At 39.9% G+C, this 55,403-nt stretch carries 56 protein-coding genes and 1 riboswitch (1 of these 57 only partly in view); of the genes, 17 read left to right on the plus strand and 39 right to left on the minus strand.

Annotated features, from left to right (window positions below):
• The 8 genes from xseA to R8925_RS04240 form a co-directional block, all read right to left on the minus strand.
• Positions 1-867 carry the 5' portion of an exodeoxyribonuclease VII large subunit gene (gene xseA, locus R8925_RS04205; RefSeq protein ID WP_430534667.1) on the minus strand. The gene continues 474 nt to the left of window position 1, outside the view, so 867 of the gene's 1,341 nt are visible here — the first part of the coding sequence; it begins with the start codon at positions 865-867; the stop codon falls past the left edge of the window.
• Positions 868-1,012: 145 nt separating this feature from the next.
• Entirely contained in the window at positions 1,013-1,879 is an 867-nt protein-coding gene (gene folD / locus R8925_RS04210) for a bifunctional methylenetetrahydrofolate dehydrogenase/methenyltetrahydrofolate cyclohydrolase FolD (protein WP_430534668.1), read from the minus strand.
• 124 nt (positions 1,880-2,003) lie between these two features.
• Positions 2,004-2,396 (minus strand): transcription antitermination factor NusB, encoded by a 393-nt coding sequence (gene nusB, locus R8925_RS04215; protein ID WP_036069604.1) that lies wholly within the window; start codon positions 2,394-2,396, stop codon positions 2,004-2,006.
• 39 nt (positions 2,397-2,435) lie between these two features.
• On the minus strand, positions 2,436-2,834 hold the full coding sequence (locus R8925_RS04220; RefSeq protein ID WP_430534669.1) for an Asp23/Gls24 family envelope stress response protein: 399 nt from the start codon (positions 2,832-2,834) through the stop codon (positions 2,436-2,438).
• Positions 2,835-2,846: 12 nt separating this feature from the next.
• Positions 2,847-4,202 carry an acetyl-CoA carboxylase biotin carboxylase subunit gene (gene accC / locus R8925_RS04225; protein WP_430534670.1) on the minus strand — a complete coding sequence of 452 codons (1,356 nt, stop codon included), beginning with the start codon at positions 4,200-4,202 and terminating at the stop codon, positions 2,847-2,849.
• Positions 4,203-4,214: 12 nt separating this feature from the next.
• Positions 4,215-4,676 carry an acetyl-CoA carboxylase biotin carboxyl carrier protein gene (accB, locus tag R8925_RS04230; RefSeq protein ID WP_430534671.1) on the minus strand — a complete coding sequence of 154 codons (462 nt, stop codon included), beginning with the start codon at positions 4,674-4,676 and terminating at the stop codon, positions 4,215-4,217.
• Between the two features lie 164 nt (positions 4,677-4,840).
• The gene (efp, locus tag R8925_RS04235; protein WP_430534672.1) at positions 4,841-5,404 is read right to left on the minus strand and encodes an elongation factor P; all 564 of its coding nucleotides are present in this window, start codon (positions 5,402-5,404) and stop codon (positions 4,841-4,843) included.
• 72 nt (positions 5,405-5,476) lie between these two features.
• A complete protein-coding gene (locus tag R8925_RS04240) occupies positions 5,477-6,538 on the minus strand; it encodes a M24 family metallopeptidase (RefSeq protein ID WP_430534673.1) in 1,062 nt (353 codons plus the stop codon).
• Positions 6,539-6,760: 222 nt separating this feature from the next.
• On the opposite strand from R8925_RS04240, the gene R8925_RS04245 reads away from it, so the two are divergent.
• The 3 genes from R8925_RS04245 (at position 6,761) to R8925_RS04255 (ending at position 9,089) form a co-directional block, all read left to right on the plus strand.
• A complete protein-coding gene (locus tag R8925_RS04245; protein WP_430539404.1) occupies positions 6,761-7,666 on the plus strand; it encodes a DUF1385 domain-containing protein in 906 nt (301 codons plus the stop codon).
• A 338-nt stretch (positions 7,667-8,004) separates the two neighbouring features.
• The gene (locus R8925_RS04250) at positions 8,005-8,388 is read left to right on the plus strand and encodes a rhodanese-like domain-containing protein (protein WP_311769614.1); all 384 of its coding nucleotides are present in this window, start codon (positions 8,005-8,007) and stop codon (positions 8,386-8,388) included.
• Between the two features lie 59 nt (positions 8,389-8,447).
• Positions 8,448-9,089, plus strand: a complete 642-nt coding sequence (locus R8925_RS04255; RefSeq protein ID WP_430534675.1) for a pentapeptide repeat-containing protein — start codon at positions 8,448-8,450, stop codon at positions 9,087-9,089.
• Between the two features lie 44 nt (positions 9,090-9,133).
• On the opposite strand, the gene gcvPB is transcribed toward R8925_RS04255, so the two are convergent.
• The 3 genes from gcvPB to gcvT are packed head-to-tail and all read right to left on the minus strand — an operon-like array spanning position 9,134 to position 13,068.
• Positions 9,134-10,618, minus strand: a complete 1,485-nt coding sequence (gene gcvPB / locus R8925_RS04260; RefSeq protein WP_430534676.1) for an aminomethyl-transferring glycine dehydrogenase subunit GcvPB — start codon at positions 10,616-10,618, stop codon at positions 9,134-9,136.
• A complete protein-coding gene (gene gcvPA, locus R8925_RS04265) occupies positions 10,615-11,961 on the minus strand; it encodes an aminomethyl-transferring glycine dehydrogenase subunit GcvPA (RefSeq protein WP_430534677.1) in 1,347 nt (448 codons plus the stop codon). The genes gcvPB and gcvPA overlap by 4 nt, the downstream gene beginning before the upstream one ends.
• Positions 11,962-11,979: 18 nt before the next feature.
• Positions 11,980-13,068: a glycine cleavage system aminomethyltransferase GcvT gene (gcvT, locus tag R8925_RS04270; protein ID WP_430534678.1), complete on the minus strand. Its 1,089-nt coding sequence runs from the start codon at positions 13,066-13,068 to the stop codon at positions 11,980-11,982.
• 96 nt (positions 13,069-13,164) lie between these two features.
• Positions 13,165-13,257, minus strand: a riboswitch (glycine riboswitch).
• 360 nt (positions 13,258-13,617) lie between these two features.
• On the opposite strand from gcvT, the gene comGA reads away from it, so the two are divergent.
• Genes comGA through R8925_RS04320 form a run of 10 tightly spaced genes read left to right on the plus strand, consistent with a single transcriptional unit; the run spans position 13,618 to position 19,777 of the window.
• Positions 13,618-14,634 carry a competence type IV pilus ATPase ComGA gene (gene comGA, locus R8925_RS04275; protein ID WP_430534679.1) on the plus strand — a complete coding sequence of 339 codons (1,017 nt, stop codon included), beginning with the start codon at positions 13,618-13,620 and terminating at the stop codon, positions 14,632-14,634.
• Positions 14,615-15,646: a competence type IV pilus assembly protein ComGB gene (gene comGB, locus R8925_RS04280; RefSeq protein ID WP_430534680.1), complete on the plus strand. Its 1,032-nt coding sequence runs from the start codon at positions 14,615-14,617 to the stop codon at positions 15,644-15,646. Before comGA ends, comGB begins: the two co-directional genes overlap by 20 nt.
• A gap of 25 nt (positions 15,647-15,671) precedes the next feature.
• The gene (gene comGC, locus R8925_RS04285) at positions 15,672-15,992 is read left to right on the plus strand and encodes a competence type IV pilus major pilin ComGC (RefSeq protein ID WP_430534681.1); all 321 of its coding nucleotides are present in this window, start codon (positions 15,672-15,674) and stop codon (positions 15,990-15,992) included.
• On the plus strand, positions 15,989-16,414 hold the full coding sequence (comGD, locus tag R8925_RS04290) for a competence type IV pilus minor pilin ComGD (protein WP_430534682.1): 426 nt from the start codon (positions 15,989-15,991) through the stop codon (positions 16,412-16,414). The genes comGC and comGD overlap by 4 nt, the downstream gene beginning before the upstream one ends.
• On the plus strand, positions 16,404-16,703 hold the full coding sequence (comGE, locus tag R8925_RS04295) for a competence type IV pilus minor pilin ComGE (protein WP_430534683.1): 300 nt from the start codon (positions 16,404-16,406) through the stop codon (positions 16,701-16,703). The genes comGD and comGE overlap by 11 nt, the downstream gene beginning before the upstream one ends.
• Positions 16,669-17,124 (plus strand): competence type IV pilus minor pilin ComGF, encoded by a 456-nt coding sequence (comGF, locus tag R8925_RS04300; RefSeq protein WP_430534684.1) that lies wholly within the window; start codon positions 16,669-16,671, stop codon positions 17,122-17,124. Before comGE ends, comGF begins: the two co-directional genes overlap by 35 nt.
• A 1-nt stretch (position 17,125) precedes the next feature.
• Positions 17,126-17,488: a hypothetical protein gene (locus tag R8925_RS04305; protein ID WP_430534685.1), complete on the plus strand. Its 363-nt coding sequence runs from the start codon at positions 17,126-17,128 to the stop codon at positions 17,486-17,488.
• A 20-nt stretch (positions 17,489-17,508) separates the two neighbouring features.
• Entirely contained in the window at positions 17,509-18,024 is a 516-nt protein-coding gene (locus R8925_RS04310) for a shikimate kinase (protein WP_430534686.1), read from the plus strand.
• Positions 18,021-18,959 (plus strand): ABC transporter ATP-binding protein, encoded by a 939-nt coding sequence (locus tag R8925_RS04315; RefSeq protein ID WP_430534687.1) that lies wholly within the window; start codon positions 18,021-18,023, stop codon positions 18,957-18,959. The genes R8925_RS04310 and R8925_RS04315 overlap by 4 nt, the downstream gene beginning before the upstream one ends.
• Positions 18,956-19,777 carry a DUF2705 family protein gene (locus tag R8925_RS04320; protein ID WP_430534688.1) on the plus strand — a complete coding sequence of 274 codons (822 nt, stop codon included), beginning with the start codon at positions 18,956-18,958 and terminating at the stop codon, positions 19,775-19,777. The genes R8925_RS04315 and R8925_RS04320 overlap by 4 nt, the downstream gene beginning before the upstream one ends.
• A 106-nt stretch (positions 19,778-19,883) precedes the next feature.
• Here R8925_RS04320 and R8925_RS04325 read toward each other — a convergent pair whose 3' ends face one another.
• The 6 genes from R8925_RS04325 to rpmG form a co-directional block, all read right to left on the minus strand.
• Entirely contained in the window at positions 19,884-20,984 is a 1,101-nt protein-coding gene (locus tag R8925_RS04325; protein WP_430534689.1) for a YqgU-like beta propeller domain-containing protein, read from the minus strand.
• 150 nt (positions 20,985-21,134) lie between these two features.
• Complete coding sequence (locus R8925_RS04330; RefSeq protein WP_430534690.1) at positions 21,135-22,106, minus strand: ROK family glucokinase; 972 nt, start codon at positions 22,104-22,106, stop codon at positions 21,135-21,137.
• A gap of 13 nt (positions 22,107-22,119) precedes the next feature.
• Positions 22,120-22,332, minus strand: a complete 213-nt coding sequence (locus R8925_RS04335) for a YqgQ family protein (protein WP_430534691.1) — start codon at positions 22,330-22,332, stop codon at positions 22,120-22,122.
• A gap of 11 nt (positions 22,333-22,343) precedes the next feature.
• Positions 22,344-23,891, minus strand: a complete 1,548-nt coding sequence (locus tag R8925_RS04340) for a rhomboid family intramembrane serine protease (RefSeq protein ID WP_430534692.1) — start codon at positions 23,889-23,891, stop codon at positions 22,344-22,346.
• A 94-nt stretch (positions 23,892-23,985) separates the two neighbouring features.
• Complete coding sequence (locus R8925_RS04345; protein WP_430534693.1) at positions 23,986-24,540, minus strand: 5-formyltetrahydrofolate cyclo-ligase; 555 nt, start codon at positions 24,538-24,540, stop codon at positions 23,986-23,988.
• 62 nt (positions 24,541-24,602) lie between these two features.
• Positions 24,603-24,752, minus strand: coding sequence for a 50S ribosomal protein L33 (rpmG, locus tag R8925_RS04350; protein WP_003719608.1), 150 nt, complete (start codon positions 24,750-24,752; stop codon positions 24,603-24,605).
• Positions 24,753-24,950: 198 nt separating this feature from the next.
• Here rpmG and R8925_RS04355 point away from each other — a divergent pair, with 198 nt between their 5' ends.
• The 3 genes from R8925_RS04355 (at position 24,951) to rsgA (ending at position 27,093) form a co-directional block, all read left to right on the plus strand.
• Complete coding sequence (locus R8925_RS04355; protein WP_430534694.1) at positions 24,951-25,304, plus strand: hypothetical protein; 354 nt, start codon at positions 24,951-24,953, stop codon at positions 25,302-25,304.
• Positions 25,305-25,337: 33 nt separating this feature from the next.
• The gene (locus R8925_RS04360; protein ID WP_430534695.1) at positions 25,338-25,820 is read left to right on the plus strand and encodes a hypothetical protein; all 483 of its coding nucleotides are present in this window, start codon (positions 25,338-25,340) and stop codon (positions 25,818-25,820) included.
• Positions 25,821-26,031: 211 nt separating this feature from the next.
• Complete coding sequence (rsgA, locus tag R8925_RS04365) at positions 26,032-27,093, plus strand: ribosome small subunit-dependent GTPase A (RefSeq protein WP_430534696.1); 1,062 nt, start codon at positions 26,032-26,034, stop codon at positions 27,091-27,093.
• 82 nt (positions 27,094-27,175) lie between these two features.
• On the opposite strand, the gene pnp is transcribed toward rsgA, so the two are convergent.
• From pnp to pyrH, 19 genes are all read right to left on the minus strand, one after another.
• Entirely contained in the window at positions 27,176-29,347 is a 2,172-nt protein-coding gene (gene pnp / locus R8925_RS04370; RefSeq protein WP_430534697.1) for a polyribonucleotide nucleotidyltransferase, read from the minus strand.
• 400 nt (positions 29,348-29,747) lie between these two features.
• The gene (gene rpsO / locus R8925_RS04375; RefSeq protein ID WP_036062005.1) at positions 29,748-30,017 is read right to left on the minus strand and encodes a 30S ribosomal protein S15; all 270 of its coding nucleotides are present in this window, start codon (positions 30,015-30,017) and stop codon (positions 29,748-29,750) included.
• A gap of 142 nt (positions 30,018-30,159) precedes the next feature.
• On the minus strand, positions 30,160-31,086 hold the full coding sequence (locus tag R8925_RS04380) for a bifunctional riboflavin kinase/FAD synthetase (protein WP_430534698.1): 927 nt from the start codon (positions 31,084-31,086) through the stop codon (positions 30,160-30,162).
• A gap of 122 nt (positions 31,087-31,208) precedes the next feature.
• Positions 31,209-32,135, minus strand: coding sequence for a tRNA pseudouridine(55) synthase TruB (gene truB, locus R8925_RS04385; RefSeq protein ID WP_430534699.1), 927 nt, complete (start codon positions 32,133-32,135; stop codon positions 31,209-31,211).
• Positions 32,136-32,212: 77 nt separating this feature from the next.
• Positions 32,213-32,557, minus strand: coding sequence for a 30S ribosome-binding factor RbfA (rbfA, locus tag R8925_RS04390; RefSeq protein ID WP_036069580.1), 345 nt, complete (start codon positions 32,555-32,557; stop codon positions 32,213-32,215).
• 14 nt (positions 32,558-32,571) lie between these two features.
• Complete coding sequence (locus tag R8925_RS04395) at positions 32,572-32,850, minus strand: DUF503 domain-containing protein (RefSeq protein WP_430534700.1); 279 nt, start codon at positions 32,848-32,850, stop codon at positions 32,572-32,574.
• Complete coding sequence (infB, locus tag R8925_RS04400) at positions 32,847-35,132, minus strand: translation initiation factor IF-2 (RefSeq protein WP_430534701.1); 2,286 nt, start codon at positions 35,130-35,132, stop codon at positions 32,847-32,849. The genes R8925_RS04395 and infB overlap by 4 nt, the downstream gene beginning before the upstream one ends.
• A gap of 22 nt (positions 35,133-35,154) precedes the next feature.
• A complete protein-coding gene (locus tag R8925_RS04405) occupies positions 35,155-35,457 on the minus strand; it encodes a YlxQ family RNA-binding protein (RefSeq protein ID WP_036069577.1) in 303 nt (100 codons plus the stop codon).
• Entirely contained in the window at positions 35,447-35,734 is a 288-nt protein-coding gene (rnpM, locus tag R8925_RS04410; protein WP_430534702.1) for an RNase P modulator RnpM, read from the minus strand. The genes R8925_RS04405 and rnpM overlap by 11 nt, the downstream gene beginning before the upstream one ends.
• Before the next feature lie 15 nt (positions 35,735-35,749).
• On the minus strand, positions 35,750-36,871 hold the full coding sequence (gene nusA / locus R8925_RS04415; protein ID WP_430534703.1) for a transcription termination factor NusA: 1,122 nt from the start codon (positions 36,869-36,871) through the stop codon (positions 35,750-35,752).
• A 30-nt stretch (positions 36,872-36,901) separates the two neighbouring features.
• A complete protein-coding gene (gene rimP, locus R8925_RS04420; protein ID WP_430534704.1) occupies positions 36,902-37,369 on the minus strand; it encodes a ribosome maturation factor RimP in 468 nt (155 codons plus the stop codon).
• 200 nt (positions 37,370-37,569) lie between these two features.
• Positions 37,570-41,907 carry a PolC-type DNA polymerase III gene (locus R8925_RS04425; protein WP_430534705.1) on the minus strand — a complete coding sequence of 1,446 codons (4,338 nt, stop codon included), beginning with the start codon at positions 41,905-41,907 and terminating at the stop codon, positions 37,570-37,572.
• 185 nt (positions 41,908-42,092) lie between these two features.
• Positions 42,093-43,805, minus strand: a complete 1,713-nt coding sequence (locus R8925_RS04430) for a proline--tRNA ligase (protein WP_430534706.1) — start codon at positions 43,803-43,805, stop codon at positions 42,093-42,095.
• A gap of 68 nt (positions 43,806-43,873) precedes the next feature.
• Entirely contained in the window at positions 43,874-45,139 is a 1,266-nt protein-coding gene (gene rseP, locus R8925_RS04435) for an RIP metalloprotease RseP (RefSeq protein WP_430534707.1), read from the minus strand.
• A gap of 10 nt (positions 45,140-45,149) precedes the next feature.
• A complete protein-coding gene (locus R8925_RS04440; RefSeq protein WP_430534708.1) occupies positions 45,150-46,292 on the minus strand; it encodes a 1-deoxy-D-xylulose-5-phosphate reductoisomerase in 1,143 nt (380 codons plus the stop codon).
• A 15-nt stretch (positions 46,293-46,307) separates the two neighbouring features.
• A complete protein-coding gene (locus R8925_RS04445) occupies positions 46,308-47,108 on the minus strand; it encodes a phosphatidate cytidylyltransferase (RefSeq protein WP_430534709.1) in 801 nt (266 codons plus the stop codon).
• A 12-nt stretch (positions 47,109-47,120) separates the two neighbouring features.
• Positions 47,121-47,879: an undecaprenyl pyrophosphate synthase gene (gene uppS / locus R8925_RS04450; protein WP_430534710.1), complete on the minus strand. Its 759-nt coding sequence runs from the start codon at positions 47,877-47,879 to the stop codon at positions 47,121-47,123.
• Positions 47,880-48,590: 711 nt separating this feature from the next.
• The gene (gene frr / locus R8925_RS04455; protein WP_430534711.1) at positions 48,591-49,148 is read right to left on the minus strand and encodes a ribosome recycling factor; all 558 of its coding nucleotides are present in this window, start codon (positions 49,146-49,148) and stop codon (positions 48,591-48,593) included.
• Between the two features lie 2 nt (positions 49,149-49,150).
• The gene (pyrH, locus tag R8925_RS04460; protein ID WP_036069567.1) at positions 49,151-49,879 is read right to left on the minus strand and encodes a UMP kinase; all 729 of its coding nucleotides are present in this window, start codon (positions 49,877-49,879) and stop codon (positions 49,151-49,153) included.
• 189 nt (positions 49,880-50,068) lie between these two features.
• Here pyrH and R8925_RS04465 point away from each other — a divergent pair, with 189 nt between their 5' ends.
• Entirely contained in the window at positions 50,069-51,856 is a 1,788-nt protein-coding gene (locus tag R8925_RS04465; protein WP_430534712.1) for a glycerophosphoryl diester phosphodiesterase membrane domain-containing protein, read from the plus strand.
• A 133-nt stretch (positions 51,857-51,989) separates the two neighbouring features.
• Here R8925_RS04465 and tsf read toward each other — a convergent pair whose 3' ends face one another.
• The 3 genes from tsf to R8925_RS04480 form a co-directional block, all read right to left on the minus strand.
• Positions 51,990-52,874 carry a translation elongation factor Ts gene (gene tsf, locus R8925_RS04470; protein ID WP_133620200.1) on the minus strand — a complete coding sequence of 295 codons (885 nt, stop codon included), beginning with the start codon at positions 52,872-52,874 and terminating at the stop codon, positions 51,990-51,992.
• Between the two features lie 84 nt (positions 52,875-52,958).
• A complete protein-coding gene (gene rpsB, locus R8925_RS04475; protein ID WP_430534713.1) occupies positions 52,959-53,744 on the minus strand; it encodes a 30S ribosomal protein S2 in 786 nt (261 codons plus the stop codon).
• A gap of 189 nt (positions 53,745-53,933) precedes the next feature.
• Positions 53,934-55,403: multicopper oxidase family protein (locus tag R8925_RS04480; protein ID WP_430534714.1), on the minus strand; the 1,470-nt coding region annotated here is incomplete at its 5' end.

Below are 55,403 nucleotides of genomic sequence, written 5' to 3' on the forward strand. Positions count from 1 at the left end.
ATCGACTCGCTGTTTCATTGCCTGAATCAAACGGAAGCGACGCTCTGCAAGGCGGTCTAGCAAATCACGGTAATCTGGAACTGCTAATTCTGCCGCCGCTGTTGGGGTTGCAGCTCTAACATCTGCCACGTAATCCGTCAACGTTGTATCTGTCTCATGGCCAACAGCAGAAATAATAGGGATATCCGAATCGGCCACCGCACGAACTACCATTTCCTCATTAAATGCCCATAAATCCTCGATAGAACCACCACCACGCCCAATAATCAATACATCAATATCATTGCGAAAATTGGCACGTTCAATATTGCGAACGATATTTGGTGCAGCCGTATCTCCTTGGACAATTGTAGGGAATAGTAAAATCTCCGTTGATGGCATGCGACGCTTTATCGTTGTAATCATATCTCGAATTGCCGCGCCCGTTTTCGAAGTTACAATCCCGACTTTGGCAGGAAAAGAAGGAAGCGCCCGTTTGCGATTTTGCGCAAAAAGCCCCTCCAATTCTAGCTGTTTCTTTAACTGCTCCAATTTGATATAAAGACTACCAACCCCATCCGGTTCCATCCACTCTGCGTAAAGTTGATAGCGCCCGCCTTTACTGAACACACTGACACGTCCCGTAAGTAGAATCTGCATCCCATCTTCTGGTTTGAAACCTAGTTTTGCTGCTGATTTTTGGAACATAACGCAACGTAGCTCCGCGCCTTCATCTTTCAGCGTAAAATACATATGGCCGCTGACAGGTTGCTTAAAATTCGAAACTTCTCCTTTTACATAGATGTTCTTTAAATAAGGATCTACTTCAAATTTCTTCTCAATATATTTTGTTAACGCCTCAACACTGAGGTATTTATCTTGTTCCATTGTACACACACCTTATCTTAAAAGAAAAAATTATGCAGCTAAGCGACAAATACTCCTTGTTGGGATTGATTGAAGTTTGTGAGTTACAATCTCCCTCTTTTTATCTAGGTTTAAGCTCTTTGTCGTCTAGCTGCTTCATGTCGTCCTATTTTGTTTGAAGCTGTGTGTCCCAAATACGCTTGGCTGCTTTTAGTGTATTAGCTAGAAGCATGGTGATTGTCATCGGACCAACGCCTCCTGGGACAGGTGTTATGAAGCCTGCTGTGTCTTTTACATCGTCAAAATCGACATCGCCACACAGTTTATTGTTTTCATCGCGATCCATACCAACGTCAATAACTACCGCACCTGGTTTGATAGCATCTTTCTTAATGAATTTGGCTAGACCTGTTGCTACCACTAAAATGTCCGCAGTACGCGCAACTGCTGGCAGGTCTTTTGTGCGACTATGTGCGATAGTTACTGTAGCATTTTCTTGTAGTAAGAGTTGTCCCACTGGTTTTCCTACAATGTTGCTTCGACCGATAACCACAGCTTGTTTCCCTTCGATAGAAACACCAGTCGATTTAATTAGCTCAATAATACCTGCTGGTGTGCATGGAACGAAAGCCTCTTTACCAACATAGAGGTTTCCGACGTTTATTGGATGGAAGCCATCAACATCTTTTTCTGGAATAATCGTATCTATCACTTTATCCTCTGAAATATGCTTTGGCAACGGTAATTGCACTAAAATACCATGGATTGTTGCATCATTATTCAAATCTTCAACAGTTTCTAGTAATTTTGCCTCTGAAATATCTTCTGGTAATTCAATTAAAACAGATTTCATGCCGGCTTCTTCTGTGCGCTTTTGTTTATTCCTTACATATGTATGGCTAGCCTGATTATCACCTACAAGCACAACCGCAAGTCCTGGTTGTAAATTTTGCTTTGAAAGTTCAGCTACCTCACTTGTTACGTTTTCTTGAATCTTTTTCGCCAGTTGTTTACCATCAATAATTTGTCCCATCAAAAAAGCCCCCTTAAAATTTATCTGAAACCTGTTTCGGGAGACATGAAACCTTCCGAAACAGGAAACATCACTCATTCGGTCGAAATTTTTGTGAATTAAAAATGACACTGTACAAGATTAATTATTCTATCACATCGTCTTTTGCGATATTCGCTAATACACCGTTTATAAATTTACTTGATTTCTCATCGCTGAAAATTTTGGCGATTTCAAGTGACTCGTTCAAGCTTACTCGGTCTGGAATATCTTCACAATATACCATCTCGAATACACTTACTCGCAGAATAGCAAGGTCCACTTTGTTTAAACGATCCATGCTCCAATTATCCAAGTTTTCGGCAATTAATTCGTCAATTGCTGTCTTATTGGCAACAACGCCCTCCACTAATTTATCAACATAGGCATCGCTTTGGTTTTCCATCACGTTGGCTATCGCTTGATCCAAATGCATCTCATTGAGTTCCATTTGAAACAATATTTGAAGAGCCTTCTCTCGTGCTTCTCGTCTTTTCATTAAAAGCTCTACTCCTTAGTTTCCGTGTTATTACACGTTTTAAATTTCTAATTCATCAAATGACAGCGTTTCTTGTCGCTCAAATTGAACGCCGACAATGTGGATATTCACTTCGGTGACTTCAAGGCCTGCCATGTTCAGAATGGTTTCGCGGATGCTATCTTGAATGTTTTGTGCTAAAAGAGGAATTGTTGCTCCAAATTGTATATAGCAGTAAACATCAATGACAATACCCTCTTCGGTAAGATCAATCTTAACACCTTTGCTATGATTGACTGCCCCACCAAGTCGTTCGCGCATCTCATTTGTGAAGGAACCTTGCATACCTGCTACATTTTCAACCTCAGCTGCTGCAAGTCCTGCAATGACACCAATAACTTCTGGTGCGATTTCGATTTTACCGAGTGTTTCCTCGTTTTTATTTTTCGTTAGTGCCATGATTATCTCTCCTCACGATAGATTCATTACATCATACTTTTCAAGGAATTTTGTATTGAAGTCTCCTGATTGGAAAACTTCGTGATCTAAAACGCGTAAATGGAATGGAATCGTTGTTGGGATTCCTTCTACAGCAAATTCGCCTAGTGCGCGTTTCATTGTAGCAATTGCTTCATCACGCGTTTCACCGTAACAAATTACTTTTGCCACCATAGAATCATAATATGGGGGGATTTTGTAGTTTGGATAGGCTGCTGAATCAATACGGACACCATTTCCGCCTGGTGGGAGGTAAAACTTGATTTCTCCTGGCGCTGGCATGAAATTCTTTTCTGGATTTTCGGCATTGATACGACATTCAATAGCCCAACCTGTTAATTTAACGTCCTCTTGCTTGATTGTTAAATGTTCTCCTGATGCCACTAATATTTGTTGTTTAACAATATCAATTCCTGTAATCCATTCAGTTACAGGATGCTCCACTTGAACGCGCGTATTCATTTCCATGAAATAAAACGTTTTTTCGTGTGGAACATAAATAAATTCGATGGTTCCAGCACCAGAATATTTAACGGCTTTCGCTGCTTTCACGGCCGCTTTTCCCATTTTTTGACGCATTTTCTCGTCTAGAGCTGGGGAAGGTGCTTCCTCAATCAGCTTTTGTAGGCGTCTTTGAATGGAGCAATCGCGTTCTCCTAGGTGGATTGCGTTGCCGTAATTATCCGCCATTATTTGAATCTCAACATGGCGGAAATCTTGAATAAATTTCTCGATGTACACGCCCGAATCACCGAATGCTGCTTCTGCTTCTTGTTGCGTGATTTGCAGACCAGAAACAAGCTTTTCTTCATCTTCTGCTACGCGAATTCCTTTACCACCACCACCAGCTGTTGCTTTAATGATGACCGGGTAACCGATTTTTTTAGCTAACTTTTTGGCCTCTTCAACATCTTTAATAATTCCTGTAGAACCTGGGACAACTGGCACTCCGGCTTTTTTCATCGTTTCGCGGGCAACATCCTTCGTTCCCATTTGAGAGATGGCATCTGCGCTTGGTCCGATGAAAATGATATTGCAATCTTGACAAAGCTCAGCAAAATCTGCATTCTCTGCTAGGAAACCGTATCCTGGATGAATCGCATCACAATTTGTTAGAACAGCAACGCTAATAATATTGGACATGTTGAGATAACTTTCTTTTGAAGGTGCAGGTCCGACGCAATACGCTTCGTCTGCCAGTTGAATATGTAAACTCTCAGCGTCTGCTTCTGAATAAATAGCAACCGTTTCAATGTTCATCTCTTTTGCGGCGCGGATGATACGAACAGCGATTTCTCCGCGATTCGCTATCAATATTTTTTTTATCATGATTATTACCCCTTATTTCTTTCTAACTTTAAATAGTGGCTGACCGAATTCAACTAGTTCTCCGTTAGAAGCAAGAATTTCAACAATTTCGCCAGTCACGTCTGCATCAACATCGTTTAGTAATTTCATCGCTTCAATAATCGCGACAACTGTTTTTTCATGAACCATTGCTCCAACCTCTACAAATGCAGGACTTTCTGGGTTTGGAGAACTATAAAATGTTCCAACCATTGGTGAGGTAATAACATGAAAGTCTTCTGTTGATGTCGCTGGTGTTACTGTAACTTCTGTTGTTTCTATTTGAGGCGCGGGGAGAACGGCTTGTACTGTTGGTGCTGAAACGGCTGGAGATACTGCATGCTCGCCTCCCTTTTTCATCTTGATTTTTCCTTTTTCTGTTTCGTATTCGAATTCAGTCAGTGAAGACTCATCTACTAATTTCACAAGTTGTTTAATCTCGCTAATTGATAACATTATTTATAACACTCCTCAATATTAATCTATACATGATATATAAGTTCAAATGCATTCGTCACGCATCCTAATTATTGTACCATACTTTTCATAGAAACTCGTAGTTTAACGCCGTTTTTTTGCAAAAAAATAGCCCAGAGCTGACTGGACTATTTTGTTCCATATTATTGGGCACGCGAAACGTATGACCCGCCTTCCGTTGTATTGACAACGAGTGTATCGTCTACATTGACGAAGAGTGGCACGTTGACAACAAGGCCAGTTTCTAGTGTTGCAGGCTTAGAACCACCCGAAGATGTGTCACCTCTGATTCCTGGATCTGTAGCAACGACTTTTAACTCAACTGTGTTTGGTAAATCAACACCTAAAGTTTCTCCTTGATACATAACGATTTGAACTTCCATATTTTCACGCAAAAACTTCAATTCGTATTCGATTTGTTTTTCTGGAAGCTCAATTTGATCGTATGTTTCTGTGTTCATGAAAACGTGTTGGTCACCACTCGCATATAAATATTGCATTTTGTTGTTGTCAATTTGCGCCTTGGCTACTTTTTCACCGCCGCGGAAAGTTTTTTCTTGGATAGCGCCAGTACGTAAGTTACGCAATTTTGAACGAACGAACGCAGCACCCTTCCCTGGCTTTACATGTTGGAAATCTAGCACGCGCCAGATACCATTATCTACTTCGATTGTTAAACCTGTTTTAAAATCATTTACTGAAATCATCTTTGTATCCTCCTACTTCAAAGTTGGGTTCATCCTTACTTATTTAACCACAAAACGAGTCATTATACAATTCTATAAAATAATTAGTTCCTTTGAAGAATGTGTTAAAACTTCATTTCCCGTTTCGGTAATTAAAATATCATCTTCAATCCTTACGCCGCCAATGCCTGCAAGATAAATACCAGGTTCATCAGTTACAACATTCCCTGGTACGAGAATATTAGGGCTTTTCATCGAAAGGTTAGGGCCTTCATGGATTTCCAAACCAATACCGTGCCCTAGCGAATGCCCGAATGCGTCACCATAACCTTTAGACGCAATGTAATCACGAGCAATTGCATCTGCTTCAATGCCTGTCATTCCTGGTTTTAGCGAGTCAATGACTTTAAGTTGCGCTTCTAATGTCACAGCGTAAATTTCTTTTAACTGAGCACTCGGTTCTCCAATCGCAATCGTACGCGTCATATCAGAGCAGTAACCGTTATAGTAACAACCATAATCCATCGTTACAAAGTCGCCTACCTCAATAATTTTGTCCGACGCAACACCATGCGGTAAGGCAGAGCGGAGCCCAGATGCTACAATCGTATCAAAAGAAGAACCAGATGCCCCATTTCTACGCATGAAAAACTCTAGTTCATTGGACACTTCTAATTCTGTTAAACCTGGCTTTATAAAAGTCAAAATGTGCGTAAATGCAGCGTCTGCAATCTCACAAGCCGTTCTGATTGCAGAAAGCTCAGATGCTGTCTTCACTTTTCGCATATCTTCAAAAAGATCACTAAATGGTTCTAATTTTGCTGAGAAAAAGCTTTGCATCAACTTGTGCTCGGCTACTGTCACATATGCTTCCTCAAAATAAAGCGTTTGAAGGCCTAATTCAGCAATGATGCCTTGAACTTCTTCAAAAATTGGCCCTTTATTTTGACGTATTTCAAAACCAATCGCTTGTTTTGCTGCTTGCTCTGTGTAACGGAAATCCGTGATGAAAAAAGCATTGTTTGGCGTGATAAGCGCGATGCCAGTCGTTCCAGTGAAGTCCGCCACATAGCGACGGTTGTAGTCGCTTGTCACTAACACAGCTTCCATCTTCCTATCTGTTAATGTTGCTTGAATTTTTGCTAATTTATTCATTCCACAATTCCTCCTAAATCTTTCGTTATGTAATGTTTATTTTCGCTCGAATACAGCTATTCTAACACAAATGATGCGAAATAACTTTTTTTATGCGTTATAACTATACGAAATCATCAAATTAGCGTAGAATAACAGTTGTATACTAAATAAGGCTGGTGAACGATTTTGAGTGAACAGACAAAAGGAATATATGGCGGTCAAGCCGTGGTCGAGGGCGTAATGTTTGGAGGCCGAAATGAGACTGTTACTGCTATCCGACGAAAAGACGGCACGATTGAATACTTCTATTTAGCGAAAAACCCTCCCGGTTGGGTGCAAACACTAAAACGAATTCCTTTTATTCGAGGCATTGTTGCTTTAATTGAATCAAGTGCAATCGGTTCTAGGCATTTAACTTTTGCGACGGATCGCTATGATGAGGATCCGCTTGACGAACAGGAGAATCAAAAAATAGAGAAAAAGGAATCAAAACTTGCAATGTGGCTTGGCGTGGCAGTTGTTGGGGTTCTTTCCTTCATCTTCGCAAAATTTGTTATGACACTTATTCCTGTTTTTATTGCAAACCTATTTCGCCCTGTCGTGTCCGGGGATATGGGGCAAATTATGCTAGAAACATTATTTAAATTGATGCTTTTGCTTGGATATATCTTTGCTGTTTCGCAAACCCCGATTATTAAGCGCGTATTCCAATATCACGGGGCAGAGCACAAAGTCATCAATTGCTACGAAGCAGATTTAGAGCTCACTGTTGCTAATGTCCAAAGCAGGTCACGGCTCCACTATCGTTGTGGCTCTAGTTTTATACTGTTCACCGTGATTGTCGGTATGTTTATTTATATGCTCGTACCTACAGATCCGCTTTGGGTTCGCGTTGTTAACCGGATTTTACTCATTCCAGTTGTACTAGGCGTAGCATTTGAAGTTCTACAATTAACGAATAAATGCCGTAATATCCCAATTTTGAAATATCTTGGCGTTCCTGGTCTTTGGCTACAACTTTTAACGACAAAAGAACCACAAGATGATCAAGTAGAAGTGGCTATCGCATCATTTAATGAATTGCATCGCGTAGAACAGGATAAAAACGAAGAAGCACTACCCAAAAATCTAGAATTGCTAGAATGAGGTGAAAATTATGCGTAAACTCCCTATCTGGTTTTATATTTTAGCTATTTTTGCCGTGATTGGTATTTTTTTCGTAGGTTTCAAAAATATCATTAGTAGTCTCATTGTCTCTATCATTCTGGTTCTTCTCATTTGGCTACTCTTTCGCTTTTTGGGAAACCGCCCAAAAAAAGACGACAAATACCAAAGCGCGGTTAAACAATCGCAGAAATTACGTGCTCAAAAGCGGCCACAAACAAAAAAACGAAAAACTTCCTTGAAAGTCATTGATGGAAAGAAAAAATAAGTTATAATGGTAAGTGGAGATAAAGAAAAGAAAGGGGTATATCAGCTTGAATATTGACTGGAGTTGGGTTTTAGCAATTGCTATTTTGCTCGTATTGCTAGGCTATGAAGTGTATCAATATATAATGCGTAAGAAAGCGTTAACCATTTTAACAGAGGAAGAATTCAAAAAAGACTTCCGGAAAGCGCAATTAATCGACGTTCGCGAGCCGAAAGAATTCGATGCTGGACACATTTTAGGAGCAAGAAACATTCCGATGTCCCAAATGAAAGCTCGCAAAGCAGAGATTCGTCAAGATTTGCCAGTTTACTTGTATTGCCAAGGCGCACAGCGAAGCAACCGTGCCGCAATAATGCTTTACAAAGCAGGATACACCAATGTATTCCAGCTAAAAGGCGGTTACAAAAGATGGACAGGGAAAACAAAATCAAAATAAGAATAAGCCACTGAGCTCAAATATCGCTTAGTGGTTTTTTCTAAGGAGGCGCTTTTACTATGTCAAAAAAAATGCAAACACCTAAGATACCAGTACATTTGGATGCATTGGATTCAAATTGGTTATCTGAGGAAGTGTATCTTCGTGAAGTTTTAATAGAGGATCGTGAATTCAATTTTGATCCAATGGAGCGAATTGTGCTCGATCAAGTGATTTTGCGAAACGTGAGCTTTGTGACACTAGAATTCCCAAATATCGAGTTAACAGATGTTATTTTTGAAAAGTGTAATCTGTCAAACGTTATCTTTAATTCGGCTATTATCCATCGTTGTCAGTTCATAGATTGTAAGCTTACCGGCGCTGATTTCTCGGATTCACTCATACATAATACCCTCTTTCAAGACTGCTTGATGACGATGAGTTCGCTCGGTTTCTCGAAATTCAAGCATGTAGAATGGCGCGACTGTTCACTTTTAAATGCGGATTTCTATGAAAGTGAACTGAAACACTCCGAAATCATTAATTGCAAGTTGAATGAGGCTAACTTTTCAAATGTTCTGATGGAAAGCATCGACCTTAGCGTAAACCATTTTGATGGTATAACGGTTTCGCTTGATAAATTACAAGGTTGCCGCGTAACTTCTGAACAAGCGCTTAGTTTCGCCAGAGCCCTTGGCGTTGTAATCACTGAGGATAACTAGAGAAGCCGTGTTTCCCGCTGAAAATTGGGAAACACGGCTTTTCTTCATGTTGTTACTTCATCTTCTACTTTCTCTTGATAACGCAAAACAGGCTTTCTTGCTGCTTGTGTTTCGTCTAAACGCTTGACATATGTGTTGTAAGGCGCCTCTTGTACAATTTCAGGGTTGTCTTCCGCCTCTTTCGCAATTTTAAGCATAACATCGATAAATCCGTCTAACGTCTCTTTTGACTCGGTTTCCGTTGGTTCAATCATGATCGCTTCCTCTACAATTAATGGGAAATATACAGTTGGTGGATGGAAGTTGTGATCCAGCAGACGTTTAGCGATATCTAATGTGCGTACACCTAATTGTTTTTGACGTTTTCCAGAAAGGACAAATTCATGCTTACAAACTTGATCAAACGGCAAGTCATAGGCACCTTCTAGACGGCGCATCATATAATTCGCATTTAATACCGCATATTCCGTCACTTTTTTCAGACCATCTGGCCCCATCGTACGAATATACGTATAAGCACGAACATTGATGCCGAAGTTTCCATAATAAGGTTTTACACGACCGATAGATTGTGGATAGTTATAATCAAATGTATATTTATTCGCTTTTTTCGTTAAAACTGGTGTTGGTAAAAACGGGATCAAGTCCTTCTTAACGCCGATTGGTCCAGAACCAGGGCCACCACCGCCATGAGGGCCAGTGAATGTTTTGTGCAAATTCAAATGCACAGCGTCAAAGCCCATATCACCAGGACGCACTTTTGCCATGATAGCATTCAAGTTGGCGCCGTCATAATACAATTTTCCACCCGCTTTATGGACGATATCTGCCATTTCAACAATATCTGCTTCAAAAAGCCCTAGCGTGTTTGGATTTGTCAACATAAGGGCTGCTGTATCATCACCAACAACACTTTTTAGGTCATCGATGTCTACAAGTCCTTTTTCATTGGATTTAACTGTAATGATATCAAAACCAGCTACAGAAGCCGATGCAGGATTGGTACCATGCGCAGAGTCAGGAATGATTACCTTTGTTCGTTGGTGATCTCCATTCGCTTCATGAAAAGCGCGAATTAACATTAACGCTGTCCACTCACCATGGGCACCAGCTGCCGGTTGTAATGTCACTTCATCCATGCCGGTGATTTCTACTAAGCTTTCTTGAAGATCATACAACAATTCCATCGCGCCCTGCACTGATTCTTCTGGTTGATACGGGTGAATATTAGCGAAACCAGGGAAACGTGCAACTTTTTCATTAATTTTCGGATTATATTTCATTGTACAAGAACCAAGCGGATAAAATCCCGAATCCACGCCAAAATTATGATTGGATAACGTTGTATAGTGACGCATTAATTCCAATTCGCTTAATTCTGGCAAAGCTGGAGGCGTTTCACGGACATAAGTGGCACCAAATAAACTCGCTAAATCAACTTCCGGCACATCTCGTTCTGGCAAACTATATCCAACGCGTCCAGGAACGGATCTTTCAAATACTAATGGCATTGTTTCGCTGTTATTCATTTTGAACCCTCCAAACTTGTGACAAGCATCTCGACTTCTTCTTTTGTTCGCATTTCAGTCACAGCAACAAGCATGTGATTCGCGTACTTCTCTTCATAGTTTCCTAAATCATATCCACCGATAATCCCCTGATCTAGCAAACCTAGATTCACTTCTTTAATAGGTTTCGACAATTTGACGACAAATTCATTGAAGAATGCATCGCCAGAAACAACATTGAAGCCTTTTTCTTGGAATGTTTTCTTCGCAAAATGAGATTTATCAATGTTTTGTTTCGCCATTTCTGTGAGGCCTTGTTTTCCGAGTGCGCTCATTGCAACTGACGAAGCAAGCGCATTTAGGGCCTGATTGGAGCAAATATTAGATGTTGCTTTATCACGCCGAATATGTTGTTCCCGTGCTTGTAGTGTTAGCACGTAGCCGCGTTTTCCATTCTCATCTACAGTCTCCCCAACAAGACGTCCCGGAACTTTACGAGTCAATTTCGATGTAACTGCAAAATAACCACAGTGCGGACCTCCGAATGCTTCAGAAATTCCGAATACTTGTGTATCGCCAACAACAATATCGGCACCAAACTGTCCTGGTGGCGTTAAAGCTCCCAAAGCAAGCGGATTGCTAGAAACAACAAAAAGTGCTTTATTATCATGTGCTAAAGGGGCAATCTCTTGCAGCGCCTCTACTTGGCCGTAAAAATTTGGATATTGCACAATAACTGCTGCCACCGTATCATCTATTTGTGATTCTAAAGCAGTTATGTCTGTTACACCATTCTTTTCATCAATTTCTACGACGTCAATATGCTGCCCTTTTGCATACGTTTTAACAACATTTCGCGATTCTGGGTGGACTGCTTTTGAGATCAGGATTTTTTTGCGTTTTGTGTGGGCACTTGCAAGCATAGCTGCTTCGGCAAGTGAGGTTCCACCATCATACATGGAAGAATTCGCTAAATCCATACCGGTAATCTCAGCAATCATCGTTTGAAATTCAAAGATGGCTTGTAATTCCCCTTGCGAAATCTCAGGTTGATAAGGCGTGTAAGCAGTGTAAAATTCAGATCGAGAAATCACGCTATCCACTACGGTTGGAATGTAATGATTATACACACCAGCTCCTAAAAAGGAGGCATATTCCACCGAATCCGCATTCTTTCCAGCTAATTTAGCCAGTTCTTTCAAAAGTGCTGGTTCTGATTTTGCAGGCTTCAAGTCATACTCACGGTTGAAACGAATCGACTCAGGAATATCCGTAAAAAGTTCATCAATAGAAGAAACGCCGATAGTATCCAACATATCCTTCTCATCTTGCTCAGTCATTGGTAAAAAACGATGTTTAGCCATAATTTTATATCCTCCTCATTATTTCACGCGTTTATAAAATGGGGTTTTAACAACTTTTGCTTTGAGTTTTTTATTACGAACTTCGACTTCAACCTCTGTATCAAGCTCCGTAAAAGCAATATCAATAAGTGCCAATCCTAAATTCTTGCCAAGCGTTGGAGATTGAGTTCCGCTTGTTACAACTCCGATCTCCTGATCCCCAGCAAAAACTTTATAGTCATGTCTCGGTATCCCACGATCAATTAACTCAATACCAACAGATTTACGTGTCAATCCAGCTTCTTTTTGCTCTATTAAAGCTTGTTTTCCAATAAAATCAGACTCTTTTTGCAGTTTTACCGCAAAGCCAACACCTGCCTCAAGTGGAGAAATATCTTTTGTCAGCTCCTGACCATACAGAGCTAAATTAGCTTCAAATCTCAAAGTATCTCGTGCACCAAGCCCGATTGGCAAGACATCTTTTTCTAAAATTGCCTCCCAAACACGTGGTGTATCAGCAGCTTTTGTATAGATTTCAAAACCATCTTCACCAGTATAACCAGATCTTGAAATAAGAGCTGGAACGCCTGCAATTTCGACATTATCAACAAAGCCGAAGAATGTAAGAGATGTTAAATCAGCCTCTGTCAGCGTTGCTAGAATGTCTTGTGCGTTAGGTCCCTGTAGCGCTAATTGTCCATACTCTGCCGATACATTGGACACCGTAACCCCGTCCGGAGCATGCTCTGCCAGCCATTCAAAGTCCTTCTGCGTATTTGACGCATTTACCACAAGAAGATAATCTTCATCCGCTCTCATATAAACAACCAAATCATCGACTACGCCACCTGATTCATAACACATAATATTATACTGCGCTTTTCCAATTTTTAATTTTGAAATATCATTGGATAATACATTCTGCAAAAATGCCAGACTATCTGGCCCATGTACCGCAACTTCCCCCATATGAGACACATCAAATAGCCCAGCATTTGTTCTTACAGCTTCATGCTCGGCTTTTATTCCTGAAAATTGCACAGGTAAATCCCATCCACCAAAATCAATTGTTTTTGCACCATACTTTTCATATATAGGAAAAATAGGCGTTTTCTTTAAATCTGTCATGTGAATCCTCCTCTTTTTTTGCATACTAAAAGGACTTACTCGTTAAAATAAGTCTCTGTCGTACTCCAAAATTAAGGAATATTGCCTCCAGAGTTGCGTCCCATAAACATCCTTTTGCCTGAGAGTTTCACATTCACATGCTTTCCCCGTCGGCGCCGCAAAATTTGCAGTCTCTCTGTCTATTTTCATCCGCTCTTTTATGTATTAGTTGCCTTTTCTATATGTTACCACGAGAACCTATCGTTCGGCAAATAATTAAATTTAAGAAGATGATTTTAATTATTTTAGTTTATTGTTCGTAATGAAAGGGCTTTATTGATAATTCGTTTTTATATTGTACGTATGTGAACGAACGAACAAAATGAAGAGTGACAAAATATTTTTTTATCCCTAATTCCAAAGTTTATATGATTCTTTTCGTTTACAAGATGCTTTTTTACGTTATTTTTCCACTTGAAAATCACAAGGTCGTTTTTGCTTATGGAGAGGAATTTTATGAAGTTACGGCGAATACATTTAGCATAGACAAAAAAATAAGGAGTTTACGATATGATTCAGAATTTAGCCAACACTCTCTTAAACCAAGCAATACTGCTCACAGCAAGCGATGTACATCTCATACCCACTGAAAACCATTATCGTATTCTTATGCGCATAAACGGGAGACTGCAGCTCTTTACATTAATGCCTCTTGATAATGGCGAACGACTTTTAGCCCACCTAAAATATCGCGGATTTATGGATATAAGCGAGACGAGAAGGCCGCAAAGTGGCTCTTTTCAAACTACAATTCATGGATGCAAAATATCTGTTCGACTCGCCACTATTTCAAATTTTCGGTTTATCGAGAGTATGGTAATTCGTGTATTTGCGGAACAAGAAATACTACCGTTTCAAAAAAGTAGCGTTTTCCGACAAATAACGCAACATATTCTGGCACTCGCAAAAAAACAATCAGGCCTGCTACTATTCTCAGGAGCAACAGGCAGTGGAAAAACATCAAGCATGTATAGCTTAGCCCATTCGCTAAATCTACAATACCCTTTACAAATTATAACAATTGAAGACCCCGTCGAGCAACCTATGCCAACTTTCTTACAAGTACAAATAAATGAGAAGGCTGGGTTAGATTATGCAGATATTATCCGTGCTACACTTCGGCATGATCCAGATATTTTAATTGTTGGTGAGATTAGAGATACACACACAGCTAAGATGGTTATTCGAAGTGCTTTGACAGGGCATCTTGTTCTCAGCACAGTCCATGCAGATAGTCCGTACGGTGTTCTGTCACGTTTGCTAGAGCTTGGTGTAGACAAAGAAGAGTTACGACAATGTCTTATCGGTATTTCTTACCAACAATTGAAACATCTCTATTGTATGTTTTGCAATCAAAGATGTTATCCGCTATGCAACCACCTGGTGCAAAAAAGAACAGCACTTTATGAATTTATAGAAAAACAGCAAATTAGTAAGTTCCTCACGACTACTATAGAAGCAGACATGCCAAGCAATATAGGTGAGCAACTTAAGAAAGGAGTCTGTTATGGCTTTTTCCCTTCATAATAACTGGCGCGCTGATGGTGAGTTTCTCATACGTCTCGCCGACTTACTAAGTAAGGGGTTCACCATGGAAGAAGCAATCTCTTTCCTCTCAATTACAGCGCCAAAAGATGCCCTCAGAAATGAAAAAATAATTGAAATACTATCATCAGGTGCTCCTTTTAGCGAAGCGCTATCACAAGCTAATTTCCCAAGCTTTGTTTGTACACAGCTACACTATGCAAGTAAACATGGTTACTTTAGCGAAACCGTCCAAGAAACGGGTGATCACTTGATACGAAAAGCGGAGCAACAAAAGGCATTACGTAAGATTTTCCAATACCCTCTCATTCTTTTTATTACTGTAATTGTCGTATTCTTTCTTTTACGCATTTTCCTACTGCCTAAATTTGACACGCTATTTAGCCAACTAACACATGGTGAAAATCAAACAACCAATTTCACCTATTTTATTTTAGAAAAACTACCGCTTATTTTTCTTGCATTTCTAGGGATTTTATTCATCATATGCACTTTTTTTCTAACAAAACAAAGAAAAAAGAATTCCTATGAGCGCGCCCAGCTCTATTGTACTTTACCAATTATAAAAAAATTTATGCGCTTGCACTATTCTCAATTATTTGCCCGTGAATGTGGTTATTTATTAAAAAGTGGTCTATCCATCAATGATATGGTTCAAGTGTTTGCACTCCCCGATTCCCCTGGCTTATTCAAACATATCAGTGAATCTGTTGAAAAGGCATTTTCTGACGGAACATTATTCACTAAATCGCTCACTACCTTCACTATTTTCGAACCCGAAATGATTTATATTGTCCAACATGGTGAGAAAAACGGCCAATTAGCTGAAGAACTCTTATTTTACTATAAGCTTTGTCATCAAAAGTCTGAAGAAAAAATAGAAAAAATATTTAGTTTTATACAACCTGCCGTTTTTATGATAATTGGCATACTTATTGTATCCATCTATCTATCCATTCTTTTTCCGATGTTCTCGATGGTGAACTCCATCTGAATAATAAAAATTAGGAGTGATTTCAATGTTAAAGAATTTTAATTGGAAAGACGAATCTGGGTTTACGCTGGTAGAAATGTTAATAGTTTTACTCGTAGTTAGCGTACTACTTCTACTGACTATACCTAATATTGTGAAACAAAGTAAATCTATCAACGACAAAGGATGCGATGCTTTTATAACTATGGTTCAAGGACAAGCTCAAGCATACCAACTAGAAAACAACAAAGTCCCTTCTCTACAGGATCTTTTGACCGGTGGATACCTTAAAGGAGAACAGAAAAAATGTCCTAATGGAAAAGATGTACAGATTGATGGTAGCGGAAAGGTGACAGAAGTTCGTTGAAGCAGAATGGATTTACTCTAATGGAGATGCTCCTTGTCCTCACTATCAGCTTTATTATTTTAAGTATCAGCATTTTTCCAGCAGGCAATCTAATGACTCACCTGTTAGAAAAACAAAGCTTGGATCAACTCAAGATGGATATAATGTATTTACAAGGAGAATCTATAACAAAGGGGCAAAAAACTACGCTTCTATTAAATGGGAACAATCATTCCTATTCAGGGAAATCAGAGACATTAACGCTAGAAAGGAGCTTTACGCCAACACTCCGTTTCCAAGAAAAAAGTGACCAAATATTTCATTTTTCTCCTCCCTTTGGCAATATTAGTAAGTTCAAAACAATTATTATCGAAGGACAGAATAAAAAATATGCGCTTATCTTTCAAATTGGAAAAGGGAGGTTTCGTATTGATGAAATCTAATGGCTTTTCTATGCTAGAATCACTTTTTGCTATCAGCCTCCTTTCGATGATTGCCCTGTCATTACTGCCAATGGTGATGCAAATTAAGCAAAATTTACATTGGCAAAATCAAAAGACAATAGCACACCAGCTACTCTCAGAGGAAAGTTCATTTCATTTAAACAATAACTTTTTGTCAACTTACGATACCACAATTAAAAACCAAGAGTATCGAATCTCTTATAACCAGGAGGCGAAGCAACTTTGCGCTGTATATGCTAAAGAAAACATTTGTTACGATATCAAATAAACAGGGATTCACTTTGCTAGAATCCCTGTTTTCTCTACTGATTGTTATTATTATAGCTTCTTTTATCCCACTTCTCTTCCAAAGCTATGCATCTGTATTAAAAGTAATAGATGTTGATAAAAATTATGAATGGCAACTCTTCATAAACCATACACGAAAAGAACTAAGTACCGGCACACAAATAACCGTAACAGACCATAAGATTACTTTCTTTTCTCAATCTAAGTTAGTGAGCTACGAAAACTATCGGAATTTAACACGTCGCTCTATTAATAATAAAGGCCATGAACCGCTTTTAACGAACGTAAAACAAGATAGGTGGTCTAAAAAATCTAATGAGGAGCTTTTGTACGAAGTCAAATTTGAAGATGGAACCGAATTATCTGCTCGTTTTCATATTCATTCAGAAGGGATTAAATAGCATGCACCAAAATGGATTTAGCTATATTTTATGTCTTTATGTTACTTTAATTGGCATCATCACAATGATTGGAGCTGCTAATATCTATGTCTCCAAACTACAAATGGAAAAACAATTACAAAATCATTATCTGGCCACCACTCTAACCAACTTATCCATATCAAATAATATTTCGCGAATCAAGGCAGAGCAAAAAACATTTACAGAAAAGCACAATAGCGCTGTTTTATGGTATAATTGGGCAGGTAGTACAGAGGATGACATTAGGTATGAAACCCTCATCGAATTGAGTAATGGTTACATGCTTAAGCAAAGCGTTTTTTGGGATATTAAATTACAAAAAATTCGCCTTCTACTAAATTAAATAACTTAAGGAGGACTTGTATGAATCAAATTGTGCTAACAGGATTTATGGGGGCTGGGAAATCGACAGTTGGGAAAATACTTGCTAAGGAGTTAGTATTACCACTCGTTGATATCGATACAGAGATAGAAGCCAAACATCAAACATCAATTACAGAAATTTTTGCGAATTTGGGTGAATCCGTATTCCGAAACATAGAACATCAAATTTTGGTCAGCGCTTTGTCCCGAGATGCGATTATATCGACCGGAGGAGGTATTATTTTATCCAAGGATAATCGAATGCAGCTAGGAACCGCTAATTTTGTTGTCTACTTAAAAACAAGTCCCTCTATTTTTCTTAACCGATTAAAAGGAGATACAACACGCCCACTCATTCAAGAAAAAAGCAAAGAAGAAATTACCGCTTTATTTGAGTCGCGAACAGAACTATATGAAGAAGTAGCCGATTTGATTTTAGAAACAGATAATTTAACACCTATGGAAGTTGCAAAAATAATAAAACAAGATTTTCAAAAAAGAAAGGAGCAATTATGACACAACCAGTTCTAGAAATAAATCATTTAGTGAAACAAATTGGTGCCAAACCAATTATTAAAGATATCTCTTTCTCTGTCAATGAAGGAGAAATATTTGGACTTCTCGGACCTAATGGTGCTGGGAAAACAACCATTATACGAAGCATTGTTAAACTTATTAATAAAACAAGCGGAGATATAAAGATTCTAGGAAAGGATATTGATGCTGACTATACAGATGCCATTCAACAAGTCGGGGCTATCGTTGAAAATCCAGAGTTCTATCCTTACATGACTGGTTTACAGAATTTAGAAGCATTCGCCTCTATGTCACGTAGTAAAATCTCCAATGAACGTATCGATGAAATTATACAACTTGTCCATTTGGAGAAGGCAATTAATAATAAAGTCAAAACATATTCTTTAGGAATGCGCCAAAGATTGGGTGTTGCTCAAGCACTTATTCATGAGCCGAAGCTACTAATTTTTGACGAACCTACAAATGGCCTGGATCCAGAAGGTATGAAGGAATTTCGTTTACAGATGAAAGCATTAGCTAGTCAAGGTGTTAGTGTTCTTGTTTCTTCACACCTACTAACAGAGATGGAGCAGTTATGTGACCGCTTTGCAATTATAGAACGTGGAGAACTAACCCATATTGCAGACATGCAACAAGAAAATATTGCCGAAGCTGAGCAATTGAAAACTTTTCATATGCATCTTGAGCCGCTTGAACTCTCTAAAGAATTACTCACTAATTGGAATATTGACTACATAGTTGCCGATAATGGAACATCACATTTCTTTATAAAAAGTAGTCCTTCGAATATCCCATTGCTCGTGAAGAAATTAGTGAGTGAAGAAGTTTCCATATTTACAATAGAGGTGCATACTAAGACATTGGAAGAGCGTTTCTTAGAAATCACAAAAAACAATGGAGGTAGTATGGAATGATGTCATTAATAGCAAATGAAACAAAGAAAATAGCACTACGATTTAGTACATGGCTATACCCACTTATTATTGTAGCTATCATCATTGCTTTGTCCGCAAGTTATAAATCTTTTGTCCCAGATATTGATAATGTTCAATTATTGCTTTCTATAAATAGCATCAGCATGTTTTTAGTTGCCCTATTTTCTATAGTATTAGCTAGCGCTGTTGTATCGTCAGAATTTAGTTATGGCACAATTAAATTGCTATTGATTCGTCCCTATCAACGTTGGCAAATCCTCCTTTCCAAATATATTGTTGTTCTTATGTATGCCATTATTTTGACTCTATTTACTGTTATAATGTCCTATATTATTGGCGGTATTCTTACTTCTTTTGGTAGTCTAACCCAAGATATCAGTACATCTAATCCAACTTTTTCAGAAAATGGAGATATTACTAATGTTGGACAAACTGCTATTGATGCGTTAGGTTCGAGGCTAGGTTACTTTACTATCCAGCTTATTTTCTCCTCATCCATCGCTTTTATGATTTCATCACTATTACGAAGCCAAGCATTGGCCGTAGGAATTGGTCTGTTTCTTCTCTTTGTTAACAGCATTGCCGGGGGGATTATGCTTATGTTAGTAGAGCAATTCCAATGGTTTAAATATATTTTCTTGGCACCGCTATATTATGTTAGCATGTATGCCAATGGGCTAGGAATGGAGGTCAAAGGTCTTTCACCAGAACTAGCTATCGGTGTCCTATCCGTATATTACGCTATTTTTATGGTTCTCTCTTTCCTCTTCTTCCAGAAACGTGATGTATCGGTTTAATTCGATAAAATATAAAAAGCCAGAAAAACTATCGCTGTGTTGTACTGAACCCCAAAAGTTAGATTTTTGGATTCACAATCAGTGAGATAGCTCTTTTTCTGGCTTTTTAAAACATTTTATCACGATGTGGTATTAAATAGACTGTGTTTTTTGTTTCTAAATCAATTATTTGATCGAATAAGTATCCGTATAAACAATACCTTCCATTTGGTGATGTCACAATGGGTTCGTTATTGGTTAATTCTAGTATTGTCTCTGTTTTTTTATGTTTAGGATCTATCTTTACTAGCTTAAACTCGCTACCATGATCTTCCAATTTCTTACTTTCATAGGGTTCAAAAGTAAGAAATGACTCCTTCTCAACATTCAAATCATAAAATGGAAAGAAAGTACCTAGCCCATCATATACTCTCGGAGCCTCATATTTGTAGTAGGATTCAAAGCCGACTGATCTAAAATTATATATCATCGTCTTATCTTCTTTACTTGGTTCCATAGTTAGCAATGTATTTGTAGATACAGCAAATTGGTATACATCGGCCACAACAAGGCTCTTAACTGTTTTATCTCGCATATCCTCTAAATAAAGATCGCCTCTGTCCTTTTGCGGGGACGACTTTTGGTTGAATACAAATAAATTATCGCTATACCAAGAAACAAATGGTGAACTCGTGTTTAGCTTGGTTACATTACCAGTTGGAATATCCCATCGAAATACTTGATAATTCCAATCTGTGTCAAATGTCGTAAGGAACATTTTATCTTGATCATCACGGTTCCAAGAAAATTCTATATTTTGAGGCTGCACTTCCTTTGTACTAAGGAGCGCACCAGACATCGAAATAACATCTAATGCAGCTTTGTCTTTATTTTTTGCAGAATAGATAAGAAAGCGATCGCGATTAGGACTAATAATCACTTCCGAAATAACATGTGTTGTTTCATAAATCTGATGACGTTTTTCAGTAAATACATTTAGCCGATCAAAAGTTACTTTCCCCTCTTTTTTCAGCTGTATAAGGATGTTCTCATCATCAATCCAACCAACAACACGTTGAAATTCCTTGGGCTGAATATTCAGCGTCTTTATCTTGCTAGAAGTAGTTGTTTTTTCTTTGCTAACAGGTATCTCCTCATGTTGACAGCCGTAGGAAATAAATAAAAGGCCTAGGATAGTAATGATGAAACTTATGTGAATTTTATACATCTTTCCCCTGCCTCCTCATGCTAATAAGATATTACTATTTTACCCTGACAACAAGGAAGTGAAACAAACTTCCAAAATAACAAAAGAAAGCTAGGGAGACCATAAGCGTTATGTTGGCGCCGATGATACAACCTAGCTAAGATGATAAAACTATTCAGATGGCAAAGCTAACCATGCTGCTCCTAAGACACCAGCATCATTTCCAAGTGTCGCAATTGAAATGGATGTTGACTCTCGAACAGCTGGGAAAACCATACCTTCAAAATAGTTTTGAATCGGTTTTAAAAGTGCATCGCCGGCAGCTGAAACACCACCACCGATAATGATTTTTTCAGGATTGAGCATATTACCAATGTGGCTACACGCTAAGCCTAGGTAGAAGCAAATATAATCAACCACTTGTTTTGCTAGCTCATCCCCTTCTGCAGCAAGGTCAAAAATCAATTTAGAGGTAACATCTTCTGTTCCTTCTTGAATAAAATCTTTTAGCTTTGACTTAGTTTCAAATGATTTAGCTAAGTCTTTTGCTACACGCACGATTCCTGTAGCAGAAGCAATTGTTTCTAGGCATCCCTTTTTCCCACAGGTGCAATCGTAAGCTTGTTTACTAGTGTCTACAGTGATATGCCCAATTTCACCAGCCGCTCCTTTTGCTCCGTGAAGGATTTTTCCTTCTGCAAATATCCCACCGCCAACACCGGTTCCTAGTGTTACAAAAAACACATTTGCCGAGCCTTCTCCGGCACCTTGCCATCTTTCTCCCACTGCTGCGATATTAGCATCGTTATCTAAATAAATATCAAGGCCGGTGATATTTTTAAGATTTTCCGCTACATTTTGCTCCTTCGCCCAGTTGAGATTGTATGCACCTTTTACAGTCCCTGTTTCGTAGTTGATAGTTCCAGGTGTACCCATTCCAATACCATAGAAAATGTCATTATCCAATTGTAAATCCGTTAATTTTTGGTTGATGCTATCACCGATATTTCGAACTATGTGAGAACCTTCATCTGAAATATCCGTTTTGACAGACCACTTTTCCTCAATTTTCCCATCGGTTGTTAAAATTGCGATTTTTGCAGTTGTGCCACCAAGGTCAACGCCAATTAATTTCTTTTCCATTTTCACATGTCTCCTAATCTACTACTTTATTTTTTGCCTTCTCTTTATCTAATTCTACTTTAAGAATGGACCTTGCGCAGGCATAGACTTCACGATCAAGCAATTTATGTTTAAACAGTTCGGTCAGCTCGTATTCCATCATTTCGATATCCCATTGACGCTTGCCAAGATATATGATAATACCATATTTCTTCAGCAACTGAGCCACATCATAGACTGTTTTCATAACAATACCTCTTATCTTATTTGAATTTTGCTTTCTAAATATTGTTTATACTGGGCGTATGTTTCTGTGTTTTGCTGTTCCACTGCTATAGTAGCTTCTCTTAACGCTGCTTCAATATCCCCTTGCATTTCATAACTACGAGCTAGTAAGAAGTGAGCATGCGGATTAAAGTTTTCTTGCGCAATGGCTTCTCTTGCAAAATTTGCTGCCTCTTGATTGTTCTCTTTAATCGTAGCGATGACTGCTAAATTTGTAAAAGTAAGGCCATCCGCGCTACCAGAAACTTGGAGTTGCTGCAAGATTTTTTGTGCTGTTTCATAATCTTCATTTTGAATAAAAGCGCCCGCTACAGCATTCGCGTTTTGTGGATCATAAGGGTGTTTCCCTTTGTCAAAGCCAAACCACAGGAAAAAAGCAGTAAGCAAAATAGCAGAAGCTCCGTAAAGAATTCGGCGCCAGTGGAAGTATTGATGAGGCATGGATAAAGCTCCTGCAACTAGGAATCCACCTACTAAACCACCAATATGACCTGCTAAATCAATACCTTGTGAGAACAAATCGACAACTAAATTGACGACAACTAGTCCTGCAATGCTTATTCCTAATGATTTTGCATAAATATGAGGCTTCAAAACGACTAAATATAGCAAAGCTCCAAAAATACCAAAGATTGCTGTACTTGCACCGGCAGCCACGTTGATGTTGAAAACAAAGCTTGCCACAACCCCTGTAATTCCTGATAGGAAGTAAATCAAGGCATAGCGCCATTTGCCATAAAGCTTTTCTGCCATTGGACCTATGATATAGAGAACCACAGAGTTCATCAGCAAATGCAATAACCCGATATGGATAAACATAGGTGTGATAAAGCGCCACCATTCTCCTGCGTATATGAGCGGATTAAATTTGGCTCCCCACCTGACGAGGTTGAATGTATTGCTACTCGTGCCTCCTGTAAACGTCATAATTAAAAAGACGGCAATTTGAATCGCTAATAAAATATAGGTTACATATGGCTTTTCTTTGCGTGCTTGTACTTGTTCGTCACTTACTTTTGTAGTGATATAATTAATAACTACGCTACGTTCATTTGTAATACTACTTTCGTCTAATTCGGTAGGAACTTCAAAAGTATTGGCTGGTATATCTAGCTCTGTTTCCATTAGTTTTAGCTGGTCTGTAGCATTCTCTGAATCGATTAAAATGTTGTTCAGACTTATTTTCTCATTTTCTGATTGAAGTGGTTGATCGAACCATTCTGAAATGTTTCCAACTGGTTTGAAGGGGGTGATGTAAATATTGATTAATGGTAGTTTCAATCGTCCCATTTGTTTGCGCAAATCTTCGCAAACGCGCATTACGTGCTCAATGTCTCGCTCGACAACACTAGACCAACTGAGTTCTTTCATTTGAATTCGAATAACCGGTCGTTTCTTTTGGGCTGGATTATCTAGCCATAGTTCCTGTTTCTTCTCATGAAGGTGGATGAGTCTGTATCCTTCTTCAATGAGGAAATAGCTAGTTAAGCGCCAAAAAATATACTGTTCTTGGAGGCTCAAAAAATTCCCTGCTTTCTTTTAATATCCTGTTTATAAGTACTACTATACGCAAAAAAGCGAACATTGTAAATCAATCCCCGCCGATTTTCTGCTATTATTTCATATTATTTTCAATCACTAATTTTTGAACGGGTAGGTCGTGGGATTCTGGTGTAAAATTAAGGGTTATTTGATTGGAGTAGCAGAGCGAAATTGTATTTCCTTGGTAGTCCGCTAAGTATCTGTCATAAAAACCAGCGCCAAATCCAATTCGGTAGCCATCTTCACGGAATAAGACACCTGGAACGACTAACAAATCAATCGTTGTTTTTGGTGCAATGATGGCGTGTTCTGTGGGTTCATATAATCCTAGTGCTTTCTTACAAAGCTCATCGCCATCTTTATATATCCGAAATTGCATATTTTTCGTTTTGTTATTTGTTTCTGGTATGGATACTGTTTTTCCATCTTGCCATGCACGTTCGATAATTGCTTGTGTTGCTATTTCTGGAAATCTAGCAATTGTAATGCCGATATTTTTTGCATTTTTCCATGTTTCTTCTTGAAATAATTGCTCTGCGATTGATTGTGAGCGCTGTTCGTATGTAATTTTATCCATTTCACTTAATTTTTCTAGTATCTGTTTGCGTAACATTGCTTTGGTTGCCATCGATTCTCCCCCTCTACGTATGTTTTGCTAATAAAAAAAGCAACAGGTGGAAATCCTGCTGCTTACTTAGTTTCGCGGTGTAAAGTAACACGGCGCAATCTTGGACAATATTTCTTTAATTCAATACGTTCTGGGTTTTCACGTTTGTTTTTAGTAGTGATATAATTGCGATCGCCGCACTCAGTGCATTCTAAAGTAATATTAACACGCATTCTATTTCCCTCCAAACTCTAATCAAACTGAATTATTTATCAGACCTGTATTATAATATCATTTTTAAGGGCTTTAAGCAAGGATTCCTAAGCTTTTCTTTTTATTTTGTTTACAATATTGATTTTTGACTATGTTTTTGGCTGAATTTATGCTATAAATAGAAGTAGAGTTTAGGGAAAAGAGGTGTTATTAACACAATGACTGTTCTAATCATAATTCTTCTTGCCTGTGCTGTCATCCTATTCTTGCTTTCATTTATGCAAAAAGGAAATAGTAAACAGATAGAAAATGAGATGGAAGAAATCGCGTCTCAATTAATGCAAGAGAACTTCGAATTAAAAAAACGTGTGTCTACTCTAGAAAATACATTAAAAATCGATGCTGACACGGTCACGCCTGTTCGCACATCAAGCAAAAAACTGCGTGACTTAAGAAAAAAACAAATTATTACTTTGTACACTTCTGGCGTCACAATAGAAGAAATTGTTACACAATCGGAACTTTCAGAAGAACAAGTAAATGAAATAATTGCTGAATACGTCGCTCATTAAATTTTAGATACCATATAGGGAGGAAATAAGAAAATGAAACAATCACTTCGCATGCTGGCGTTAGGATTCTTGGTTTCAGCAGTGCTCTTGCTTGTCTTCGATACATTCTTCTCGTCAAGCGCACAAGCAGAGAAATCGGCGGAACCAAAAACTACTACTGCTGCTAAAACAGATGACAACGAAAATTACAAGAAAAAATACGAGGACTTACTTGCATCTCAAGAATTAGCAAAATCACAAGCTGCTGAGGCACAAAAAGCAGTAGCAGCTAAGAAAAAAGCGGAACAAGAAAAAGCAAAACAAGTGAAGAAATTTACGCTTGTTATCAAAAAAGGAGATCCGTCTTCTAAAGCAGGAAATGAATTGCAATTCGCAGGTATCATTAAATCTGGTGCTGAATTCGATAAATTCCTACGTTCAAACAACTACGAGAAATATGTTCGTGATGGAAGCTACGCAGTAGACAGTAACATGACGGCGGATCAAATCGCAAAAATTATTACACATAAAAACTGATAACCACTGGAAAACAGGAGGGCTTTCTTTAGAGCTTTCCTGTTTTTTAATTGTCTACAACGTTTTCAATGTGCTATAATGAAACGGAATTCCCATTATGAAAGGATGATGAATTATGGATATTGTAAAATTTTCGAACACTAACAACAATCACATTTTGGGAGCGTTTGATTTGATTTAAGGCTCCCCTATTTATAAAGGAGCGAAAACATTGATTATTATTAATTATGGATTTACAGGTTTTTTTGAGACGCAAACGATGCAGGAAGGACTTATTCCGGCACGTGTAACGGCTGTTTTTAAAGATTTTTTTAAAGTTGTATCAGATGATGGCGAGCATTTGGCCAAATTAAAATATGTTGCTTTTATGGGGGCAATGAACACGGAGCTTCCGGCTGTTGGTGACTTTGTGGCACTGGAAAGCCATCCGCAAGACACATCCCTCATTCATGGCGTAATGGATCGGAAGACAGTGTTCAAGCGAGCTGATCCGGGCGGTGGTGAACAATTGGTTGCAGCCAATTTTGATTATGTTTTTATCGTAAGTTCACTGAATCATGATTTTAACATCAATCGTTTGGAGCGTTATTTAACAATTGCTTGGGATAGTGGTGCAAAACCTGTCGTGATTTTAACCAAAGCTGACCTCAGCGAAAATGTAGCACAAGTAGTGACAGAAATCGAACTGATTGCTTACGGCGTACCGATTTTCGCAGTTGATAATTTATCAAGAAGCGGTTTTGATGAGATAGAAAGCTTTTTGAAACCTGGCGAAACGATCGTGTTACTAGGCTCGTCTGGTGTTGGCAAGTCTTCATTTATCAATGCCCTCTCCGGGAAGTCGCTGATGAAAACAAGCGGAATTCGAGAAGATGATTCAAAAGGGAAACATACGACGACACATCGGGAATTACATTTGTTGCAGTCTGGACTACTGGTGATTGATACGCCGGGGATGCGTGAACTAGGAATTGGTCAAGCGAGCGATGGTCTTGGCGAAACTTTTCAGGATATTGAACTACTGGCTCATGATTGCAAATTCCGCAATTGTCAACATGGCACTGAGCCCGGATGCGCCGTACAAGGCGCTTTAACGAATGGTAGCCTATCGGAGGCTCATTATGCTAACTGGATTAAATTAAAGCGAGAATTGGCTTATTTCGAGCGTAAAAACAACCCTGCTTTGCAACGTGCAGAGAAACAGAAATGGAAAGCTGTGCATAAAGCGTTAGAGACGCAGTACAAATCTAATTTAAAAGCTAGAAAAAAATAGTAATAAGTCCTGCTGGAAACAGCGGGATTTTTTTATTGCATCAAAAAACCACCAACCAGTAGCGGCAGATGGTTTCTGTTTATTATTTTTTGTCATTATTGTAAGGTTTCTTGTAGCCTTCTTTACGAGGGGCACGATTTGGTTGTTCTGTGCTTCCTTCTTTTTTCTCGATCAAGGCTTTACGAGATACGTTTACACGGCCGTGATCGTCAATTTCTGTAACTTTGACTTTCACAATATCGCCCATTTTTAAAATGTCTTCTACTTTACCAACACGTTCGTGTGCTAGTTCAGAGATGTGAATCAGGCCATCTTTGCCTTTGAATAGTTCTACAAAAGCTCCAAATTTCTCAATTCTACGCACTTTACCATCGTAGATTTCACCAACTTGTACTTCGCGAACGATCTCTTCAATCATTGCTTTGGCTTTTTCAATCATCGCATCATCTTGAGATGCAATGAAAACTGTACCATCTTGCTCGATATCAATTTTAACATCTGTTTCCTCGATAATTTGATTGATTTGTTTACCACCAGGCCCGATAACATCTTTGATTTTATCAGGTTTAATCGTGATTGTAACGATTTTAGGAGCATACTCTGATAAGGTTTCGCGAGGTGTGTTAATTGTTGCTTCGAGATGTTCTAGAATATGCAAGCGACCTGCTTTTGCTTGTGTTAAAGCTTCTTCTAAAATTTGACGGCTCAAGCCCTCGATTTTAATATCCATTTGGAGTGCAGTAATTCCATCACGTGTTCCGGCTACTTTGAAATCCATGTCGCCGAAGTGATCTTCCATTCCTTGGATATCAGAAAGAATCGTATAATCATCTCCAAGTTTCACAAGTCCCATCGCAATACCAGCAACGGGCGCTTTAATTGGTACACCCGCATCCATCATCGCAAGTGTTGAACCACAGATACTTGCTTGCGAGCTGGATCCGTTCGATTCAAGTACCTCTGATACTAGACGAATCGTATATGGGAAATCCTCTTCACTTGGAATAACTTGTTGTAATGCACGTTCACCTAATGCGCCGTGACCGATTTCACGACGACCTGGTGCGCGACGAGGTCCTGTTTCCCCAACACTAAATTGCGGGAAATTGTAATGATGCATAAAGCGTTTGGAATCTTCTAGACCAAGCCCATCAATGATTTGGTGTTCGCGAAGTGGTGCCAATGTACATACACTAAGCGCTTGCGTTTGGCCACGCGTGAACAAGCCTGAACCATGGACACGTGGTAAAATACCAACTTCGGATGATAACGGTCGGATTTCATCTACTTTACGACCATCTGGACGGATTTTATCTTGTGATATTAGACGACGCATTTCATTTTTCTCAAGCATCTCTAAAATATGTTTTACTTCTGGTAAAATTTCTGCTGCATCTTCTAGTTCTTTTGCTTCGTATTCAGCAACGACTGCTTCTTTTAGTACATTGATATTTTCTTCGCGTGCTAATTTCTCTTCGGTTTTAATCGCCGTTTTCATATCTGCTTCTGCACGAGCAGTTACCTCAGCTACAAGCTCTGCATTTGGTACGAATAGTTCGATTTCCATTTTCGCTTTGCCAACTGCGGCAACAATTTCTTCTTGGAATGCGATTAAGCGTTTTATCTCTTCATGACCAAACATAATCGCCTCTAACATTGCTTCCTCAGGTACTTCTTTCGCGCCTGCTTCTACCATGTTAATCGCTTCTTTTGTTCCCGCAACCGTTAAGCTAATATCACTTAGCTCCTGTTGCTCAATGCTTGGATTGATGATATATTCACCATTCACGCGACCAACATCAACACCTGCAATCGGCCCTTCAAAAGGAATATCCGAAATACAAAGAGAAATCGATGAACCGAGCATTGCAGCCATTTCTGGAGAGCAATCTTGATCCACACTAAGCACAGTGGATGTGATTTGAACATCATTACGATACCCTTCAGCAAAAAGTGGACGAATCGGGCGGTCAATTAGACGAGCTGTCAATGTCGCACGGTCACTCGGACGTCCTTCGCGCTTTAAGAAGCCACCAGGAACTTTACCTACCGCGTACATCTTTTCTTCGTAGTTAACTGTCAGTGGGAAAAAGTCACCTGGTCTAGGCTTTCTTGATCCAACTGCTGCTGTTAAAACAACTGTATCGCCGTAACGGATTAGCGCGGCTCCATTTGCTTGTTTTGCCATTTGACCAACTTCGATTGCTAATTCCTTCCCTGCCCATGTGGATTTAAATACTTGTTTTTCAGTCATATTTTGATCTCCTTTTTTAGGAGCGTCCACTATCAAATCGAAACTTTACCATGCATTATTTCTTCACGCACGCCTGATTACAGACACGCATAAATCCAAAAACCTGCCGGCAAGTCGAGAATCACTCAGCTGCGTCGTTGAAGTTTGCACTCCGATGCTCACGTATCTCAATACGCTCTGCTTCGGTGCTCTACTTCGCCTAGCATCTGAGCACTTCTTGACTTGCCGGGTTTTGCGTCTGCGAATTCAAAGTGATCAACAGAATCTAGTTTTTTTATTATGTAAAGTGGCACGTTTTTGGATTCATGCGATAAAGTTTCTTCTACTTTCTTGGATAGTGGGCACTTCTTATTTATTTTTTCAAAAAAAAACGGGACAAAAATATCCCGTTTTCCTTGTTTTATCGACGTAAACCTAAACGTCCGATAAGTTCGCGGTAACGTGCAACATCTTTCTTACGTAGGTAAGTTAAAAGGTTACGACGGTGACCAACCATTTTCATCAAACCACGATAAGAATGGTGATCTTTCTTGTGCTCGCGAACGTGTTCATTCAAACTGTTGATTTCTGCAGTAAGAACAGCGATTTGAACTTCTGGTGAACCAGTGTCCGTATCATGTACACGATACTCAGCAATAATTTCATTTTTACGCTCTTGTGTCAATGCCATTTCTTACACACCTCCTTCTTTTCTAATCCCCGCATACTGAGCCAAGCGTTGGTGACTCGCAAAAAGCCAAGTAAGGGTTCTTTTTCGTACAGAGTTAAAGATACACTATTTTGGGGCAAAAAGCAAGTGATAGCCTGACTTTTTATGCAAAATAGGCTCTTGTATCGGCTTCATCTTGCTTTAATTGCTCAATCAGTCCTTCAACGCCATTGAATTTTAATTCTGGTCGGAAATAATGGAACCATTCAATTTCTATTTCTTCTCCGTATATTTCTTGGTGGAAATCTAAAATATAGACTTCTATTGACATGGCTTGGTCATCCTTGAAGGTAATATTATATCCAATACTCGCCATTCCTAAATGGGTTTGTCCAGATACCTTAAATTTGACGGCATAGACACCTAATTTAGGGATGAGAAAGCCTTCGTCTACTGCAATGTTTGCAGTTGGAAAGCCGATTGTACGTCCTCGTTTGTCGCCATGTATCACCGTTCCAGTAAGCGTGTACGGATAGCCTAATAGTTGATTTGCTTCATCTAACTTACCTTCTGAAATATATTTTCGAATATTTGTAGAGCTCACTTTATCATGTAAATCTTCTAATTTTTGAACAACTGTTACATCAAATTGTCCGTTCGCATAGTCGTTTAGTTCTGTCATTTTGCCAGCACCTTGACGACCGTAAGAGTAATCGAAGCCAGCAACGACATGTTTTGCATTCAAACCAATCAAATAATTCGTCACAAAATCTTCTGGGCTCAAATTAGAAAATGCGGTTGTGAAACGAACAATGTATAAAATATCGACACCTAAATCAGCCATTTTGCGTTTCTTTTCTTCAAGGGGGGTTAAATATTTAACCTGTTTTCGCATTTGGCTAAGTACGACGGATGGATGCGGATCGAATGTTAGAACCGCTGTTTTTATACCACGCTTTTCAGCTTCTTTTTTAGCTGTAGCGATGACTTGTTGATGTCCTCGGTGTAGCCCGTCGAAGAACCCAAGCGCGATGACTTTAGGATCACGATTGATGTTTTCTGGCGGATGGTGTAAAAAATATGTTTCCATGAAATCCCCTTCTCTCTGCACTATACTTGCTATGTGAATTCATAGGTAAGGTAAGTGCACAATCAATACGGCGACGAGAAGCTAATTTTGAGATCTGTTCAAATAGTAGCTTGTCTTTGCCTTTAGTTTAACTTGCCCTCACGCAATTCAATCACTTTTTCTGGTTTCCAAAAATCGCGACGTTCTGGATGTTTAACATAGATTGCGGTCAACTTATTTTTGTAAAGTAAGGCTACACGCCCTTTATTGCGTTCTTTAATAAATTGTTCTGGTAATACAACGCCATTTAGCACTTTCTCATGAATTAGTTCAGAGATATGTTGCTGTGGCATATCGGATAAGCCATCTTCTAAAGGATATAAGAAGCTAGCCTCTTCTTCTTTTGCTCGCAACGCTTCAATTTCATCTAAGGTAAAACATTGTTCTTCCTTAAAAATACCACTTTGCGTCCGTTTTAATTCTGACATATGTGCCGGATAGCCAAGTTTCTCCCCAATCATCACAGCCAGTGTTCGAATATAAGTTCCCTTGCCACATTTGATGCGTATGTTAAATGTATTATACTCTGGACTTATTGAAACAAAAGGCTTCAAGAGCTCTATTGCATAAATATTCACCGTGCGTTTCGGGCGTTCTACCTCTATTCCTGCTCTTGCATATTCATACAACTTGCGGCCATTCACCTTGACGGCAGAGTACATTGGTGGGATTTGCTCGATTTCTCCAACGAATAATTTTACTACTTTTTCAATATCGATTGGTAAAATGGTTTCGGTGATTTTTTTCTCAGCAACTACTTCTCCGCTCGCATCTTCTGTCGTTGTTGCAGTGCCAATTGTAACGGTTGCTTCATAGGTTTTACCTTCATCAGTAATGTATTCTGCAAGCTTTGTAGCGCGCCCGATGCAGATTGGAAGAACACCTTCGACATCTGGATCAAGCGTACCTGTATGACCAACTTTTTTCGTTTGGAGAATTTTGCGTAGTTTGAATACGCAATCATGGCTGGTCATTCCTTTTTCTTTCCATAAGGGGATAATTCCGTCCATCGTGTCAAATCACTCCTTTTCATACACAAAGAAGGATAGACGTCCGCAAAAACCGACACCTACCCTTTCCCTGTTTCCTATTCGTTATCGTTTAGACCGCGTAATAAGTCATCGATATGGTTTCCGTAAGCCACAGAATGATCGATTTCAAAAAATAGTTCTGGGACTTTGCGCAAACGAATGCGAGTTCCTATTTCGGAGCGAATAAACCCGTGCGCTTTTTCGAGGGCTGCTAAGGCATCTTTTTGGCCTTTTTCTTCGCCTAAAACAGAGACGAACACAGTTGCTTGTTGCAAATCACCTGTTACGTCAACGCCTGTTACGGTAATAAAGCCGATGCGAGGATCTCTTAATTTGCGGTTAAGGATGTCGCCAAGCTCTTTTTTCATTTGCTCTGCTACACGATTAGCTCTAAGATTCATATTTTCACCTCATTTTACAAACTTTCCATTGTCGTTTTGCCTCGTTCCCATTCTGGAAATGAGTCGAGGAATGCCAGAACGGTACCTGCGACTTTCTCGGCTTGATTGCTGGATTCTGAGACAACAGCAAATCCAATGAGGGATCGCTGCCATTTGTCTTGGAATCCAATTTCAGCAATGGAAATATTAAATTTTTGGCCAGCGCGTGTTAGAATACGCTTGATAATGGCTCGCTTTTCTTTTAATGTTTGTGGCGTCTGCAAAAACCACTCGGACTCGATGTAGCGAATCATTTACGTTCAATTTCCTCCATGATGTATGCTTCAATGACGTCATCTTCTTTAATATCGTTAAATTTATCGATAGTAATACCGCATTCGAAACCTTTCGCTACTTCTTTCGCGTCATCTTTAAAGCGTTTTAGCGTACCGATTTCCCCTTCAAACACAACGATACCGTCACGAATAATACGAACGCCACTATCGCGTGTGATTTTACCGTCAGTAACGTAACAACCCGCGATTGTCCCGACTTTCGATACGTTAATTGTTTGACGTACTTGGGCTTGACCGATAATTTTTTCTTGGAATTCTGGATCAAGCATCCCTTTCATCGCAGCTTCGATTTCGTCGATTGCTTTGTAAATAACGCGGTGTAAACGAATATCAACGCCTTCATTTTCAGCGCCTTCACGTGCTTGTGTCGTTGGACGAACGTTGAAACCGATGACAATGGCATTTGATGCAGAGGCTAGTGTAATATCGGATTCGTTAATGGCACCAACAGACGTATGGATAATCTTCACGTTAACGCCTTCTACATCGATTTTGCGTAGAGATGCCGCTAATGCTTCGACTGAGCCTTGTACATCGGCTTTGATGATAACGTTAACTTCTTTCATTTCGCCAGCTTTCATGTGCTCGAATAGGTTTTCAAGGCTCACACGATTTGTTGCCGAACGTTGCGCAACAACAGCGCGACTTGCACGAGCTTCACCAACGCTACGAGCTGTTTTCTCATCTTCAAAGACTACAAAACGGTCACCAGCTTGTGGTACATCGCTAAGTCCAGTGATTTCAACTGGTGTACTTGGTCCTACTTTTTTTACACGACGTCCAATATCATTTACCATCGCACGAACACGTCCAAAAGTATTACCGACAACGATTGGATCACCAACGTTTAGTGTACCATCTTGAACTAGTAGAGTTGCAACGGAGCCGCGACCTTTGTCGAGTTCTGCTTCGATAACACTACCGATAGCAAGGCGATCTGGATTTGCTTTCAATTCTTCCACTTCGGAAACGAGTAGAATCATTTCAAGCAACGTGTCTAAACCTTCCCCAAATTTCGCGGAGATTGGTACAAAAATCGTGTCACCACCCCATGCTTCAGGAACTAATTCATACTCGGTTAGCTCTTGCATCACGCGATCTGCATTGGCCTGTGGCTTATCAATTTTGTTGACAGCAACAATGATTGGTACTTCGGCTGCTTTCGCATGGTTAATCGCCTCAATTGTCTGTGGCATAACACCATCATCTGCTGCGACAACGAGGATTGTGATATCAGTAATTTTAGCGCCACGAGCACGCATTGTTGTAAAGGCTGCGTGACCAGGAGTATCTAAGAATGTAATTTTTTTGTTATGGACTTCTAGTTGGTAGGCACCAATGTGTTGCGTGATTCCACCGGCTTCGCCAAGCGTTACTTTTGTGTTGCGCAGGGAATCAAGTAACGTTGTTTTACCATGGTCAACGTGACCCATAATTGTTACAACAGCTGGACGCTCGACTTCGTTACCTTTGTCTTCTTCGACTGCTTCTTCAAAATAAACATCTAAATCTGTGATATCGATTTTGATTTCTTCTTCTGCTTCTACGCCGTACTCACTACACACTAGTTCAATAGCGTCTTTATCTAGGCTTTGGTTAATTGTTGCCACAACGCCTAGCAAGAAGAGTTTTTTGATGATTTCGGATGGCTCACGGTAAAGTTTACGCGCTAATTCGCCAACTGTAAGTGATTCTGAGAATACGATTTTTTCTGGAAGCTCTTTTGGCTTCGGCGGTGTTGGTGGTACAGTACTGTGATTACGTTTCCCTTTATACTTGGTGTTGTTTTTGCGACCGCGATTTTGATTGTTGCGATTGCCACCTTGATTACGGTTTCCTCCACCTTGTGCGTTCCCACTAGGTCGGTTTTGCCCACCGCTGTTGTTTGGGCGATTTTGTCCACCAGTTGTTTTATTGCCACTTGTAGATGGCTTCGCTGTACCTTGTGATGCTGATTTATTTGTATTTGTTGGTTTGGATTGATTCGATTTATCATTCATATTTGGCTTATTAGACCCCTTACTTTGACCTGCTTCGTTTGATTCTTTTTGTGGGCTGCTTGGCGCGGCAGATTCTTTGTTCGGTCCAAGCAATGTTTTGTCGAGTTGTCGTAATGCATTTTCGTTAATGGTAGACATGTGATTAGCAACTTCAACGCCTAATCCTTGCAATGTCTCGATGACTTTCTTACTAGGTATTTGGTGTTCTTTTGCGTATTCATATACACGAACTTTACTCATGTGACACACCTCCGTTAAGATTTCACCCGAGTAATTCCGTTAGTTTTGCCGCAAATCCTTTATCCATTACCGCGATAATGGCTCTTGCGTCTTTGCCGATCGCACCGCCTAGTTGCTCACGGGTGCCGGCTTTCACAAGCGGGACATCGTAATACTGGCATTTGTTACGGATTGTTTTCTCGGTTTTTTCTGATATATCTTCTGAAATGATGACGAGTCGTGCTTTTTGACGCCTCACTTCTTTTAAAACTAATTCTTCGCCAGTAACGAGTTTGCGAGCGCTATAGGCTATTCCAAGCAAGGAATAGGCTTTGTTATAATCCATGATTTGCTCCTTCGATTGTTTTTACGTAATCGATGAGTTGATCGTAAAAACCTTCTTGTTCTGGCATCTTCATTTGATGAAAAATACTGTTTTTCTTTTTAGCTTTTTCGGCAACCTTGCTGTCTATTAGAATATAAAAGCCACGACCAGGCGCTTTTCCACTAGGATCTATCGTAAGTACACCGTCTTTGGAGTACGCAATACGTAAAAGTTCGCCTTTTGGTCTGCGTTCACCGGTTACAATACATTTTCTTAAGGGAATTTTTTTATTACGCATCAGCTGGTCACTCCTCTATTCTTCATCGTCGGCTATTTCGTCAGCCATATCGATATCGACGCGTTCAATAATAGGTCCATCAGGGCGTGGATAAATACCGGCTTCTGTAGCGACAGTTTCGCTCTTAATATCAATTTTCCAACCAGTTAACTTAGCAGCTAGACGGGCATTTTGGCCACGTTTACCGATAGCTAGTGACAGCTGATAATCCGGCACGACAACAGTTGTTGCTTGCTCTTCTTCATTGACAATGACATCTAAAACTTTGGATGGGCTTAACGCGTTTGCAACAAACGTAAATGGATCGGCAGACCATTCCACGATATCAATTTTTTCACCTTTTAGCTCGTTGACAATGGCTTGAACGCGGGCACCTTTTGGACCAACACAAGAGCCAACTGGATCAACTTCTGGATTTTCTGTGTAGACAGAGATTTTAGAGCGATCTCCGGCTTCACGAGCAACAGATTTAATTTCTACGATACCTTCATAGATCTCTGGAACTTCCATTTCAAAAAGTCGTTTTAAAAGACCTGGATGCGTGCGAGAAACGTAAATTTGCGGCCCTTTAGTCGTTTTTTCAACTTTTGTCAAATATACTTTGATACGGTCATGAGCGCGATATGTCTCGTTTGGCATTTGCTCATTTTGAGATAGAATCGCTTCGATTTTACCTAGGTTTACATAGATAAAACGAGAATCTTGGCGTTCTACAATACCAGTCATAATATCATCTTCGCGATCGATAAATTCGTCGTAAATGATACCTCGCTCTGCTTCACGAACACGTTGCGTCACAACTTGTTTCGCTGTTTGTGCTGCGATTCGACCGAAATCTTTTGGCGTTACTTCTAGCTCTACAACATCACCAACTTTGAAAGCGGCGTTAATTTTGTGAGCTTCTTCCACTGAAATTTCTAGGCGAGAATCAAATACTTGATCAACTACATCTTTGCGCGCTAACACATGCATTGTGCCCTTATCTAAGTTTAAATCTACTCGTACATTTTGCGCTTGATTGAAGTTTCTTTTGTATGCAGATACGAGTGCTGCCTCAATCGCTTCAATAATCACATCACGTGAAATTCCTTTATCATGTTCTAACACATGAAGAGCATCTAATAGTTCTGAGCTCATTCTTTTTTCAGCTCCTTTAATTTATCGCTTTTAAAATTTAATTGCTAATCTTGCTTTGGCTACTTTGTCTTTCGGAATTTCACAGACAATTTTACGTGTCTTGTCCAAAATTTCAACAGTTAGCGTGATGCCATCATATTTTGTAAGTGTTCCTTCCCACATTTTACGGTCCGCAATCGGTTCGTAGCTTGTGATGTGAACCCACTTATCGACAGCAGCTTCAAAATCTTTTTCCTTTTTTAGTGGTCGTTCTGCGCCTGGTGATGATACTTCCAGAAAGTAGTTTTGTGTGATTGGGTCATTTTTGTCCAAGATTTCACTTAGTCTCTCGCTAACCAAGGCACATTCGTCGATATCAATGCCGCCCTCTTTATCTAAAAATACCCTCAAATACCAGTGCTTTCCTTCTTTTTCAAACGCTAAATCGACCAGTTCCAGTTGAAGTTCCGTTGCGATTGGCAACACGATTTCTTCAACTTGTTCAAGAACTTTACTCATTTTAGCCTCCTTTAATATATCTGACAAAGCTAGTATTGCCAGTTGTTTACGACAATCTAACCATGCAAAGTTGCAAAAGGAAAGAGTGGGCATTGGCCCACTCTTGGTTGAGTTATCGTAATTTCATTATTAACTATAACACAAACATACATCCTTCGCAAACATTAGGCCCTTAACTGCCTGATGTAGAGCCGATATTTTTAGAATAGCGAAAGTTGATTTTGGTCGGGTAACCCATCTAAGCAGCCTTGGTCATCCATATATTGAATGATTGTCTTCGATACTTTCCCGCGCTGCTGCAAGTCTTCTTTTGACAGGAATTCTCCGTCTTCGCGTGCTGCAACGATAGATTTGGCAACGTTTGTACCTAAACTTGGAATCGCATTGAACGGTGGAATTAGCTGATCACCTTCAATAATGAATTCGTCAGCGCTTGACTTATATAAATCTACTTTTTGGAAGGAGAAGCCACGTGCAAGCATTTCATTGGCAATCTCAAGAACCGTTAGCAAACTCTTCTCTTTCATGGATGCTTCCAATCCTTTGGCGTTTATTTCTTGCATTTTTGCTTTCGTTGCTTCTTTCCCATTCACCATCGCTGTGAGATCAAAATCATCGGCGCGAACTGTAAAATAGGTGGCGTAAAAGAACAATGGGTGATGAACTTTGAAATAAGCAATCCGAACGGCCATGAGAACATACGCTGCAGCATGGGCTTTCGGGAACATGTATTTGATTTTTTTACATGAATCAATGTACCAATTTGGCACTTTATTCTCAATCATCGCAGCTTCCATTTCTTCACCGAGGCCTTTCCCTTTACGCACTGACTCCATAATTTGGAAGGCAAGTGAGCTGTCCAGACCTTGGTATATTAAGAAAACCATGATATCATCACGACAACCGATAACCTCAGCAAGCGAGCAAATATCGTTCTTTATGAGCTCCTCAGCGTTTCCTAGCCATACATCTGTTCCATGGGAAAGCCCGGAAATTTGAACAAGTTCTGAAAATGTCGTTGGTTTGGTTTGCTCAAGCATTTGACGAACAAAGCGCGTTCCAAATTCAGGAATGCCAAGCGTTCCTGTTTTGGAGTCGATATCTGCAGGTTTTACGCCAAGCGATTCCGTTGAACCAAATAGTTTCATCACTTCTTTGTCATCAGTCGGAATTGTTTTCGGATCAATACCACTTAAATCTTGAAGCATCCGGATTGCGGTTGGATCATCGTGCCCCAATATATCAAGTTTTAGGACATTATCATGAATCGAGTGGAAGTCAAAATGGGTTGTTTTCCATTCCGAGTCCGTCGCATCAGCCGGAAATTGGATTGGTGAGAAGTCATAGACATCCATATAATCTGGGATAACAATAATCCCCCCTGGATGCTGACCAGTTGTTCTTTTTACGCCAGTACAACCTTGCACCAGGCGATCAATCTCAGCTCCTCGGATTGTCATGTTCATATCTCGCTCGTAATTCCGTACATAACCAAACGCCGTCTTCTCGGCAACCGTACCAATCGTTCCGGCACGATACACATAATCCTCACCGAAAAGCTCCTTCGTATAAGCATGCGCAACTGGCTGGTACTCACCAGAAAAGTTCAAATCGATATCGGGTACTTTATCGCCTTTAAAGCCTAGGAAGGTTTCAAATGGGATATCTTGCCCTTCTTTTGTGAGCGCTGTGCCACATTCTGGACAATCTTTGTCTGGCAAATCAAATCCAGATCCTACAGACCCGTCATCAAAAAACTCGGACTGTTTGCAGTTGGGACAAATGTAATGTGGGGGCAATGGATTCACTTCGGTAATTTCTGTCATGGTTGCGACTAAGGAAGAACCGACAGAACCACGTGAACCTACGAGATACCCTTCATTAAGCGATTTTTTCACGAGTTTATGCGAGATTAAGTAAATAACTGCAAAACCGTGACCGATGATGCTTTTCAGCTCTTTTTCAAGACGTGCCTCGACAATTTCAGGCAATATTTCACCATAGATGCTACGTGCCATCGTATAACTCATATTGCGAACCTCATCTTCTGCCCCTTCAATTTTTGGTGTATAGAGATCATCTTTGATTGGTTTTAAGTCGTCCATCCAATCTGCGACAAGATTGGAGTTCGTGACAACAATTTCTTTTGCTTTTTCTTCTCCTAAAAAGGAAAATTCAGCGAGCATCTCATCCGTGGAGCGGAAATGAACATCTGGAAGAGTCGCACGATTAAGCGGATTTGCTCCACCTTGGGAATGAATCAAGATTTTACGATAGATTTTGTCATTTGGATTCAAATAGTGGACGTTTCCTGTTGCGACAACAGGCTTGCCAATTTGTTCACCGACTTTTACCAAGTTACTAATAATTTCTTCGAGGGCTTTCTCATCACGGACTAATTCTCGTTCGATCAATGGTGCATACACCGGTTTTGGCTGCACTTCAATGAAATCGTAAAAAGCCGCCACTCGTTCTGCATCCTCCATCCCTTTTTGCATCATTGCTTCAAAAATTTCACCTTGATTACAGGCTGAACCAACGATAAGCCCTTCTCTTAGTTTATTAAGCTCCGATCTTGGAATTCTAGGAATACGGAAAAAATAATTGATTTGTGACATCGATACGAGTTTGAATAAATTTTTCAGTCCGACATCGGTTTTAGCATAAATCGTCGCGTGAAATGGGCGCGCACGCTTATATGCATCCCCTTCCCCCATATAATTGTTGAACTGGTCATGGAAATCGATATCGCGCATTTCTTTCGCGTCTTTGATTAGCTTCCAGCCGAGATAAGCGGTTGCCTCTGCATCAAAAATGGCGCGGTGATGTTGCTCTAAAATAATGTTGAATTTCTTCGTCAACGTATTCAAACGGTGGTTTTTAAAATGGGGATAGAGAAAACGCGCTAGTTCTAGCGTATCGATAACCGAGTTCTCCGCTTTTTCAATGCCTACTTTCGTGTAAGCTGTATTGATGAACCCCATATCAAATGAAGCGTTGTGCGCAATTAGAATCGCATCGCCAGACCAATCTTTGAAGTTTTGTAGCACGACTTCAATTGGATCCGAACCTTTAACCATATCATCTGTAATCCCCGTCAAATTAATTGTTGTAGCTGATAATGGATGACCTGGATCAATAAACGCTTCAAATTTATCGATAATTTCACCGTCTTTCATTTTGACACCGGCAAGCTCGATGATTGTGTCGTAAACTGCGGACAAACCGGTTGTCTCAACGTCAAATACAACATAGGTAGCATCTTTTAATGCGGTGTGACGTTCATTGTAGGCAATTGGTACACCGTCATCAATCAGGTTGGCCTCAATACCATACAAAATTTTGACACCGTTTTTCTTCCCTGCACCGTATGCTTCTGGAAACGATTGAGCCACGGCATGATCTGTAATCGCAATTGCCTTATGCCCCCAATCAGCAGCCTGCTTCACGAGATCTGCGACAGAAGACGTTGCATCCATTTGACTCATCGGTGTATGAAGATGTAGCTCTACGCGTTTCTCCTCTGCTGTATCCAAACGCTTCACACCAGCAATCTCATTTACATCTTGCGCCATCATAATCAAGTCACGAACGAACGTGTCCATTTGAACGCTACCACGAACGCGGACCCACATTCCCTTTTTCATGTTCTGGAACATTGCGGCATCCTCATTATCTCGCGAAAACATTTTAATAATGATGGAGCTCGTATAATCCGTAATCTTAAATTGCAATAAACTACGGCCACTACGCAACTCACGAATTTCTGTTGCAAACACATAGCCTTCAACTGTAATCCGGCGTTCCTCGTCATAAATATCACCAAGCGACTTACGTTCCTCATCATCCTTGATTTTATATCCGATTTGGAATGGTCCAGAAGGTGCGGCTCCACCTCCGCCATCGCCATTCGCTTGCTGCTCCGCTCTTTTTTGCATGACCTGTACAGCTTCTAACGCTTTCGCCTGATCCTCTTTCTCTTTGGCCTCTACAAAAGCTTTATAATGTTCCGTTTCCGATTGATCTAACAAATTCGTGCGCAACACCATCGTTGGGAAGCCTTTTTCACGCAAACTCTCCGCAATTGCTGGTTGGAAACGCTGGGCAATTGTTGTTTGCTCCATCTCGTTATGTACCCGAACTTCCATCAAGTTTGGTGCTGTAAATATAGGTTTTTGCTCAATCAACAGCTGGCCAATCATTGGTGACTGCTTTGCAAATGGCGTAATCGTATCATTCCAATAATCTTCCACCAAGCGCTCTGTCACCGTCTCATCCCGCACCTGAATCCGCATTGTTGTTTGTGCAATCTGTTGAAACGCCTGATTCATTCCCACACGCATCATTTGAAATAGTTCAAACGGCAAAATTTGTGCGACTTCCAGATGGAACTCCCAAATCTTGTTAGCTTTATCTACAACCAGTTTTTCGATTTTCCCATCTTGCGTAAAATCTTGAAATACGGCATCATTTCCTAATCCAATTTGCTGCAACAAAATTTGGAATCGTTCTTGTTTTTCTGCATCTGTAATAGACATCTCAACAACTCCCTTTCGTAACTTAACAAAAAAACGTCTTCCCAGTTTGAAATACAACACCTGACTGTATCTCACTCGTAAGACGGCTTCGTTTTCAACTCATTTTTCACGCAACTAACAGCTCTACACAAAATCAGGTGAATACGCACGTTTGTCGCCGATTCACCCGATTCATTTACTCAATACTATGCATTCTCGCCTAATAAAATCGGTAATGTGTTCATCAGTTCCTCTTTGCGAACTTCAATCATTTCACCTGTTTTACGAATCTTCACTTCAACAATGCCTTCTGCCGCCTTTTTACCAACAGTTACACGCATTGGCAATCCAATCAAATCAGCATCAGCAAATTTTACACCAGCACGTTCTGAACGATCGTCTAGCAAAACAGAATAACCCATTTCTTGCAAAGAAGCGTAAAGCTCTTCGGCAAAGGAAACTTGTTCTTCACTCTTCATATTAACAGGTATTAAATGCAAATCAAGCGGACTAATACTGCGATCCCAAACAAGGCCTGAATCATCTGCTTGTTGTTCAGCAATTGCCGAAAGCAGTCTCGAAACCCCGATCCCATAACAGCCCATAATAAACGGATTACTGCGGCCGTTCTCATCCAAGAAAGTTGCATCCATCGCTTCACTGTATTTCGTTCCTAGTTTAAAGATATGGCCAACTTCAATACCTTCTGCAAATTTAATCACACCATGTCCATCAGGAGACAAATCTCCTTCTTGAATCAATCGTAAATCAAAATACGTATGCACGTTAAAATCACGTTTTGGCTGCGCGTTAATCATATGATAGCCTTCTTCATTCGCACCAATCGCTGCATTTACTATATCTTGCACATCATTATCCGCAAAAATACGGACATGTTCTGGTACACCGATTGGACCTAGCGAACCAAATCCAGAACCGAGTAATTCTACAGCTTGATCATTTGTTGCCAATTCAACCGTCGTAGCTGATAAAGCATTTTTGATTTTGATATCGTTCACTTCATGATCTCCACGCACGAGCACCATGATTATTTCTTCTTCATCCAGCATGTAAAGCATCGATTTCACTGTTTTTTCAACAGGAATATCTAAAAATGATACAATATCCGCAATTGTTTTTTGATCAGGTGTTTCAACTTTTTCGAGTTCCCCCGCTTCTTCATGCGATTTCTTTTCCATATACATCACGGGAGCCATTTCAACGTTTGCTGCGTAATCAGAAGCATCACTATAAGCAATCGTATCCTCACCAATATCTGAAAGTACGATAAATTCTTTCGTCTCATTCCCACCAATGGAGCCTGAATCTGCAATAACCGCACGAAAATCTAATCCACAACGCGTGAAAATATTCGAATACGCTTGGTACATTTTATCATACGTTGCATCCAAACTTTCTTCTGTAGCATGGAAAGAATACGCATCTTTCATAATAAACTCACGACCACGTAATAAGCCAAAGCGTGGGCGTAATTCATCGCGGAACTTCGTCTGGATTTGATACATTGTCAGTGGTAAGCGTTTATAAGACTTCACCTCATCACGTAAAAGCGACGTAATCACTTCTTCGTGTGTTGGGCCAAGCGCGAAATCACGTGAATTACGATCTTTCAAACGCATCAATTCTGAACCATAATCTTCCCAACGCCCTGATTCCTGCCAAAGTTCTGCTGGTTGCAATGCTGGTAGTAATAATTCCACTGCATCGATTCGATTTAATTCTTCACGAATAATAGTTTCAATTTTTTGTAGTGTTAATTTGGCGAGTGGTAAATAACTGTAAATCCCGCTGGCCGTTTGTCGGATAAATCCTGCGCGCAGTAGCAATTGATGATTTTTCACCTCCGCATCAGCAGGCACTTCTTTCAATGTTGGAATAAAACTTAATGTTTGACGCATGTTAACACCCCTATTTTTTTATCTTAAAAACCACATGAGCAATACGCTCTTAAATCCCCCTGTTTATCTTAGAAAAATGCTCGCTGAATATCATTCCAAGTTACGAGCAACATTAGCACCATCAATAATGCAAAACCAATAAAATGTACCATGCCTTCTTTTTTCGGGTCTAGTGGCTTCCCACGAACTAATTCGTATAAGAAGAACAGTAGCCGTCCGCCGTCAAGCGCTGGCAACGGAAGTAAATTCACGATTCCTAAGTTGATGCTTAAAACAGCTGTCCAATTTAGTAATGTCAAGAAACCGTAGCTCACTACCTCTTGCGTAGACGTATAAATCCCAACTGGTCCATTCAACATGTTCAGCGAGAAGTCGCCAGTTACCATCTGCCCAAGCACATGGCCAATTTGCGTTATCCAGAACCAAGTCTGCGTGAAACCATACGTGATTTTTGTCCAGAAAGAGTCAGACCCTGGTTGTGCGACACCAATTTTGCCGACGCTCGTACCATCTTGGGCTTTCTCAGCTTTCGGTGTTACCTCGATATCCTGTGTTTTACCATCACGATCGACTTTGAAATCAAGTTCTTTATTCGGGCTTTTTTCAACTGTAGAAAAAATATCTTGCCATGAGTCCATTGCCTTACCATTAATTGAAATAACTTCGTCACCCTGCTTCAAACCAGCTTCTTGTGCCGCACCGTTATCCATAACTTGTCCAATTTCAGGCTCATTCGAAGGAACGCTTCCTGAGACAAAAGCAAGAATTGTAAAGATTATAATAGCTAAAATAAAGTTGAATAGCGGTCCTGCAAAGATAGTCATCGCACGTTTACCAAGGGATTTCGACTGAAAAACACGGTCATATGGCGCGATAATTGTTTCTATTTTGCCGTCAATAACAACAGCATCACTTGCCACCTGATAACGAACAATTTTCTCTTCATCGTATTCTTCATAACCTTCAATAAAAAGTTCTTTTTCAAGATCGCTTCCAGAAACCTCGAGCGGCTGCACATCTTGATACTGATCCTTTCCATTGATAATAATCTTTGTTACTACCTCATCATCATTTAAAATCAAGCCAACACGATAACCGGGTTTCAGCTCGACTACTTCTCCGTCCTCACCAGCCATTCGAACATAACCACCGATGGGAAGAAGTCTTAATGTGTACTGTGTTTCTTTTTTGCGGTAAGCAAATATTTTTGGACCAAAACCGATTGAAAAATCACGAACTAGAATACCAGATCTTTTGGCAAATAAGAAATGGCCGAGTTCATGAAAGAACACGATTAGACCAAAAACAAATATAAACGCAATAATTGTTGTCATTATTTCACCTCTATAAAAGTGTCTTCACGTATGCACGTGTTTCCTGATCTACTTGGAAAATTGTTTCTAAATCAGGGTTTTGTATTACCTTGTGACGATTCATCGCGTTTTCGACGAGCGCCTCAATATCTTGAAAAGCAACTTGACCATTTAAAAAGCCGGCAACAGCAATTTCATTCGCCGCATTTAAAACAGAAGGCATCGTTCCACCTATTTTACCAGCAGTATATGCTAATTTCAACGCTGGGAAACGATGTAAGTCCATTTTATCAAAATGAAGCGTGCCAAACTCCGTAATATCAAACGGTTTGTTGAATGATATACTTGCGCGTTCCGGATATGTCAATGCATATTGGATGGGGACACGCATGTCTGGCAATCCGAGTTGCGCGATATGGCTACCATCTTTAAATGCTACCATGGAATGAATAACACTCTCTCGGTGAATGACGACATCAATTTTATCGTAGTCTAAATCAAACAACCAGTGCGCCTCGATAACTTCTAGCCCCTTATTAAACATCGTCGCAGAATCAATTGTAATCTTATTCCCCATCGACCAATTTGGATGCGCTAAAGCTTCTGCAACCGTCACATCCTTTAACTGATCTCGCGTTTTATCACGAAAACTTCCACCAGAAGCGGTTACAATCAATTTATCAATACTCGCCGGATTTTCTCCCTGTAAACATTGAAAAATCGCAGAGTGCTCACTATCAACAGGAACTAAACGCACGCCTTTTTCCTTCGCTGCACGCATCACCAAATGTCCTGCTGTTACTAGCGTTTCTTTGTTAGCAATCGCAATCTCTTTCCCCGCTGCAATCGCATCTAATGTTGGCTGTAAACCAACACTGCCCATCACCGCATTAATCAATATATCGCCATGGCTATATGTCGCAACTTCTTGCAATCCTAGCGCGCCATAATATACCTTAATCTCAGGAAATTCCAACTTTAATTTATCATAATCTCGGCGATGCTCTACCGATACAATTTCTGGTTGAAATTCATGAATAACAGCCATTCCTAGTTTCATATTGCGCCCAAACGAGAGCGCTACAACTTGGAATAATTCTGGATGTTCCCTAACAATCGCAAGTGTCTGGCTTCCAACCGAACCTGTTGCGCCTAGTAAATTAATTTTTCTCATCAGTACACCTCTATTTTATAAAATTTGAAGTATATGTAGCAGTGGCAAAAGAAGTGGTAACACAAATAATAAATTATCAAATCGATCCAGTATTCCGCCATGACCTGGTAATAGCTTTCCAGAATCTTTCACACCGTAATAACGTTTAAGAGCCGATTCTACTAAATCTCCAAGTTGACCGAAAATAGATAGCACTACAATTAAGCCAGCGATAACAACTGGGTTTCCATCTAACCCCATGTATAAATAGTACCCACCGGCAATCAACACCGCAAAAACAATACCACCAACGAACCCTTCCACAGTCTTATTCGGACTTACATTTGGTGCCAGTTTATGTTTCCCAATTGAGCGGCCTACAAAATATGCCATCGTATCTGTCATCCATACGATCAACAGAGCAAAAATAACATATTCCAATCCAGCATTCCTCGTCTCCGCAAGATAATGAAAACCAAGCCCCGTATAAAACGCCGCTAAAACGCCAATCCCGACTTGATCAAAATGATAGCGATTCTTTGAAAATACTGTGTAAGATAACAATAATGCTATGCAGACAAATATGATTTCCATCTGGGTAATGCTATATTCCTCAAGCCAATCAATAAACCACGTCGGTGCCGCAATAATGAGTGTCAAAACGAGCGTGATAATCCCGTTCACCGAAAATAACTGTTGCTTTGTCATCACTAAAATTTCATATAACGCAATTGCTGCCAACAACATACTAAGCAGTTCAAATGGCAATTTCCCATAGATTACAAACGGCAGGAACACCGCTAAAGCTACGATTGCTGTAATAATTCTTGTTTTCACAATATATCCTCCCTATAAGCCCCCGAAGCGTCTCGAGCGATTCTGATACTCCACCACCGCCTGCTTAAAATCATTTTCCGCAAAATCTGGCCAATGCGTCTCTGTAAAATAAAACTCGCTGTACGCAAGTTGCCATAGCATAAAATTACTGAGTCTAAGCTCGCCGCTTGTTCGAATTAATAAATCTGGATCTGATAAACCAGCACTCATCAAATGCTTTTCCAGATACTCCTCTGTCAAATCATTTGCAGTAAGTCCTGCATCAAGCAACTCGCGCATTGCTGCTTGCGTTGCCGTCACAATCTCGGCTCGTGCTCCATAATTTAACGCAAAGTTCAAAACAAGCCCAGTGTTCCCCTTCGTTGCCTCAATCGCTCGCTCTACTGCATCCAATGTGTGTTTTGGCAATTCCTCTTTATACCCCATCACATTGACACGAACATTTTCTTCCATTAGCTCTGGTATAAACGTATCAAAAAATTCACCCGGTAGCTTCATTAGAAAGTCCACTTCATCATTCGGTCGCTTCCAGTTCTCCGTAGAAAAAGCGTACAATGTTAATATATCGATGCCAAGCGAATTCGCATAGCGCGTCATCCGCTTAACAACTTGCATTCCTTCACGGTGCCCAGCAACTCGAGGCAAAAAACGTTTCTTTGCCCACCTTCCATTTCCGTCCATAATAATTGCAACATGACTCGGCAAAGGAAGTTCCGCTGAAATTTCACTATTTATCTCATTCTCATCTTGACGAAATATTTTCTTAAACATGTTCTTTCCTCCAATAGAATTACCAAGAGTCGGCACGTCTATACTTATAATAACAAAAATAACAGCAATTATGTACTATAACTTGCTCAAAGTAAATAAGAAATCGATGAGAGAAGCTCTGATATGATATTTTCAATCACTATTCTTACTAAGAAATAACCGCTTCATGCATACAGGTAAGGCGAGTTTAATGCCTTGGATATGCGTAAAGCGGTATCTAAAACCAGAAGTTAGAAGGGAGGCGCGCTTAAACACCGAAATGAGTATGACATCTAAATTGTTGTGACTCTTATGAGGCATCTTTTGCCGATTTATAGCCACAATATGCATGAGAACGCAGTGAGCATGTAATCAATCAGTGGTTCTTACACGCCAAAACAAGTATCACATCTAAATTGGTATTGAAACGCTTCGGTATACTCCAAAATTTCTTGGAATAGCTAGGTATTGCATCATGCTCAGCACCTCCGGATCCAGCTTCAACGGCCAACTCCTCGAAAACTTCACGCCCTCCGCAAAAAGCAAGAGCAGCTTTTTACTGCAATCGCTCCAGTTTTTGTCGGAGCTGAACGGGCCGTTTCAGCTTTTCGGTTGATCCAGCTTCAAGAGCCAGACCCTCGAAATTTTCGTGCCCTCCACAAAAACCAAGTGAAGGTTTTTATTGCGGCCCCTAACAAATTTTTTCGGGTCTAACTGGCTCTTTCAGCTTTTCTAGACTTCCATTATTTCTTCTTCTTTACTCTTCGCAATCTCATCAAGTTTCTTAATGCTTGCGTCAGTCAGTTTTTGCACGTCTTCTGTGAAATTACGTAAATCATCTTCCGTAATATCGCCAGCTTTCTCTAATTTCTTCAAATCGTCATTCGCATCACGGCGCACGTTACGAATCGCAACTTTTGCATCCTCAGCTTCTTTTTTCACTTCTTTTACTAACTCTTTACGGCGTTCTTCCGTTAGTTGTGGAATCGAGATACGAATAACTTCACCATCGTTATTTGGCATAATTCCAAGATCACCTTTTAAAATGGCTTTCTCGATATCGCCTAGCGCTGTTTTATCATATGGTGAAATCATCAATAAGCGCGCTTCTGGAACGCTTACGGCTGCTAATTGGTTGATTGGTGTTGGCGCACCGTAATAATCCACCGAAATACGGTCAAGCAGGGATGCGTTGGCACGACCTGCGCGGATTGATCCTAGTTGATGTTGTAATGCTTGCTCTGATTTAGCCATTTTCTCTTTTGCTTGTGCTAATACTTCTTTACTCATAATTATTTCCTCCCTCTTACTATTGTCCCTATTTTTTCGCCTAAAATAACACGTTTGATGTTGTTATCTGTCTCTTCAAACGAGAAGACGATTAATGGAATATCATTGTCCATACTTAGCGATGAAGCCGTTGTATCCATGACTTGTAAATCATCTTTAATCACATCTAGATACGATAATTCATCATATTTCACTGCGCTGTCATCCAATTTTGGATCGGCACTATAAACACCATCGACATTGTTTTTCGCCATCAAAATGACCTCAGCCTCGATTTCAGCTGCGCGCAATGCCGCTGTTGTATCTGTTGAGAAATAAGGGTTCCCAGTTCCCGCTGCAAAAATAACAACGCGCCCTTTTTCCAGATGACGAATCGCTTTGCGTCTAATATACGGTTCAGCAATCTGCCGCATATCAATGGAAGTTTGAACACGTGTAGCAACACCAACATTCTCCAGTGAATCTTGTAAGGATAAAGAGTTCATGACCGTTGCAAGCATACCCATGTAATCTGCTGCCGCACGATCCATCCCCATTTCGCTTCCTAGCTTACCGCGCCAGATATTACCGCCACCAACAACGATAGCGACCTCCACGCCAAGTTCTACGACTTCTTTCACTTGTTGCGAGATGGAGTTTACGACACGTGGGTTAATCCCAAATCCTTCCGTTCCTGCTAAAGCTTCACCACTAAGTTTCAATACTACTCGTTTATATTCTGGGGTATCCATATTGACCTCCATCTACTTTCTATTTGGCTCATTCCTAACACTCGGAATAATTCCATCATATTCTATAATACTAAAAAAATGCCTCAAGCAAAAGCATTTTCATACAAATTTCAAAAATAATCTTTTCATGCTACTAATTATTGCTAACTTATCGTATAATGAAAAACAGAAATAAGGGGGAGAAATTGAATGAACACAATCAAAATTTGGAAAACCTTGAGGACTTCTTTGTTTTATACCCGTTTTAACTCATGGTACTACATAAAATTTGTATTTGTTTTACAAGCAACGATTCTTTTACTAGCCTTTCCGTTTTTAGCTTTATTTTTCAGCTTCATGACGACATCACTTGGCTATGATAGCATAACGGATCAGAATATTTTAGAATTTTTGCGAAATCCACTCGGTTTGCTATTTGCGATTATTTTCGGATTACTAGCTCTGTTTTTTATTTACCTTGAATTATCTGTCTTGATACTTATCACCTACTATCACCAGCAACAAATTCCATTTACCATCCGGATGATTTTTCGAAAAATCATGCAACAATCCAAATATTTGTTATCGTACCAATTCGTCTTTTTTCTATTATATTTCGCACTGATTGTTCCGATTGCGGGAATGGGGCTCCATTCTGAATTAACGGACGGAATTTATATTCCCAATTTTATTGTAAACGAATTACTAAAATCTACTTCTGGCGCTATTTTATACTTTAGTTTTATTGCCATCGTGATTTACATTAATATCCGATTAGTATTCTCGCTGGAGATTTTTTTGACAAGGAAATGTACAATTTTTCAAGCGATGAAACGTAGTTGGACAATTACTCGCTGGCAAACATGGCGTATAGTAGCGATTTTCGTAATTATGTCGCTTGTCGCAGCTGGTCTGCTTTTTATCGCTTTTATGATTTTTCTGCTACCGACTATTTTAGCAGAACAGTTATGGTCATCGGCAGCACCAGTCGTAGCTGGAATATCGCTGACGCTGAGCCAGATATTCTTCATTGTTGCCTTCACGATTACCCCTATTTACGTTGCGCATGCTGTTAATTTTATGTTTTTAACGCGCGAAAATAAAGTCATTTCACACAAGCAGATGCAAGTCGTGAAAAAGAAACATCGCAAGTCCTTTTATGTCACTATTACCGCTTTAGTCCTTGCTCTAATAACGATTAATGGTTTCTATTTGACCGAAATAACGTATAGCGACAATACACAAATCATCGCCCACCGCGGATTGAAAAGCGCTGGTGTTGAGAATTCACTTGAATCGCTTCATGGCGCTGCAAAAATTGGTGTAGATTTTGTTGAAATGGACGTGCTTGAAACGAAAGACCACCAGTTTGTTGTGTTTCATGATACCAATCTAAGACGAATGGCAGGCATCAATCGTAATGTACGCGATATGACGTTAGCCGAGTTAGAGAAAGTAACAATTCGACAAGACGGTTTCACATCAACAATTCCATCACTAGAAACTTATATTGAACACGCAAAAAAATGGAATGTAAATCTAAATATCGAAATTAAAACACACGGCGGTGAGTCCAAAGATTTCCTTGCTAATTTTGAAAAAATAGTGCAAAAACATGGTGTAGAACGCGATTATATTTACCAGTCGTTGGATCGAAATATTGTAGAAACCATTAAAGAGCGTTATCCTGCCATGCGTGTTGGTTTTATTGTACCTCTTAATTTTGGAAACTTGGTGAATATCAACGCTGATTTCATTGTTATTGAAGAATTTTCATTTAGCGCCAGCATGCAGAGACAAGCCCATGAGCGTAATATGGACTTGCTGGTATGGACAATTACAACTCCTGAAGCCGCCCGAAAATACATGCTTGCAGACGTTGATGGGATTATTACAGAAATACCTGAGGAAGCTATGAAGGTGCAAGATGATTTGAGAAATGATCAAGCCGTTAGCACCAAGTTAGCAGATGCAATTGATTTGTTGACTGGCAATTAGAAAAGAAGCAAAGCGCGATAGATATATATCACGCCTTGCTTCTTTTTTTCGATTATCGAGTATCGAGCAGAAAATATATTAAAGAACCGCTACTCTGAACGAATAGCGGTCAATCGAATTACTTGAAAGCGAATTATTTCTTCACTTGATTCATAACTTCTTCAACAAAGTTATCTTCTTTTTTCTCTAAACCTTCGCCGACTTCAAAGCGAACGAATGATTTGATTGTAGCGCCTTTTTCTTTCACGAATTGACCAACAGTTACGTCTGGATTTTTAACAAACGGTTGATCTTCTAGGCTAATTTCGCTAAGATATTTTGTTAGGCGACCTTCGACCATTTTCTCAACGATATTAGCTGGTTTGCCTTCGTTAAGTGCTTGTTCTGTAAGGATTTTTCTTTCGTGTGCAATTTCGTCTTGGGAAACGTCATTACGTGAAATATATTTAGGGTTAATTGCTGCAACGTGCATTGCTACATCTTTTGCAACTGCGTCATCAGAAGTTCCTTCAAGAACAACTAATACTCCAATACGTCCACCCATGTGAATGTATTCGCCAAATGCATGATCTGCAACTTTTTCTTTAATTTCAAAACGACGAAGAGAGATTCTTTCACCGATTTTTTGGATTGCTTCGTTGATGTAGTCTTGTAAAGTTTGGCCGTTTGGCATTTCTGTTTTCAACGCTTCATCCAAGTTATCTGGACGAACAATTAGTAATTGGTTAGAAATATCTTTTACTAGCTGAATGAATTGATCGTTTTTAGCAACGAAATCTGTTTCTGCATTGATTTCAAGCACTGCAACGTGTTTATCATTACTAACAACACTTGTCATACCTTCTGTAGCGATACGATCAGATTTTTTCGCAGCTTTCGCGATACCTTTTTCACGTAGGTAGTCAATTGCTAAATCCATATCTCCATCTACTTCTACTAATGCTTTCTTACAGTCCATCATACCTGCACCAGTTTTTTCACGTAGTTCTTTTACCATTTGAGCTGTAACGTTAGCCATTTACAATTCCTCCTAATATAAAAATCTTTGAAAAAAGGTGATAAGAGATTGCCACTTATCACCTTGTTAGTTTGAAATCAGTTCTTAAGCTTCTGTAGTTGGTTCTTCAGCTACTGGAGCTGGAGCCGCTGCAACTGTTTCTTCAACAACTGGCGCTTTTACTTCTTCTACAGGAACTTCTTGCTCTTCACCTTGGTTTACTTCGATGATAGCGTCAGCCATTCTAGCAGTTAAAAGTTTAACCGCGCGGATAGCATCGTCATTTGCAGGAATTACGTAATCAATTTCATCTGGATCACAGTTTGTATCAACAATACCGATAATCGGGATATTTAATTTACGAGCTTCTGCAACAGCAATACGTTCTTTACGAGGGTCAACGATGAACAATGCATCAGGAAGACCTTTCATATCTTTAATACCGCCTAGGAATCTTTCAAGTTTTTCTTGCTCTTTTTTAAGAAGAACAACTTCTTTTTTAGGAAGGACTTCAAAAGTTCCGTCTTCTTCCATTTTTTCGATTTTCTTAAGATGTTTAATACGTTTTTGGATTGTTTCAAAGTTTGTCAATGTTCCACCTAACCAACGATGGTTAACAAAATATTGACCTGAACGAATCGCTTCATCACGAACGGAATCTTGCGCTTGTTTTTTAGTTCCTACAAAAAGAATTGTTCCACCGTCAGCAGATACTTCTTTCATAAAATTGAAAGCTTCATCTACTTTCTTAACAGTTTTTTGCAAATCGATAATGTAGATACCGTTTCTTTCTGTGAAGATGTATTTCTTCATTTTTGGGTTCCAGCGACGTGTTTGGTGGCCGAAATGTACCCCAGCTTCTAGCAATTGTTTCATTGAAATAACAGGCATGTTATTCCCTCCTATGGTTTTATTTTTTGCGGATTTTTCCGCCCTCCACATGAATCAACCAACCAAAGACTTGAAATCAAGCACCCTTTGAACTATCCTCATGTGTGTGTGATGTTTTAACACCGTTTCCTATAATAGCACACAATACCGCCTATGACAAGTGTTTTGCTCTGTTTTTGAGTTTAGGGTTTATTCATGCGTGTGTCCAGAAAATGGCGTGTAAACATTATCATATTGCAGATGCATCATCATACCATTGGTAGCATGATCCAAGTTATGACAATGATCCATCCAAATACCAGGATTATCTGCTTTAAAAGCCACTTCATATGTTTCTCCTGGTTTCACATTTAGCGTATCTGTCCACCATGGGCTACCTGTTGTTGCCGCACCATTTCGCATTAATACCAACATTTTATGTCCATGTAAATGCATTGGGTGATGACTATAACTACGGTTCACAAAGGTCGTCTTCACTAAATCGCCCTCACTCACCATCAGCATCGGCGTATTTGGATACAACTTGCCGTTAATTGTCCATAAATGATGCACCATTCCATCAAAAAAAGCTAATTTGCTATCAAAAACCATCGTAAACGTTCGATCAAAACCGTTAGAAGTATCTAATGTGCTCACCTGCTGCTTTCCGTATTCCTCTGGTTTGAAGACCTCGGCCGGAATGTCTTTCGATACTTTCGTCGCTTTTAACGTAGATTGGAATATCCAGCCACCCGCCTCATCTTTTGCATCAAATAGACGGACCACATGATTTGGCATTGTGAACGCAATATCCATCCGACCACCAGCAGGAATTTGTAAATATGTATTTTCTAAATCTGTAGGTTTATAAATTGTGTTCCCATCAATCGCTGCAATTTGAAGCGGTGTACCATTCAAAATTAGTTTTTGTGGTTTATTATGCGCATTTCCTAAGCGTATTCGTACATTTGTACCCGGCTTGATATTTTTAGGCACCTCTCCATTCGCAGATAGTAGCGCACCGGATGAATCCACATACTTTGGCGCGACAAAACCAACAATTTCTAACTCTTTTTGCGTTTGCTTTTTCGGTTCCACAATAAGCGACCCAAATAGACCATGCCCCACTTGCTCTGATGACTGATTATGTGAGTGATACCAAAACGTCCCAGCCGTGTCAGCGGTAAAGCGATACGTATAACTTTCCCCCACTTTTACTGCTTTTTGCGAAATGTCTGGCACACCGTCCTCAGCATTAGGAACATCATAGCCATGCCAATGAATTGTTACACCGTCCGCAATATTTTTATTCGTCAGCGTTACTTCTACCACGTCCCCTTGTATTACCCGAATAGCAGGGCCAGTCATTTGCCCATTAAAAAGCCAAAGTTCTTTTTCTGATCCATCAGGAACATCCATCCTCTTTTTCGCGGCAGTAAAATGGTAACGTTTAGTGGCAGCTGTCGCATCAGGGCCTGTCAATACCGTCACATCAATAGGTTGCTGTACGTTAGTTACTTTCCCACCACCCCAATCCATTTGCATTTCATGTCCATCATCTTGCATTGCATTCGCATTCCACAACAAAGAGCCGAAAATAAATCCCAATCGAGTAGGAGGAGCCGTTAGGCTCCGACCTCTCACACCACCGTACGTACCGTTCGGTATACGGCGGTTCAA

It is taken from the genome of Listeria rocourtiae subsp. hofi (genome assembly GCF_963575615.1).
Lineage (GTDB): Bacteria > Bacillota > Bacilli > Lactobacillales > Listeriaceae > Listeria_A > Listeria_A hofi.

Excerpts from the sequence above, each read along its gene's own strand:
- R8925_RS04430 (WP_430534706.1), bottom strand. The coding sequence starts at position 43,805 with ATGCGTCAAACATTAAGTTTTATTCCAACATTGAAAGAAGTGCCTGCT.
- R8925_RS04355 (WP_430534694.1), top strand. The coding sequence starts at position 24,951 with ATGACTGTTCTAATCATAATTCTTCTTGCCTGTGCTGTCATCCTATTC.
- uppS (WP_430534710.1), bottom strand. The coding sequence starts at position 47,879 with ATGTTTAAGAAAATATTTCGTCAAGATGAGAATGAGATAAATAGTGAA.
- R8925_RS04255 (WP_430534675.1), top strand. The coding sequence starts at position 8,448 with ATGTCAAAAAAAATGCAAACACCTAAGATACCAGTACATTTGGATGCA.
- pyrH (WP_036069567.1), bottom strand. The coding sequence starts at position 49,879 with ATGGATACCCCAGAATATAAACGAGTAGTATTGAAACTTAGTGGTGAA.
- comGF (WP_430534684.1), top strand. The coding sequence starts at position 16,669 with ATGCTAAAGAAAACATTTGTTACGATATCAAATAAACAGGGATTCACT.
- accC (WP_430534670.1), bottom strand. The coding sequence starts at position 4,202 with ATGATAAAAAAAATATTGATAGCGAATCGCGGAGAAATCGCTGTTCGT.
- tsf (WP_133620200.1), bottom strand. The coding sequence starts at position 52,874 with ATGGCTAACGTTACAGCTCAAATGGTAAAAGAACTACGTGAAAAAACT.
- R8925_RS04345 (WP_430534693.1), bottom strand. The coding sequence starts at position 24,540 with ATGGCAACCAAAGCAATGTTACGCAAACAGATACTAGAAAAATTAAGT.
- R8925_RS04440 (WP_430534708.1), bottom strand. The coding sequence starts at position 46,292 with ATGAGAAAAATTAATTTACTAGGCGCAACAGGTTCGGTTGGAAGCCAG.
- comGC (WP_430534681.1), top strand. The coding sequence starts at position 15,672 with ATGTTAAAGAATTTTAATTGGAAAGACGAATCTGGGTTTACGCTGGTA.
- R8925_RS04220 (WP_430534669.1), bottom strand. The coding sequence starts at position 2,834 with ATGGCACTAACGAAAAATAAAAACGAGGAAACACTCGGTAAAATCGAA.
- R8925_RS04360 (WP_430534695.1), top strand. The coding sequence starts at position 25,338 with ATGAAACAATCACTTCGCATGCTGGCGTTAGGATTCTTGGTTTCAGCA.
- gcvT (WP_430534678.1), bottom strand. The coding sequence starts at position 13,068 with ATGACAGATTTAAAGAAAACGCCTATTTTTCCTATATATGAAAAGTAT.
- nusB (WP_036069604.1), bottom strand. The coding sequence starts at position 2,396 with ATGAAAAGACGAGAAGCACGAGAGAAGGCTCTTCAAATATTGTTTCAA.
- rpmG (WP_003719608.1), bottom strand. The coding sequence starts at position 24,752 with ATGCGTGTTAATATTACTTTAGAATGCACTGAGTGCGGCGATCGCAAT.
- truB (WP_430534699.1), bottom strand. The coding sequence starts at position 32,135 with ATGGACGGAATTATCCCCTTATGGAAAGAAAAAGGAATGACCAGCCAT.
- R8925_RS04325 (WP_430534689.1), bottom strand. The coding sequence starts at position 20,984 with ATGTATAAAATTCACATAAGTTTCATCATTACTATCCTAGGCCTTTTA.
- comGE (WP_430534683.1), top strand. The coding sequence starts at position 16,404 with ATGAAATCTAATGGCTTTTCTATGCTAGAATCACTTTTTGCTATCAGC.
- rbfA (WP_036069580.1), bottom strand. The coding sequence starts at position 32,557 with ATGAATCTTAGAGCTAATCGTGTAGCAGAGCAAATGAAAAAAGAGCTT.
- R8925_RS04425 (WP_430534705.1), bottom strand. The coding sequence starts at position 41,907 with ATGTCTATTACAGATGCAGAAAAACAAGAACGATTCCAAATTTTGTTG.
- R8925_RS04245 (WP_430539404.1), top strand. The coding sequence starts at position 6,761 with ATGTTTGGAGGCCGAAATGAGACTGTTACTGCTATCCGACGAAAAGAC.
- rpsB (WP_430534713.1), bottom strand. The coding sequence starts at position 53,744 with ATGCCTGTTATTTCAATGAAACAATTGCTAGAAGCTGGGGTACATTTC.
- R8925_RS04380 (WP_430534698.1), bottom strand. The coding sequence starts at position 31,086 with ATGGAAACATATTTTTTACACCATCCGCCAGAAAACATCAATCGTGAT.
- gcvPB (WP_430534676.1), bottom strand. The coding sequence starts at position 10,618 with ATGAATAACAGCGAAACAATGCCATTAGTATTTGAAAGATCCGTTCCT.
- nusA (WP_430534703.1), bottom strand. The coding sequence starts at position 36,871 with ATGAGCTCAGAACTATTAGATGCTCTTCATGTGTTAGAACATGATAAA.
- accB (WP_430534671.1), bottom strand. The coding sequence starts at position 4,676 with ATGTTATCAATTAGCGAGATTAAACAACTTGTGAAATTAGTAGATGAG.
- R8925_RS04405 (WP_036069577.1), bottom strand. The coding sequence starts at position 35,457 with ATGGATTATAACAAAGCCTATTCCTTGCTTGGAATAGCCTATAGCGCT.
- gcvPA (WP_430534677.1), bottom strand. The coding sequence starts at position 11,961 with ATGGCTAAACATCGTTTTTTACCAATGACTGAGCAAGATGAGAAGGAT.
- folD (WP_430534668.1), bottom strand. The coding sequence starts at position 1,879 with ATGGGACAAATTATTGATGGTAAACAACTGGCGAAAAAGATTCAAGAA.
- rpsO (WP_036062005.1), bottom strand. The coding sequence starts at position 30,017 with ATGGCATTGACACAAGAGCGTAAAAATGAAATTATTGCTGAGTATCGT.
- infB (WP_430534701.1), bottom strand. The coding sequence starts at position 35,132 with ATGAGTAAAGTTCGTGTATATGAATACGCAAAAGAACACCAAATACCT.
- comGB (WP_430534680.1), top strand. The coding sequence starts at position 14,615 with ATGGCTTTTTCCCTTCATAATAACTGGCGCGCTGATGGTGAGTTTCTC.
- efp (WP_430534672.1), bottom strand. The coding sequence starts at position 5,404 with ATGATTTCAGTAAATGATTTTAAAACAGGTTTAACAATCGAAGTAGAT.
- R8925_RS04240 (WP_430534673.1), bottom strand. The coding sequence starts at position 6,538 with ATGAATAAATTAGCAAAAATTCAAGCAACATTAACAGATAGGAAGATG.
- R8925_RS04305 (WP_430534685.1), top strand. The coding sequence starts at position 17,126 with ATGCACCAAAATGGATTTAGCTATATTTTATGTCTTTATGTTACTTTA.
- R8925_RS04330 (WP_430534690.1), bottom strand. The coding sequence starts at position 22,106 with ATGGAAAAGAAATTAATTGGCGTTGACCTTGGTGGCACAACTGCAAAA.
- comGA (WP_430534679.1), top strand. The coding sequence starts at position 13,618 with ATGATTCAGAATTTAGCCAACACTCTCTTAAACCAAGCAATACTGCTC.
- R8925_RS04315 (WP_430534687.1), top strand. The coding sequence starts at position 18,021 with ATGACACAACCAGTTCTAGAAATAAATCATTTAGTGAAACAAATTGGT.
- frr (WP_430534711.1), bottom strand. The coding sequence starts at position 49,148 with ATGAGTAAAGAAGTATTAGCACAAGCAAAAGAGAAAATGGCTAAATCA.
- R8925_RS04310 (WP_430534686.1), top strand. The coding sequence starts at position 17,509 with ATGAATCAAATTGTGCTAACAGGATTTATGGGGGCTGGGAAATCGACA.
- pnp (WP_430534697.1), bottom strand. The coding sequence starts at position 29,347 with ATGACTGAAAAACAAGTATTTAAATCCACATGGGCAGGGAAGGAATTA.
- R8925_RS04395 (WP_430534700.1), bottom strand. The coding sequence starts at position 32,850 with ATGATTCGCTACATCGAGTCCGAGTGGTTTTTGCAGACGCCACAAACA.
- R8925_RS04335 (WP_430534691.1), bottom strand. The coding sequence starts at position 22,332 with ATGAAAACAGTCTATGATGTGGCTCAGTTGCTGAAGAAATATGGTATT.
- R8925_RS04465 (WP_430534712.1), top strand. The coding sequence starts at position 50,069 with ATGAACACAATCAAAATTTGGAAAACCTTGAGGACTTCTTTGTTTTAT.
- rnpM (WP_430534702.1), bottom strand. The coding sequence starts at position 35,734 with ATGCGTAATAAAAAAATTCCCTTAAGAAAATGTATTGTAACCGGTGAA.
- rseP (WP_430534707.1), bottom strand. The coding sequence starts at position 45,139 with ATGACAACAATTATTGCGTTTATATTTGTTTTTGGTCTAATCGTGTTC.
- rimP (WP_430534704.1), bottom strand. The coding sequence starts at position 37,369 with ATGAGTAAAGTTCTTGAACAAGTTGAAGAAATCGTGTTGCCAATCGCA.
- R8925_RS04320 (WP_430534688.1), top strand. The coding sequence starts at position 18,956 with ATGATGTCATTAATAGCAAATGAAACAAAGAAAATAGCACTACGATTT.